The sequence below is a fragment of the Umezawaea sp. genome, assembly GCF_057122925.1.
In genome coordinates, this window is the sequence record NZ_DBNGPQ010000114.1 from 1 (window position 1) to 56,747 (window position 56,747).

The following is a 56,747-nucleotide window of genomic DNA, read 5'->3' on the forward strand; positions in this document are numbered from 1 at the left end:
TCGGTTGAGCACGGTGGTGCGGATGGATCGGTTGGTGGTGCTGGATCGGGGTCGGGTGGTGGAGCAGGGGACCCATGCGGAGTTGTTGGCGGTGGGTGGGGTGTACGCGAAGCTGTGGCGCCACCAGGCAGGCGGGTTCCTCGACGCGAGGGAGGACGACCGCTCCCCCCTCGGAGGGCACAGGCGGTAAAGGAAAAGGAAAACCGCAGGTCGTGCGCGGTTCCCCGCGGTGAACACGATCCCTAGGCTCCTTCGCGCCGGTTGGCGAGGCAGGCCCTAACCCCTGTCCCCGCCGGCCAAGAACACGGAGGAGTACTGGGGTGTTCGAGAAGAACCTTTCGAGGCGCGGCTTCGTCACGGGCGCGGCGGCCGTCGCGGGTCTGGCCGGTCTGTCCGCCCTCGCGCCGGGGTTGGCCGGTGCCGACCCCAAGATCAACGACCAGCACCACGAGTCCGAGTTCGCGCCGGGGGTCGGCGCGCTCGCGATGATGACGTTCCAGAACATCGACGGGACGCCCGTCTACTACTGGCGCTCCAACCGCGGCAACACCACCGCGCGCAACTGGCAGGCCACCGACGCGTTCTACAACGCGCTCGTCGCGTGGATCCGCGACCTGCGGTCGCTGTCGTCGGGCTACGGCTCGATCAGCTACATCGTGTCCGCGGGCTTCTACGTCAACAAGGCGGGCCAGCACGGCGCGGGCACCGCGATGGACCTCGACCACGTGCGCTGGTCCGGCGGCAACACCACCTCGCCGCTCGACCAGCACCACGCGTCGGGCACCGCCGCGACCCGCAAGCGCTACCTCGCGACGGAGGCCGTGTGCCGCCGCCGGTTCCGCTACGTCCTCGACGGCTGGTACAACGCCGACCACGCCGACCACATCCACGCCGACTTCGGTGGGATGCCGGTCCGCGTGCTCAAGGACTCCGAGGCCGACACGAAGTTCGTCCAGGCCACGTGCAACAACTTCCGCGCGGCGGGACTGGCGATCGACGGCATCTGGGGCCCGAACACGCAGAACGCGTTCAACGGCCTCAAGTCGGCGCTGGCCGTGACCGGTGACCCGCACACCAGTTCGTCCGTGTGGCAGGGCATGTTGTCGAAGATCGCGACCAAGGGGTTCGCGAACCAGAACATCTGACCCGGCGATCCCGCTCGGGGCGGTTGGAGCGCAGGTGTGGTTCCCGGTGCGCGACCGGGAACCACACCTGTTTCCGCTGTCCTACACGATGATCCCGTCGTGCGACCGGCACGTGTCCCGGATGCTCCAGAAGTTGCGCAGGTACTCGTCGTGCACCGTGCGGCCCATGATCCGCACGACCTGCTCGTCCGCCTGCCGCAGCGCGGAGTACGAGTAGTTGTGGCTGCCGGTGTAGACGCGCGGAACGATGTCGTCGTCGTACGCGCCGTCGAGCAGCATGTACTTCGAGTGCACGCGGACGTCCAGGCCCGGCCCGTTGTTCCAGTTGCACCGGGTGGTCTGGATCTTCGCGCCCTTCAGGGCGTTCAGCACGGCGTCGTTGGCGTTGGTCAGGACCACGTCGACCCAGCAGCCCTTCCCCCTCAGCTCGGCGAGCTTCTGGGCTATCGCGGGCCGGTTGAAGTCCAGCATCGCGATCCGGACGTCGGTCTGGCGCTTCGTGCCGTTCTCGGTGTACGAGCAGGCGACCGACTGGAGCGTGTTGTGGATGGTGTCGGTCTGCGGGTCGTCGAACGGTTGGCCGGACGGTTCCCTGCGGGGGAAGAAGAACACGCGGTAGTCCGTGCCCGATCCCGTGTCCCTGTAGTAGTCGTTGTTCCCGGCGGCGGTGTACCGGTAGCGCCGCAGGTCCTCGAAGTACGTGCGGTACGCCGCGTACGTCTTGGCGTCGGTCCACGTGAAGGCGTTGTTGTACGCCTCGTTCTCGTCCCAGCGGGTCAGGTTCGACGAGGACTGGTAGACCACGTTCGGGATCGACGTGCCGCCGTTCAGGACGACGCTGGAGAACGTGAAGAACTTGCTGTGGTTGTAGGCGCTGACCGTGCCCGTCGACCACTCCTTGGCGCGGGTCGCGATGCACCCGCGATCCGGGCCGTTCGGGAACTGGTCCTTGCAGTGCACCACGTAGGAACCGGCCGCGTCGTTCGCGCCGAGCGCCGCCCGGAGCCTGGTGGTGGCCTGGGTGTCGGCCGAGTGCGCGACGGTGATGAACTTGACCCTCACCCCGCGCTGGAACGCCGCGATCAACCGGTCCACGAGGTCCGGGTCGTCGGCGGTGTCGGCGGTGTTCGGCGGGTCGAAGTCCATCACCGACCCCAGGATCTCGCCGCCCGCGGGCACCCGGTCGATCAGCCGCCCCAGTTGCGCGTAGATCGCGTTCCGCGCGGCGGGCGTGCCCGCGGGGTCGTTGAACACGCTGTGCCCGACCAGCGGATCGGGCTCGACCGCGGCCGTCGCCGGGGGCGCCGCGACGGGTGACACCGCCAACGCCGTCGCCAGCAGGAAGACCTTCCAAGGACGCATGAACCACTCCTCCGGGTTCCGGGTGATCAACCTGCCTACCAGCGATCCGCACGCGGTCACACACCTTTGCCCCGTGGTTCAACGATCGTCCGGACGGAGCAGCGCGGGGCGGGGTTCCTCGACCACCGTGCGCGCCGCACCCGGTCGCGGTGCAGGGCGCTGTCGCGCGCAGGCCGCTCCGAGGCGGAGCGCGGCAGCCGGGGCACCGCGCACCGCACGTCCACGCGGTGAGTTCGTCGTCCTCGGGGGCGATCACCTGCGAGGTCCCCGACCGCCTCGACGACCTGGACCGGGAGTTCAGCGGGGTCGCCGGGTTCGGGCTCGTGGAGCTGTCGCCTGTGGACGCGGCCAGGGGCGGCTCGGTGCCGACGGTGGGTGGCTGGTGGTCCACGACCACGTCTCGGTGCCGCTCGACCTCACCACCGGGCGGGCGGTGGCGCACCCGTCCCCCGGGCGAACCCCTCGGGCGGTCGCGGGGTCAGCTGGTGGGGACGGGCTTGCCCAGCATCGTGCAGATGGCCGCGTCGACCAGCTCCGCCTCGGCGGCGTTCGCCTCGGGGGACACCACCAGTCCGAAGTGGGTGGTGCTCAGGACGGAGACGGTGCGCCGCCCCGACTCGTCGGTGTAGTTGTCGCTGCGGTAGCCCGGCAGCGCGCCGTCGTGGCCCCAGACCGTGCCGCAGGGCGAGCGGTACTCGTCCACACCGAGGCCGTAGCGGTGGTCCGGGCCTTCGGACGGCACGGTGGTGCGCATCTCGGCCAGCAGCCGCTCGGGGAAGAGCCCGCCGGACATCAGCGCCCGGTCGAACCTGGCCCAGTCGGCCGCGGTGGACACGATCGCGGCCGCCGCGCCGCCCCACGACTGGTCGATCGCGGTCGTGTCGACGTGCTCGTCGTCTGCCGGACCGACGAACCCCCAGCCCTCGGGCAGGCCCAGCGGCTCGGTGAGGGGCCGCAGGTGGGCTGCGTCGGGCTCGTAGCCGTGGGCGAGCGGAGCCGTGCCGCGCCGCGGTGCGGCACCGGTCGCCACGTACGTGTCCCGCATCCCGAGCGGGCCCGTGACGCGCTGCCGCACGAGGTCGGCGAAGGAGCGCCCGGTGGCCCTCTCCAGCACCAGGCCGAGCGCGACGTAACCGGGGTTGCTGTAGGACCATGCCCCGCCCGGTGCGCCCACCGGGGGCAGGTCCGTGCCCAGCGCGAGCACCTCCTCCGAGGTCGGCCTGCTCGTGTCGTGGCCGGTCATGAGGTGCAGCGACCTGGCGGTGTAGGCCGAATCGGCCAGCCCGCCGGTGTGGTTCAGCAGCATCCGCAGGGTGATGTTCCCGCCGTTCGGCACCGTGCCGGGCAGCCACCGCTCGACGGTGTCGTCCAGGCGCAGCCTGCGTTCGGCGACCAGTTGCAGCACCAGCGCCGCGGTGACCGTCTTCGTGTTCGAGCCCATCCGGAACGAGTCGCCCGCCCTGAGCACGTGGTCGGGGGTGCTCCAGGAGCCCTGCCGGACGACGGTCACCACCGGCCCGCGCCCGGTGTCCACCCGGACGACGACACCGGGGACGCCAGCGGCGACCGCCCGTTCGGCGGCGGCCTCCAGCATCCCGGTCCTGGACCGCTCCGCGGCGGACGACGTGTCCGCGGCGGCGGCCACCGGGCAGACCGCGGCGACGGTCAACACCAGTGCGGTGACCGCCGCAGGGCGTCGGCGTGAGCGGCGGGTGGTCTTCGCGGTCATGGCGCTTCTCCTTGTCGTGGTGCCTGCGGCGGGTGCCTCGGCGATGGGGAGAACGCTAGGAGCGAACGGGGTGCGGGCACGTCACCCCGCGGTGAGCCGAACTTTGGCTCCCGCGGGGGATGGCGCTACCGCTCGTCCGGTGTGGCGAGACCGATCCGGTAGGCGAACACGACGGCCTGGACGCGGTCGCGCAGGCCCAGCTTCGCGAAGATGCGCGAGACGTAGGTCTTCACCGTCTCCCGGCCGAGGAACAGGGCGTCGGCGATCTCGGAGTTCGACAGGCCCTCCGCGACCAGCCGGAGCACCTCGACCTCACGGGAGGTCAGGTCCCGCAAGGCCTTCTCGATCCGGCCGTCCGCGCCGTCGTCGCGGATCCGCGCGCCGAACCGGCCGATCAGGCCGCGGGTGACCTCGGGCGCCAGCAGCGCGTTGCCCGCCGCCACGGTGCGCACGCCCGCGATCACCTCCTCGGGCGGGGTGTCCTTGAGCAGGAACCCGCTCGCCCCCGCGCGCAGCGCCTCGAAGACGTACTCGTCGAGGTTGAACGTCGTCACCACCAGCACCCGCGCGCGCTCGGTCACGTCCGGTCCCGCGATCCGCCGGGTGGCCTCGATGCCGTCGAGCAGGGGCATCCTGATGTCCATGATCACCACGTCGGGGCGCAGCCGCCGGGCCTGCTCGACCGCCTCGACGCCGTTCGCCGCCTCGCCGACGATCTCCAGGTCGGGCTGCGAGGACAGGACGGTCGTGTACCCCGTGCGCACCAGCGGCTGGTCGTCGCACACCAGCACCCGCGTGCTCACGCCGCCTCCGAACCGAGCGGCAGCCTCGCGCGCACGACGAAACCGCCGTCCTCGGTGTGCCCCGTCGTGAGGTCACCGCCCGCCAGGCGCACCCGTTCGCGCAGCCCGGTCAGCCCGCGGCCCGGTGTCGACGCGGTGACCGCGCCCGCGGCACCCTCCGTCGTCACCTCGATCGCGAGTTCGTCGGTGGCGGCCGAGGAGACCCGGACCGCCGTCCTCCTGCCCGGCGCGTGCTTGAGCGCGTTGGTCAGCGCCTCCTGCACGACCCGGTAGGCGGCCAGCCCGACCACGCCCTCGACGACCGGCGGCGCGCCGACCTCGACCAGGTCGACGGGCTGCCCGGCGAGCCGGGTCCGCTCCACGAGTTCCCCGAGCAGGGCCGCGGTCGGCGCGCGCGGGGCCGGGTCGGCGTCGTGTCGGGGGCTGAGCACGCCGAGCAGTTCGCGCAGGTCGCCCAGCGCCCGCCGCCCGGTCCCGCCGATCGCCCTCAACCCGGTGTCGACCTTCGGCCGGTCGTCGGCCGGGACGTACAGCATCGCGTCGGCCTGCATCACCATCGCCGTCACGTGGTGGGTCACCACGTCGTGCAGCTCGCGGGCGATGTGCTCGCGCTCCTCGCGCACCGCCGACTCCAGGTCGAACCGGCGTCGCCGCTCCTGCTCGTCGAGCCTGCCGCGGGCCCACGCGCCCAGCAGCCAGCACCCGACGGGCAGGGGTGCGTACTCGACGCACTCCACCGCGGTGGTGGGAGCGCCGAGCGCGATCAGGGAGACCGACAGCGCCGCGTACCCCGCGAGCCACGCCGCCGCCGTGGTCCGCCGGAAGCGGAGCTGGTGGACGCCCGCGCCGAAGAGCGCGACGTACAGGGCGATCGTGGCGGACGTCGGCCGGAAACCCAGGCACTGGTAGGCGGCGAACGCGGCGGAGACGAGCAGCAGGCACAGGGCGGGCGCGCGGTGGCGGACCAGCAGCGGCAGGCAGTGCGCGAGGACGAGGGCGACCGCGAGCGGGCCGAACGGGCGCTGCGGATCGGCCCAGCCCAGCCAGGTGCCCTTGTCGGCGACACCGGGGGTGAACGACACCGCGACCACCGCGGCGGTGATCAGCACGTCGCGCCCGCCCGCGGGGAGTGACCCGACCCGGTCGACCAGACGGCGAACCCCGGTCACGACCGCTCCTCGCATGATCGGGAGTATAGGGACGCTCCCACCGCCGGTTCCGCGTCGACCAGCGGAGGGGCCGGGGCTGCGGCGGGCGTGCCGGTCGTCGAGATCCGCGCCACCGGCGTGGCCGAGTCGGGGGACCGCGTCCGGCAGGACCGGAACGAGCCCGCCGCTCGGGCCTTCGCACCGCGGCACCCCCAGCAGCACCACCTGGTGGTCACCGGCGTGGAGTCGGTGGTGTCCACCGGGGAACCCTGGACGCGGAACCCGTCCAGGCCGCGCGGGTGTGGAACGCGATCCACGGCGCCGTGAGCCTGGAACCGGCGAACCTGGACGTGACCCTGAAGCGGCGCGGTTGCGAACCCGCCGACACCTACGACGCGGTGCTGGAGGTCCTCATCGGCGGACCTCGTCGTCGGTGACCCCGCGCTTCCGCAGCGCCGCCCCCAGGACGATGAAACCGATCAGGAACGGGTACACGACGCCGCGTTCGACGAGACCGATGAGGACACCCGCTCCCGAGTCGAGGACGGCCAGGTAGGCCGGGATCGACACCAGGCCGACGATCCCGGCCGCCACCAGCGCCCTCCCCAGCCCGCGCGGGAACCCGAGCCGCCCGTGCGACCCGCCGAGGAGGATGGCGAGCACGTTGCCGCCGATGAACGCCAGGAAGGCGCCGATCCCGTGGAAGTCGGGCGCGCCGCCCTCCGGCGTCTCACCGGATCCGGGGAAGAACCCCAGGAGGACACCACCGGCGGCGAGCATCGTCGCCGTCGCGACCGCGAGCAGGCGGCGCAGGCCGGGCAGCGGCCCCAGCGCGACCGCGCCCACCAGGGTGATCAGTCCGAAGAGGACGAAGCCGGTGTTCATCACCCACGCGAGCGGGGAGTACATGAACTGGCCGAACGCGGTCGTGGGGCCGTGGACCCCGAGGTTGCTGATGAAGTGGTGCGTGTAGCTGTAGGGCGGGTCGCTCCACGCCGCCGCCGCGACGAACTCGGCGGTGAAGAAGACGCCGCTGCCCGCGATGAGCGCCGCGCCCGCTCGGCGGCGCCTCCGGGTCGACGGTGACGGGAGCGACTGGTGGACTGCTGGACCGGACTCGACGTCGTTCACGGTTTCCCTCTTCCTCGTGGTTGGTGCGGTGGGCGGAAGAGTGGGGCAGACGCCTGACACGGGGCGCACACGGCGCTGACACGGCCACCCTGATTTGGGTCGGGCGCGTGAGCGCGCGAAGATCGGGGGATGGACGGGGGTGCGCGGCTGCGCGTCACGCTGCTCGGCGCGTTCGAGGCGTCGCGCGGTGCGGGCGCCCTGCCCGTTCCCGGCGCCCGGCTGCGGGGCCTGCTCGTCCGGCTCGCGCTCGCCGGTGGCCGCGCGGTCGAACCGGACGCGCTGGTCGACGCGGTCTGGGCCGAGGAACCGCCGTCCGGCGCCGCCTCCGCCCTGCACACCCTCGTCTCCCGGTTGCGCCGCGCGCTCGCCCCGACCGGTGCGGCCCAGGACGTGGTCGTGAAGACCGACGGCGGGTACCGGCTGGTGGTGGCCCCGGCCGACGTGGACGCGCTGCGCTTCGAACACCTGGCCGCCACCGGCCGGGACCGGCTGCGGGCCGGTGCCCCGGAGGCCGCGGTCGCCGCGCTCACCGAGGCCGTGGCGCTGTGGGGCGACCACCCCGGAACCGAACCGGCGGTCGTCGCCGCGGTCGCGCCCGCGGTCGCGACGCGGTGGGCGCGGATGTCGGTCGACGCGGTCGTCGACCTCGCCGACGCCGAGCTGTCGCTGGGGCGGGCCGAGTCGGCCGAGGCCAGGTTGGCCGGGCTGCCCGCCGAGCAGGCGGTCCACGAGCGCGCGGCCGGGCTGCTGATGGACGCGCTCGCCGCCCAGGGGCGGCAGGCCGAGGCGCTGGCCGTCCACGAACGGGTCCGCGAGGCACTGGCCGACGTCCTCGGCGCCGACCCCGGCACCGCGCTGCGGGACCGGCACGCGCGCCTGCTGCGCTCCCGGCCGCCGGACACGCCGGTGGTCCGGCCGAGCACCCTGCCGGCGCCCCTGACCAGCTTCATCGGCCGCGAGGACGACCTCGCCCGGATCGACGCGCTGCTCACCACCGGGCGGCTGGTGACCGTGGTCGGGCCCGGCGGCGCGGGCAAGACGCGCCTCGCCGTGGAGGCCGCTCGCCGCCACGACGCGCGGATGATCGACCTCGCCCCGGTCACCGACGCGGCCGAGGTCGGCGCGGCCGTGCTCGCCGGGATCGGGTCGCGCGGCGGCGCGCCGTTCGAGGCCGGGACGCGGAGCGGTGAGCTGGACGCCCTCGTGGACGCGCTCGGGGGCTGGACGGGCCTGCTGCTGGTCGACAACTGCGAGCACCTGGTCGACGCCGTGGCACGCCTGGTCGCGGCGCTGCTGCCGCGCTGCCCCCGGCTGCGCGTGCTCGCCACGAGCCGTGAGCCGCTCTCCGTCGACGGCGAGTCGCTCCTGCCGCTCGGCCCGCTCGCGCTGCCCGCCCACGACGACGGTCTCGACCGGGCTCGGCGGACTGCCTCGGTGCGGCTGTTCACCGAGCGCGCCACCGCCGTGCGCCCCGGCTTCGCCGTCGACGGCACCACGCTGCCCGACGTGGTGCGCGTGGTGCGCGGCCTGGACGGGATGCCGCTGGCCCTCGAACTGGCCGCCGCGAGGTTGCGGACGTTGGCGCTGCCCGCCCTGGCCGACGGGCTCTCCGACCGGTTCCGGCTGCTGGCCACGGGCAGCCGCGCCGCACCCGCCCGGCACCGCACCCTGCGCGCTGTCATCGCCTGGAGCTGGGAGATGCTGGGGGAGCACGAACGCACCGTCGCGGAACGGATCTCCGTCCTGCCCGGCGGTGTCACGCCCGACTCGGCCACCGCCGTCTGCGCGGGCACGGCCGTGCCCGCGGCCGAGGTCCCCGAACTGCTCGCCGCCCTGGTCGACCGGTCGCTGCTGCACCTGCTGCCCGACACCGGCCGCTACCGGATGCTCGACACCATCCGCGAGTACGGCACCGACCGCCTCACCGGCACCGGTGACCTCCGCGCGGCCCACGACCTGGCCGCCGCCCACGTCACCGGGTTCGTGGCCCGCCAGGACCCCCGGCTGCGCGGGCCCGACCAGGTGGCCGCCATGGCCGCCATCGGCGCCGAGTACGACAACGCGCTCGCCGCCCTGCGCCACCTGTGCGCGGGGCACGACGCCGACGGCGCGCTCACCCTCTGCCTGTCGCTGACCTGGTACTGGCAGATGTCCGCCCGCCAGCACGACGGCGCCCACTGGCTGGGCGAGGTCCTGGCGGTGCCCGGCGGCCGGCCCTCGCCCGAACGCGACTGCGCCCGAGCCGTCCACCTGCTCAACCGGGCGGACGTCCTGTCGGGGACCCCCACCGGGGAGGCCGCGGACGACCGCGCCGAGATGCGCGAGCTGGCCGACCGCCTGCTCGCGCACCCCGACCTGCCGAGCCACCACCGCGTGTTCGGCCCGATCCTGCTCTTCCTCCAGGACGGGACGGCGGCGCTCGCGACCTTCCAGCGCCTGGCCGACGGCGACGACGGGTGGCTGGCCGGACTCGCGCACATGTTCCTGGCCGAGATCGCCGAGAACGACGGCGCGCTCGACCGGATGCGCGTCCACGTCGAGGCGGCCCTGGCCCGCTTCCGGCGGGCGGGCGACCGGTGGGGCCAGACCGCCACGCTGCCCGTGCGCGCCCGGTCGCGGCGGTACGACGACCTCGACGGCGCACTGGCCGACCTCCGCGAGGCCAGGGCGCTGGCCGACGAGTTCGGCTCGCTCAGCCTCGGCGACCGGCTCTACGACGACCTGCGCTGGATCGACCTGCACCTGCGGCGCGGCGACACCGACGTGGCGCTCGCGGTGATCGGGGCCGCTCGGGAACGGGCCCTGCACGCGTCCTCGGCGGAGATGCTGGTCCTGGTGGACGCGCACGAGGCGGACCTCCGCGTGCGGCTCGGCGACCTGGCCGGGGCGAGCGCCCTCCTGGACGACGCCGACCGGGGTCCGCACGGTGCCACCGCGTTCTCCTCCGACCACACCCGGACCGTCGTCAGCGGCGCACGGGCGGCGCTCCGGGCGGCGCGGGGCGACCTGGAGGGCGCGGACGAGGCGCTGCGGGAGGCGTGCGCGGCCGCGCGGGCGACGCGGGAGCTGCCGGTCCTGGCGCAGGTGGCGGTGACGGCGGCGGCACTCGCCGGGACGCGCGGGCGGTGGCACGGGTCGGCCGTGCTGCTCGGGGCCGCCGCCCGGCTGCGGGGCGCGCACGACCACACCGATCCGCGGGTCGTCGACCTCACCGGCCGGGGACGGGCCGAACTGGGCGGTGACGGGTTCGCCGCGGCGTACGCGGAGGGCTGGGAGTTGGACGCGCGGGAGGCCGTGGCCGCGGTCGACCCGGCCTCGGGGGAGGTGCGGTCCGGCTCGGGCGGCGGGGGTTAGGCGACGCGCCGCACCGGGGATCTACGTAGTTCTCGCCGACGCGACGACGGCCCCACCGGCGGGATCGTCGCACCATGAGACGTCGCACGGTACTGAAGGTCCTCGGCCTCGGCCTCGGGGGCGCGACCGTCCTCGGCGGTGGCGGACTCGGCGCCTACTACCTCACCGCCAGGCAGGACACCGTCGGGAAGATCGCGTTCGACGCGGCCCTGCCGATCCCCCCGCTGGCCACGTCCGAGACCGGTGCGTCGGGGGCGCGGGTGTTCGCGCTCGACGTCCGGGCGGGCGAGACCCGGTTCAAGGACGGTCCCGCCACCCGCACCTGGGGCGTGAACGGCACCCACCTCGGCCCGACGATCCGCGCCCGGCGCGGTGACCGGGTCGAGTTCGCCGTGCGCAACGGCCTCGACCAGGAGACCTCGCTGCACTGGCACGGGATGCACCTGCCCGCGGCCATGGACGGCGGCCCGCACCAGACCGTCCCGGCGGGCGGCACCTGGGAACCGCGGTGGACGATCGACCAGCCCGCCGCGACGCTGTGGTACCACCCGCACGTGCACGGCGCGACCGCCGACCACCTGTACCGGGGCCTGACCGGGCTGTTCATCGTCGACGACGAGGTCACCGAGGCGCTGGACCTGCCGTCGGAGTACGGCGTCGACGACGTCCCGATGATCGTCCAGGACCGCGCGTTCGACGGGGACAACCAGTTCGAGCAGCGGGTCCCGCTGGGGGGTTCGCTGGGCGTGATCGGTGACGAGATCCTCGTCAACGGCGCCATCGGACCGTACTTCGACGTCACGACGAGGCTCGTGCGGCTGCGGCTGCTGAACGGGTCCAACGCGCGCCTGTACAACTTCGGGTTCTCCGACGACCGGCGCTTCTCGCTCGTCGCGACGGACGGCGGCCTGCTCGCCGAGCCGTGGGAGACCGACCGCCTCTCCCTGTCGCCGGGGGAGCGGGCCGAGGTCGTGGTGGCCTTCACGCCGGGCGAGCGGGTCGAGCTGCGCTCCTACCCGTCCGAGCACGGCGGCGCGCTGGGACGGCTCGACGGCTTCGACGACCGCCTCGACGTCTGCCAGTTCCGGGCCGCGGGATCGCTGTCCGACGACTCCGCGCTGCCCGCCGTGCTCGGCACCGCCCCGGACCTCGCGGGCGCGGCGGTCGCGCGGGAACGCTCCTTCGTGCTCGCCTCGGACCAGATCAACGGGCGGTCGATGGCGATGGACCGCATCGACTTCGGCGTCCGCGAGGGCACCGTCGAGGTGTGGGAGGTGACCAACGACAACGGCTTCCCGCACAACTTCCACGTCCACGACGTGCGGTTCCAGGTCCTGTCCGTCGACGGCGGGACGCCGGAACCGCCGCTATGCGGCTGGAAGGACACCGTCCTGCTGGTCCAGGGGAAGCGCTACCGGCTGGCGATGCGGTTCAGCGACCACACCGATCCGAACGTGCCGTACATGTACCACTGCCACCTGCTCCAGCACGAGGACGAGGGGATGATGGGCCAGTTCGTCGTCCTGGGCGACGGCGAGGAGGTCGGCGTCGTGCCGAAGGAGCACCAGCACTCCTGAGAACGCTGTCCACCGACGCCTCCGCGTCCACCCGGCGGCTTCGCGTCCGCCCGGCGGGCTCGCGTCGGTTCGGTGGCGTCGCGTCTGTCCGGTGGGTTCGCGTTGGCCCGGTGGCGTCGCGTCTGTCCGGTGGGTTCGCGTTGGCCCGGCGGGCTCGCGTCGGCCTGGGTCTCGTCGCGCCTACCCGGTGGGGTCGCGTTGGCCCGGTGGGTTCGCGCCTACCCGGCGGGCCCGCACAGCGGTCCCTCGACGACGTGGCCGTTCGCCGGCGTCGCCCGCCCCTGCGGTGCGTCGACGGTGGCGGGGCGTCGGGAACGGCACCCGCGCGGTCGGCGCCGGGGCGGACCGGTGTGAACGGCTGCCGACGTGAGTGTTGCCACAGCCTGCGTCTACACCTAGTGTATGCGTATGCATTTGAGCGATGCGGACAAGGTGAGGATCGGTGGCGGCCTCGTGGTCGTCAAGGAACCCGCGGGATCCGGCGGCCCCGTCCGGCGTGATCCGGAGGTCGTCGCGAAGGTTTCCGAGATGCTGGGTCGGATCGAGCGCGAGGGGGTGGACGCGGTCCTGCGCTACGCCGTCGAGCTGGACGGGTACGAGGGGCGTTCGCTGGAGGTGCCCGCCGCCGAGGTGGCCCGCGCGGCCGACCAGCTGCCCGCGTCGCTGCGCGAGGCCCTGGACGCTGGCGCCGACCGGACGCGGCGGTTCGCCGCGATGCAGCGCGCCCGCCTGGTCGACTTCGAGGAGGAGGTGGTGCCCGGCGTCGTGTGCGGGCAGCGCTTCATCCCGGTCGACAACGTGGGCGCCTACCTGCCCGCGGGCCGGTTCCCGCTGCTCGCGAGCGCGTTCATGACGGTCGGCGTGGCCCGCGTCGCCGGTGTCCGCAACGTCGTGTCCGCGACGCCACCCTCGTTGAACGGTCGGCCGCACCCCGCGGTGCTGTACGCGGCGAGCATCACCGGCGCGGACTCCGTGCACGCGGTCGGCGGCGTGCAGGCGTTGGCCGCCATGGCCTTCGGCCTGCTCGACGGCGAACCCGCCGACGTGATCGTGGGCGCGGGCAACGCCTACGTCGCCGAGGCGAAGCGCCAGCTCTACGGCCGGGTCGGCATCGACGTGCTCGCCGGGCCGTCCGAGGTCGCGGTGATCGCCGACGACACGGCCGACGCCGCGCTCGTCGCCTCCGACCTGCTCGCGCAGGCCGAGCACGGCCCGACCTCGCCCGCGAGCCTCGCCACCACCTCCGAGCGGCTCGCGCGGGAGGTGCCGCAGGAGATCGAGAAGCAGTTGGCAGGCCTCGCCACCAGGGACATCGCGGGCGCGGCCTGGCGCGACCACGGCTCGATCTACCTGGTCGAGGACCGCGAGACCGCCGCGCAGGTCATGAACATCCTGGCCCCCGAGCACCTGGAGGTGCTGGCGGAGGACCTGGACTGGTGGCTGGAGGCGCTGCGCAACTACGGCTCGCTGTTCCTGGGCACGTGGTCGACGGTCGTCTACGCCGACAAGGGGATGTCGGGGACCAACCACGTGCTGCCCACCGCGCGCGGCGCGCGGCACACCGGGGGCCTGTCGGTCGCGGGCTTCCTCAAGCAGGTGACCTACCAGCGCGCCACGCGGGAGTCGACCCGGATCCAGGCGGAGCCCACCGTCGCGGTGTCCGACTTCGAGGCGCTCGTCGCGCACCGCGACAGCGCGCTGCTCCGGTTGGGCATGATCGACGCCGCCGACTAGTGCATACGTATGAATCCTCAACGAACCCCTTTGGACGGTAGGAGCCCCGCGATGCCCAAGCCCCGCACCACCGTGGTGATGAGAGCGCTCGCCACCACGATCTCCGCCGCCCTGCTGCTCTCGGCCTGCGGCGCGGGGTCCCGGACGTCCTCCTCGACCGCGGCCCAGGTCGAGTGCGACTTCCCCGCTCCGTCGAAGGCCACCTCGGTCAACGTGCTGGCCTACAACTCCTCCGCCATCGACCCGTTCACCAACACGATGGTGAAGAGCTGTTCGAAGAACCAGGTGACCGTCAAGCACGAGCCGATCGACTTCGGCGGCCAGGTGCAGAAGACCACCGCGACGCTCGCGGGCGACACCGGCACCTACGACGTCATCGAGACCTACGGCTTCATCATCCCCAAGTACGCCGGGGAGCAGAAGCTGAGGCCGCTCGACGAGTTCGTGGCCGAGTTCGACCAGGAGTACGGGCTCAGCGACATCAACAAGGCCATGCGGCAGGCCATGTCCTACGACGGCAAGCTCTACGGCCTGCCCATGCAGGCCCAGATGTACGTGATGGCCTACCGCAAGGACGTCTTCGAGTCGCTCGGCCTCAAGCCGCCGACGACCTTCGCCGAGCTGCGGGAGGTCGCGGGCAAGATCCAGCAGGCCGGGCAGATCAAGTACCCGGTCGCGCTGCCGCTGCTCGCCAGCTCCGACATCGCCACCGCCTACGACTCCGCGCTCGGCTCGCTCGGCGTCGACTACGTCGACGCGGCCACGATGACGCCGAACTTCGACAAGCCCGAGGCGGCCGAGGCGTTCGAGGAGCTGCGGTCGCTGGCCCCGTTCATGGACCCGCAGGTCACCACGTTCGACCAGCCCAGGGTGCAGCAGCAGATGTACAACGGGTCGGCGGCGGTCGCGATCATGTTCTCCGGCCGGATGAACGACCTGACCCAGACGTCCAACAGCAGGTTCGCCCAGCAGTTCGCGTTCGCGCCCCCGCCGTCGGTCGCGGGCGGCGACGTCCTCTACAACACCCTTTCGGTGGATGGCTGGTCGATCCCGACCAACGCCGCCGCCGATCCGAAGATGCTGTTCGAGATGATCGCCTCCTCGGTGAGCGCCGACGCGTCGAAGGCCTCCGTGCCCGCCGCGTACCCGGCGCGCGACGGCATCGTCACGCCCGGCAGCAGCCCGTACGCCGAGGCGGCGCAGGTGTCGATCGGCAAGGCCCCGCCCGCCGAGCCGCACCCGTGGACCTCCCGCATCAGCAACGACACCCGGACCGTGGTCGCGGACGTGGTGCTCGGCAACACGCCGGTGGCGGAGGGCACCGCGCAGATGCAGCAGATCGCCGTCAAGATCCTGGCCGAGTACGAGAAGTAGCGAATCCGGCAGCGAGGTGTCCGTCATGCGCAGACGAGAGTTCCTGGGGCTGATCGCCCCGAGCGTGCTGGTGATGGGGGCTCTGCTGGTCCTCCCGCTCTACCGGACGGTGGAGTGGAGCCTCCAGCGCGTGAACTACGGCGAGGCGGGCACCTTCGTCGGGCTCGACAACTACTCCGCGGCGCTGTCCGACCCGCGACTGGGTCGGGCGGTGCTGTTCACCGTCGGGCTGACGGCCGTGGTGGTCGCCACGCTGATCGTCGGCGGCTACCTGCTGGCGGTCATGGTCAACGGGCTGGGCCGGAGCAAGCCGTTCGTGCTCGGCTTCCTGCTGATCTCCTACGTGGTGCCCAACATCGTCGGGGCGACGATGTTCTCCTGGCTGTTCGACGCGAACTTCGGCGGGGTGGTCAACCACCTCGTGTCGGCGGTCACCGGTCACGAGGTGCTGTGGTTCATCGAGCCGTGGCCCAACCGGCTGGTGATCGCGCTCGACACGATCTGGTTCATGCTGCCGTTCTCGATGCTGGTGATCATCGCCGGTCTCCAGGGCGTGCCCTCGGAGGTCATCGAGGCGTCGCGGATCGACGGGGCGTCCACGTTCCGCACGCACTGGAGCGTGATCATCCCGAGCATCCGGGGCGTGCTCGGGTTCGTCGCGATCATCTCGATCATGGACGTGCTGCGGACGTTCGACCAGCTCGTCCCGCTCTCGCCGCAGGCGACGCAGATCGGCAACGAGTCGATCATGCTCTACATCTACAACGTCGCCTTCCAGGACGGCGGCCAGCAGCTCGGGCTCGGCAGCGCGATCAACGTGCTGCTGATCCTGCTCATCGTGATCCTGCTCTACCCCTTCATCCGCGGCATCGCCAAGGAGGCCAGGCAAGCATGACCACGCTGGAGAAGCAGGGTCCCGCGCTCGCGCCGTCCCGATCGGACGGTGCGCCGCCGTCGGCGAGGCGCCGTCCGCGCAGGTCCGCCAGCACCTACCTGGTCGGCGGGGTGCTGGTCCTCGTCTGCTGGGCGATGGTCAGCCCGGTGCTGTGGACCGCGATGGCGGTCACCAAACCGACCGACGTGGCGTTCCTGAACCCGCCGGTCTTCACCTACGAGCCCACGATGACGGCGTTCGTCGACCTCTGGCAGACCACGCTGTTCGCCGACTACCTGGTCAACACCCTGGTGGTCGCCGTCCTGAGCACGGTCGTCGCCCTGGTGATCGGGTTGCCCGCCGCGTACGCGCTGTCCCGCTTCCCGAGCTGGGTCAGCGCCGTGCTGCTCGTGCTGGCGCTGGTGTTCCGGGCGTTGCCGCGCTTCGCGGTCGTGCTGCCGATGTACGACATCTCCCGCGCCCTCGGCGTCTACGACACGACGTTCGCCGTGGCGGCGGCGCTCGTGGCGATCAACCAGCCTTTCACCATCTGGCTGCTGCGCAACTTCTTCGCCGAGATCCCGAAGGAGCTGGACGAGGCGGCCATGCTGGACGGGTGCGGGCGCCTCGCGACGCTGCGCCGGGTGATGATCCCGATGATGGGGCCCGGCATCCTCACGGCGGGGATCTTCGTGTTCCTGTTCGCGTTCCAGGAGTACCTGACCGCCAACATCCTCACCGACGTGTCCGCCCGCACCGTGCCGGTCTTCATCGCGACGCAGCTCGGCCAGACGCTGCCGATGCTCCAGCAGGCGGGCGCCGCGGCGATGCTGCTGACGCTGCCGGTCGTCGCGTTCGCGTTCATCGCGCAGCGGTACCTGGTCGCGGGCCTCAACAACGGTTCGGTCAAGGGGTGAGCGGGACCGACCCCCTGGTGCTGCTGCCCGGCATGAACTGCTCGCCGCGGCTGTGGCCGGACCTGCCCGCGCTCCACGGACGCCTGGACCACCCGACGGTCGACGGCTGCGTGGACGCGCTGCTGGCCGAGCTGCCGGAGCGGTTCGCGCTGGCCGGGCTGAGCCTCGGCGGGATCGTCGCGATGGCGCTCGTGCGCCGGGCGCCGTCACGGGTGGCGCGGCTGTGCCTGGTGTCGACGAACGCGCGGGCCCCCACCCCGGAGCAGCGGGGGGCGTGGACCGCCCAGCGCGCCGCCCTCGCCGCCGGGGCCACCGCGCGCGACCTGCAACGCGACCTGCTCCCCGTCCTGCTGCACGCCCGCACGCCCGCTCACGACGAGCGGGCGTTGGCGATGGCGGACGACGTGGGGGAGGAGTCGCTCGACCGGCAGCTGGCGATGCAGGCCACCCGTGTGGACGAGCGGCCGGGGCTGGCGGCGGTGCGGGTGCCGACGCTCGTGGTGGCGGCCGAGCACGACCGGCTGTGCCCCGTCGCGCGGCACGAGGAGATCCACGCGCTGGTGCCCGGTTCGCGGTTGGTCGTGCTGCCGGGCGTCGGGCACCTGGCGCCGGTCGAGGACCCCGCCGGGGTCGGCGGGGTCCTCGCCGAGTGGCTCACCGCAGGCTGAGCGCCCGGAACGTCTCCATCAGCACGTGCGCGACGTTGTGGACGACCACCTGCGCGCCGTCCGCGAACGCCTCGGCGGCGCCTGCCGCACCCGACGCGAGGTCGACGCGGACCACCGACGCGGTGCCGGGGTCGGCCCGCACCGCGGCCAGCAGGTCCGCCACGGACGGGTCGTCGGGGCCGCGCGCGGCGGCCAGGTCCGCGGTGCCCACCAGGTAGCCGTCGATCCCCGCGACGGCGACGATCGCCGCCGCGTCCCCGATCGCCGCGGGCGACTCCAGCATCGCGATCACCAGCGTCGACTCCGCCGCGGCGCGGTGGTCGGCCGCCGACACCGTGCCGAACCGGCCCGCGCGCGGGTAGGTGGCGAACCCCCGCGTGCCGCGCGGCGGGAAGCGCACGGCCCGCACCAGCGCCTCGGCGTCGGCCGCCGACTCGACGTGCGGGGCGACGATCCCCTGCGCGCCCTGGTCGAGCGCGCGCGCCGCGAGGTGGTGCTCGCCCTCGCCGATGCGCACCAGCACGGGCACGCCGTGCACCTGCGCCAGCGCGATGTGGTGCCGCAGCGAACCGACGTCGGCGGGCCCGTGCTCGCAGTCCACGAGCACGAAGTCCAGGCCCGCGACGGCGAGCATCTCGACGACGTCCTCCGACGGCATCCGCACCAGCGCGCCCGCGAGCTTCTCGCCCGCGCGCAGCCTGGCCTTGAGGGAGGCGGCCATCAGGCGACCATCCCGGCCGACAGGTCGACGTCGGAGCCGCACAGGCCCGGCATCGCGAGCATCGCGACGACCGCGGCGCCCACCTCGTCCTCGGTGATCATCCGACCGAGCGCGGCCCGCTGGACGAACTCGGCCCGCGCCTCGTCGACCGACGTGCCGGTCCTCTCGGCCTCCAACCGGAAGTTGCGGTCCATCCGCTCGCCGTGGACGGGGCCGGGGGACAGGGAGTTCACCCGGACCCCGAGCGGACCGACCTCGAAGGCGAGCGTGGTGGTCAGGCCGAGCACGGCCATCTTCGACGCGCAGTACGGCGTGCGGCGCGCGAGCGGGCGCTTGCCCGACACGGACGCCACGTTGATGACGTCCCCCTCGCCGCGCGCGATCATGCCGGGCAGGAACGCCCGGCACACCAGGTACGTACCGCGCACGTTCACGGCGAACACGTCGTCCCACTCGTCGGGCTCGACGTCGACCAGAGGGGCGACCGGCCCGGCCACCCCGGCGTTGTTGACCAGCACCGAGACCTCCTCGTCGCGCAGCCGCTCCGCGAGCGCGGCCACGGACGCCGGATCGGCCACGTCGCACACCTCGGCGCGGACGGCCGGGCCGAGCCGCTCCGCGGTGGCGCGCAACACCTCGGCCCGGCGGCCCGCGACGACGACCCGCGCGCCCGCCGCCACCAGGTGGGCCGCGACGGCCGCGCCCAGCCCGGTGCCGCCGCCGGTGACCAGGGCGGTGCGGCCGATCACGACAGCACCGCGTCGATCCAGTCGAACCCGTCGCCGCCGTGCTTCCACGCGCGCAGGTCGCCGGACCGGGCGTGGCCCTCGAACAGCTCCACCCTGGCGGCGCGCCCGCAGACCCGGCCGAGCGCGGCGCTGCTCGCGGGGTCGCGCACCTCCTGGTACGTCACGGTCTTGAGGTACTTGCCGACCCAGAGCCCGCCGGTGTAGCGGGCGGCGCCCATGGTGGGCAGCACGTGGTTGGTGCCGATCACCTTGTCCCCGTAGGACACGCACGTGCCCTCGCCGAGGAACAGCGCGCCGTAGTTCCGCATCCGGTCGAGCGCCCGGCGCGGCTCGGCGGTGAACACCTGGACGTGCTCGGAGGCGAGCGAGTCGGCGACGCGCCACATCTCGTCCTCGTCGTCGCAGACGACGATCCGGCCGTGGTCGCGCCACGCGGGTCCGGCCAGGTCGTTGGTCACCAGCCCCGGAAGCAGCCGTTCGACCAGGCGCAGCACCTCGGCCCCGAGCTCCGCCGACGTGGTCACGAGGACGGCGGGGGAGTCGGGGCCGTGCTCGGCCTGCGACAGCAGGTCCACGGCCACGGTCAGCGCGTCCGCCGTGCCGTCGGCGACCACCAGGATCTCCGTCGGCCCGGCGAACAGGTCGATGCCGACCTCGCCGAACAGCTGCCGCTTGGCCTCGGCCACGTAGGCGTTGCCGGGGCCCGCGATGAGGTCGACCGCCTCGATCGACTCCGTGCCCACGGCCATCGCCGCGACGGCCTGCACCCCGCCCAGCAGGTGGATCTCGTCGGCGCCCGCCATGCTCATCGCCGCGACCGTCGCGGCGGGGACCTCACCGCGGATCGGCGGGGTGCACGCGACCACCCGCGACACGCCCGCGGCCTTGGCCGTCACGATCGTCATGTGCGCGGACGCGGTCAGCGGGTACCGGCCACCGGGCACGTAGGCGCCCGCCGAGCCGACCGGGACGTGCCGGTGCCCGAGGAGGACGCCGGGCAGCGTCTCCACCTCCACGTCGCGCATCGACTCGCGCTGGACCGTCGCGAAGTGCCGCACCTGCTCCTGGACGAACGCGATGTCCTCGATCACCTGCTCGGGCAGCGAGGCCACCAGTCGCGCCACCTCGTCCTCGCCGAGGCGGAAGGACTCGGGCCGCCAGTCGTCGAAGGTGGCGGAGTACTCGCGCACCGCCGAATCGCCCCGGTCCCGGACGTCGGCGATGATCGCCGCGACGCGCTCGGCGACACCGGCGCCGGACCGGTCGCCCGCACTCGTCGGGATCGCCTTCTTCAGCTCGTGCGCCATGCGTCTCCACTTCGGTTAGCATACGTATGCCCGGCATTGAACCTGCGTGGGCGGGTCGCCGTCAAGGCGATGTCGGGACGAGGGCGGCGGCTATGCTGCGCCGATCCAGAGGAGGCGGGGGAATGATCACCAGTCGGGACGTGGCGAGGCTCGCCGGTGTTTCCCAGCCGACCGTCTCGCGGGCGCTGCGCGACGACCCCAAGGTCTCCGAGGCCACGAAGAAGCGCGTCCGCGACGCCGCCGTGGCGCTCGGGTACTCGACCAGCCCGATCGGCCGCGCGCTCGCCGTCGGCCGCTCGACCAGGGTCGGGCTCGTCGTGACCGACCTGGAGAACCAGTTCTACGGGCACGTGATCGCCCCGATGCACCGGGAGCTGGAGCGGCTGGGCTACGAGCTGGTGCTCATCACCGAGTCGTCGGAGAGCGGCCCGGTGACCGAGCACGTCATGGGCCACGGGCTGTGCGGCGTGGTGCTCGCGACCACGACGGTCGACTCGCTGCTCCCGGCCAGGCTGCGCGACCGGGGCGTGCCGTTCGTCTACTTCAACCGCACCGCGCAGAGCGTGCGGGCCGACTCCGTCACCGTCGACCCGGAGGCGGGCATCCGCGAGCTGCTGCGCGAGGTGATCGGCAGCGGGCACCGGCGGATCGGCGCGATCTTCGGGCCGCGCAACACCAGCACCGGCGAGCAGCGCGAGAACACCGTGCGCTCGGTCCTCGACGAGCACGGGCTGACCCTGGCCCACCGCGACGTCCTGCACGGCCCGTTCGACTTCGCGACCGGCTTCGAGGGGGCGCGGACCCTGCTGGACCGCGAGGACCCGCCCACGCTGGTGCTGTGCGGCAACGACGTCGTGGCGCTCGGCGCGCTGAACTCCGCGGCCGAGATGGGCGTCGCCGTGCCCGCCCAGGTGTCGATCGTCGGGTTCGACGACCTGCCGACGTCCGGCTGGGCGCTGATCAGGCTGAGCACCGTGGCCTACGACCTCGACGAGATGTCCCGCGAGGCGGCCCGGTTGATCGTCGCGCGCGTCGAGCAGCCGGACGCCCAGCCCCGGCACACCGTCTACCCGTCGCGCTACGTCGCGCGGGCGACCACGGGATCACCCCGCACCTGAGCCGCTCCCGCTCGGCACGGCGTCCACTTGTGGCATCAAATGCATACGTATACAGTCGAAAGCGTCCGCACGCGGGCGCCACGGTGGCCCGCTCCGCGCAAGGGGAGGACCAGTCCATGCCGCTCGACCCCGTCGCCTACCGCCCGTACGAGGACCCGGACGACTTCATCCGGGAGGTCACCGACCGGATCTGGGTGCAGCGCGACGTCTCGTACATCGTCGACAACTACGAGCCCGACTCGATCGTCCACGGCGGGCTCGGCACCGTCGTGGGCCGCGACGGGGTCATCGAGGGCAGCCTGATGCGGATCGCGGGCTCGCCCCAGCACATCGGCCAGGCCGAGGACGTGGTGTGGGAGGCGCGCGGCGACGACGCGTTCCTCAGCTCGCACCTGGTGTTCTCCAGCGACCCGTACCTGGTGAACGGCAAGCAGGTCCGCGTCCGCACGCGCACGATCGCCAACTGCCTCTACCGCAGGGGCCGGATGGTCGAGGAGTGGGTGGTGCGCGACGAACTGGCCACCTGCCTCCAGCGCGGCGAGGACCCCGACGAGGTCGCCCGCCGTCTCGCGTTCCGCAAGTACCAGGGCTCGATGCTCGAACCCGCCCCCGCCGACGTGCTCGCGGTGGGCGACAGCGGCCCCCGCCCGGACGACTTCCGCCCCGAGTGCGAGATGGTGCTGGAGTTCATCGAGGAGGTCTGGAACCAGCGGCGGCTGCACAGGCTCCCGGAGTTCGCCGTGCGGGACCTGTTCCTGCACACGATCGGCGACCAGACGATCGTCCGCGCCGACGGCTACCAGCGCGACCTGCTCTCGCTCGTGGCCCCGTTCCCGAGCGCGCGCTTCTCCGTGCGCGACGTGCAGACCAACCACTCCGAGCGGTACGCGGGCCTGCGCGTCGCGGTGATGTGGACGATGCACGGCACCTACCACGGCACTCCCGCCTTCGGACCCGCCACCGGCGCGCCGGTCGACCTGCTCGGCGTCTCGCAGTTCCTCGTGCAGGGCGGTCGGATCGTGCGCGAGGTGCGCGTGTTCGACGAGATCGCGCTGCGCGCCCAGATCAACGGCACCCGCGGCGACGGCGCGCTCGCCGAGCCCAACATCTACTGAGCACACGTGAGGACGGATCCCATGCGCAACACCGCTGTCCCGCCCGACGAGGTCGCTCGGCGCACCGTCCTGCGGTCCGACTGGGTGCCCTGCAAGGCGGCGTTCATCGACTGCCGGACCCCCGGCTCGGACCTCAAGGACAACTACTCGTTCATCGGCCCCGGCGTCTCGCAGAGCGCCGACCAGTTCGTGAACCTGCGCGAGCCGCACGGGTTCAACCTCGGCGCGGCCGGTATGCCCAACGGCGTCACGAACAGCCTGCACCTGCACTTCACCGCCGAGGTGTTCATCAACTTCGGCGGCGAGTACCAGCTCCGCTGGGGCGCCGACGGCACGCAGGGCGAGTACCGGTCGGTCGACGGCGACGTCATCTCGGTGCCGACGTGGATCTTCCGAGGGTTCACCAACGTCGGCGACGACGAGGGGATCCTGCTGACGGTGCTCGGTCGCGACGACACCGGCGGCATCATCTGGGGCCCGTCGGTGCTCCGCGAGGCCGCCGGGCACGGGCTGCACCTGACGGCGGACAACCGGTTGATCGACACCGTGCTCGGTGACGAGGTGCCGGAGGGCGTCGCGCTCGTGACGCCGATCAGCCAGGAGGAGATCGACGACCTCGACGCGTTCACGGTCGAGCAGTTCCGCACGCGCGTCACGCACACCGCCGACCGGACGTGGGCGCGCGAACCGTTCCTGTGCTCGCGCCTGCCCGGCGGTGGCGCCGAGCTGAGCCTCGTCATCGGGTACGGGCTGAGCGAGGACCGCCGGGCCGTGCCCCGCCTGCACGAGCCGCACGGGTTCTCGGTGGCGTGGCTGCGCGCGACGCCCGGCGAGGGCGTGCTGCGGCACCGCCACGACGAGACCCAGGTGCTCACGGCGAAGGCGGGCCGCTGGGCGGTCCGGCTCAACTCCGGGGCCGACGAGGTGGTCGTGGAGCTGGGCAGGCTCGACTCGCTGTCGGTGCCCGCGGGCGCCTGGCGGTCCATCACGCTGCTGGAGGGCGACGGGGAACTGCTCGTCGTCACCGGCGGCGACGGCCGGGCGGTGCTGGAGTGGGCGCCGGAGGTCGTGGACGCGGCCCGTGGAGCGGGCCGGGTGGTCGACCCCAACGGCTACGTGGCGCCCGCCGCGGTGCTCGTCACGGCGACCGAGGACGACTGAGACCCGTGGTGGTAGTGGCGACCTGCCAGATCCCCGCGGTGATCGGCTCGAACGACCACGGTCACCTCGTCGCGGCGGTGCGGGAGGCCGCGGCGCGGGGTGCCGGTCTGGTGGTGCTGCCGGAGCTGGCGGTCTGCGGCTACGCCTTCGGCACCGCCGCCGAGGCGCGGGCCGCCGCGCAGGACCTCGACGGGCCGACCGTGGCGCTCCTCCGCGCGCTGTCGCGGGAACTGGGCGTCGTGCTGGTGTGCGGCTTCGCGGAGCTGGGCGCCGACGGAGAGGTCTACAACGCCGCCGTCCTCGTCGAGGACGGCGGCGTGCGGCTGCGCTACCGCAAGGCGCACCTGTGGGGCCGCGAACCCGAGTTCTTCCGGGCGGGCGACCGGCCACCGGCCGTCGTGGACACCGCGGTCGGCCGGGTCGCGGTGGTGATCTGCTACGACCTGGAGTTCCCGGAGTGGACCCGGCTGGCGGCCCTGGCCGGGGCCGACGTCCTCGCCGTTCCGGCCAACTGGCCCCTGGACCCCCGGCCCGACGGCGAACGGGCGATCGAGGTCGTCAAGGCGCAGGCGGCGGCGGGCGTGAACCGGGTGCACGTGGTCGTCGCCGACCGCTGCGGGGAGGAGCGCGGTGTGCGCTGGATCGGCGGCAGCTTGATCTGCGCGGACACCGGCTACCTCCTCGCGGGTCCCGCCACGGCGACGGACGAGACCGCCGCCCCCGTCGTCCTGACCGCCGCACTCGACCCCGTCACGGCGCGGGACAAGTCGTTGGGTCCGCACAACGACGCGCTGCGCGACCGCAGGCCGGAGCTGTACCACCCGGACGGCTGACCACCTCCGGCGCTACGAGCGCGACCGCACGGCCAGGTACACGGCGCGGACGGCCAGCGTGCGTTCCACCTGTTCCACGACGGGCGCGAAGAACTGCTTGCGGTGCTCGGCGTCGCTCATCGAGATGACCGCGAAGTACATGCTCCCGAACCCGGCGAACAGGGTGGCGTTGCGCAGCAGCGCCACGGGAACGGTGGGCAGCCACCGCGCGTACGCCACCGGTCCGCCGATCCACTGCTCCGCGGTCTCGGGCAGCACCACGATCAGGCCGAGCACCACGAAGAACCCGAACAGCGCGAACCCGACCACCGCGGCCTGGACGAGCTGGCGCAGGGCGAGCATCAGCAGCAGGTTGCGCAGCTGGCGACCGGTCAGCTTCCCGGCCTCCACCGGTTCGGTGGGCGACACCCCCGCCAGCGGGGTGCCCTCGCACGCGGCCGACAGCACCGAGGGGCTCAGGTCGTGCTCCACGCGGCCGATCTCCTCGCGCAGGCGGGCCGCCGCGGCGAGCACCGTGAGCGCCACGAACAGCGCGACGATCAGGCTGAGCCGCGGCCAGTCGAGCCGGTTCATCGCCTGCCACAGCTCACCGGTGAAGAAGAGGAACAGCGTCACGAACAGCAGCGGCGGCAGCGCCCGGCCCAGCAGGTTCACGCTGGTGCGCAGGTCCTGCACCGTGTGGCGCACGGCGGCCTTCAGCAGCGGCACGAGCCCGTAGGTCGCGCCGAGCCCCGTCGCGGCGAACATCCCGGCGAAGAAGAGGGCGAGCTGCACCGGATCGCTGTCCGGGGTGTCCTCGATGGCCTCCTGGAGGACCGGCACCACCACGGGCACCAGGGCGTAGCCGACGAGGACCGCGATCGTGCGGTTGCGGGTGAAGACGGGCATCCGCCGCACGAACAGCGACAGCACGGCCGACACGGCGACCGTGCTGGCCAGGATCACCCCGAGCAGCACCCACCGCCCGTAGCCCGCGGCACCGAGGGGCACCAGCCACACGAGGCTGGCCACGGCGACGAACGCGAGCGTCGGCAACATCCTCAGCAGCACGTGCGAGAAGAACCCGTAGCCCTCGATCATCGTCGGCGCGCCCTGCTGGACGAACCACCGCTCGGTCCGCCGCACCAGGGGCTGCGGAGCCGTCATGCGCCGGAACACCCACCGCTCGTGCCGCCGCGTGGACGCGACCCCACCTCATCGTTCACGGCGCCAAGATAGCGATCTTCGAGCCGGTGCCGCCCAACAGGTCCCGCGGTCACGGCGTTGGTCCTCGCCGTCGCGTCCGGGGACCGGACCACCGGCCGGTCGCCACCGCGGACCCGACCCCCTGGGCGCGGGCTCCGCGATTCTGCGCGGATTGGGCGGGTGCTGGATCCACGGCCGCGAGGGTGTTGTCACGGCCGCTCGGACGCGGCGGACCCGGACACCGGCGAGAGCTGGTCGAACGGGTGAACCCCACGCGCGAAAAGAGGATGAGGTGAAGGCAATCAGAACGGCACTGGTCGCGGTGGCGACGCTGTTCGCCCTGGGCTCGACGGTGCTCGTCACCGTGCCCGCGGCGTCCGCCGGAACAGCGACGACGTCAGCCGTGGCACCGGAAGTGGCACCTCCCGCCCCGATGGCCACCCCGGCGGGCTGCGACGGTTTCAACCTGCCGAGCGCCACCCCGGTCTACTTCGCGAGCTACGACCCGTGGCTGGGGTTCAACGCCTGCACCCAGTGCGACTGGGACGCGACGTTGATGGCGTCCTTCGGCTACCGCACCTGGTGCTGGGAGACCGTCCGCGACGGCCAGCGAGCCGAGCTGTGGCTCGGATCGATCGTCCAGCTCGGCGGTGCCGGGGAAGTGGAGCGGTTCACCAGGGCCACCGAGGACCAACTGGCGGACCTCCGTCGCGCCGCCGCCGACGGCCGCGGGGAGCACCTGGGCGCCCGGTGAGGTCGAGCGCCTGCTCAGGACGTCCCCGGCCGTCCCGAGCAGGCGCCTCCTACTCGCAGGTCGCGGGTGCCACGGAGCAGAACTTCAGCTCCGGGTAGCGGGACGAGGGTCCGTTCAGCAGGCGTCGCGGCTCGCCGCGCAGGTGCTCGTCGAAGAAGGCCCCGGTGTAGGCCCTCGTGATCGCCGAGACGCGGGTCGCGGGCAGTGCGGCGCCGGTGTCGAGGCCGAGCTGTTCGGCCAGCAGGCCGACGTCGGTGAACGAGGCGTGCACGGCACCCGTCACGACGAGCCAGCGCTTCCACCCGGTCAGGTGCTGCCAGTCGCGCTCCCAGCTCGCGGCGGCGCCGCCGGTGCCGGGGGTGTACTGCGCCTCCCTGCCCAGGAAGAGGAACGGCCGCGGCAGGCCGCTGTCCGGGATCGCGGTCTGGGTGGTGCCGTCGACGTCGATCCCGGCCCGCAGCCGAGGGTCGGCCAGCAGGGCGGTGATGGTGCTCGCGCCTCCCGCGGAGTGGCCCGCCATCGCGATCCGGGACGGGTCGATCAGCCGGGCACCCCGCCACGCCGGGTCCGGACCGGTCAGCTCGTCGAGCACGAACGAGACGTCGGCCGCCCGGCCCGCCCCCAGCGCGTCCCAGAACGCCGGGTCGTGCGGGACCTCGCAGGACGCGCACGTGGTGACCCGCCCGTCGGGGAAGCTCGTGCCGACGCTCTCGTACGTGTGGTCGACCGCCGCCACCACGTAGCCGTGGCTCGCGAGGTCCTCGGCCAGCGAGGTGAGCGTGGCGCGGGACTTGGTGTAGCCGGGTGAGAGCACGACGAGCGGCAGCCCGTGCCACCGCCCGGCGGGCGGGGCGTCGGCGACGGCGTTGGTCCGCGTCGTGCTCAGCACGTCGAGCGGCACGCCGGTGATCCCGCCGTCCGCCAGCAGGAGTTCCGACTCCTCCGGCGTCATGTACCGGGCTCGCGGCCCGGCCGAGGACGACGCCGGGTACCAGAGGCTGACCATCAGCTCCCGCGCCCCGGCCTCGGGGACCCAGGGGTCGGGGCGGGAGGTGTCCGTCAGGTGCAGCGAGGTCGTGCCGACCGGGTGGCGGCCGGTCGGTTCGGGCAGGTGCGGCGCGGTCGCGGGCGTGGCCGCCGCGGACGTCGTGACGGTGAGGAGTCCGACGACGGCGGCGGCACCGCCGTGCCGGATGAGGCGTTGGAACACGGTTCGGGTCCCCCTGGGATCGGTTCGGTCGGGCGCCGCGAACGCTAGGCGCGCCCGCGGGTCCGCCGCGTCGGTCGGCCGGGGCATTTCCGGTACCGCGTCGGGATGACGTCGGGGTTCCGTCATCCTCGCGGCGTAGTCGACGGCCGTTGACCGAAACGAGAACGTGTTCTAGTTTGAGGGCGTCGCCCGGACGGCCGACCACCGGTGGGCCGACAGCGCGAGAGGCGGGGCACCCCATGCGGCACGGCATCGTCCTGTTCACCAGCGACCGCGGGATCACGCCGAGCGCCGCGGCGAGAGCGGCCGAGGCCGCGGGGTTCGACAGCTTCTCCGTGCCGGAGCACACGCACATCCCGGTCAGGCGGGAGGCCGTCCACCCCGGAACCGGCGACCGGACGCTGCCCGACGACCGCTACTCGCGCACGCTCGACCCGTGGGTCAGCCTGGCGACCGCCGCGACCGCGACGAGCCGCATCCGCCTGGCCACCGCGGTCGCGCTGCCCGTGGAGTCCGACCCGATCACGCTGGCGAAGACGATCGCGACGCTGGACCACCTCTCGGGCGGCCGGGTCACGCTCGGCGCGGGTTTCGGCTGGAACACCGACGAACTCGCCGACCACCACGTGCCCGCGGGGAAGCGGCGCTCGGTGCTGCGGGAGTACGTCGAGGCGATGCGGGCGCTGTGGACGCAGGAGGAGGCCTCCTACGCGGGCGAGTTCGTGAGCTTCGGGGCCTGCTGGGCGTACCCCAAGCCGGTGCAGCGGCACATCCCCCTGGTGATCGGCGCGGGCGGTGGGCCGAGGACGCTGGCGTGGATCGCGGCCAACGCCGACGGCTGGATGACCACGCCGACCGAGCGGGACGTGCCGGAGAAGATCGCGCGGCTGCGCGGGGAGTGGGCCGCCGCGGGTCGTGCGGGCTCACCGGAGGTGCACGTGCTGGCCACCGCGAAGCCGACCGCCGAACTGCTCGCGTCCTGGGAGGACGCCGGTGTCACGGAGGCGGTGTGGGGCCTGCCGGACCGGTCGCCCGAGGAGGTCGAGGCCTTCGTGGCCGGGCTCGCCGGACGGCTCGGGATCGGCTGAACCGACCGGGTCGGTCCACAGGGGACTCAACGGGCGTCGTCAACGCGACCACCACGCTCTCGCGGGTGCCGGGCGCCGGCCTCGCGGGCGTGCCGATCAGCGTCGTCGGCTCCTGCGCCGCCCCGTGCCCGCCGGGGATCGCGCTCGTCCCGCTCGGCGCGGTGCGCGTGGTGTTCGCCAGGGACGTGCGGCAGCTCCTTGTTTCGATACAGGTCTGCACTGTATTGTAATTGGCATGGGAATCGATGACCGCGCTCCCGGCAGACCGCGGAGCAGGGAGGCCGACGCGGCGATCCTGGACGCCGCGCTGGAGCTGCTGGTCGAGCGCGGCGCGGAGGCGGCCAGCATCGAGCAGGTCGCCCGGAGGGCCGGGGTCACCCGAGCCACGGTCTACCGGCGGTTCCCGGACAAGACCCGGCTCCTGGTCGCCGCGGTCGAGGCCGCCTACGGCAACCCCTCGCGGAGCCCGGAGATCCGCGACGTCGAGCAGCTGGTGGCCGGGTGGGGCCTCGTCCTCGCCGACCAGGGGCAGCGCCGTCTCCTGCGCCGCCTCTACGGGGCGATCGAGGACAACCCGGAACTCGCCCGCGCCTACCAGGACCGGTTCGGCCGCCACCGCGACGACGCCCGTCGTGCCGCGCTCGCCCGCGCCCGCGACCGGGGGCAGCTCCCCGCCGACAGCGATCCGGACGTCCTGCTGGACGTGCTCACCGGTGCGGTGTGGCAGCACCTGGCCGTCCGGCCGGACACCAGCACGGCGGACGAGGTCGAGGGGTACCTGCGCGCCGTGCTCCACCAGCTCGGCTACCGGCCCGACGCGGACCGGCGCCCGCCGGTCACGGGCGACCGGTAGCCCCCCGAACACCCGAGGACGAGGAGAAACGCCGTGCCCGCAGCCACCGTCGAAGCGCAGGAGCGAAGCAGGGCCTTCGCCCGCGTCATCGGCCCCTACGTCGCGACCTTCACCACCGTCTACGCGATCCGCCTCCCCGGAGGGCTGGACATCGTCGACGACCTGTTCGCCCAGCCCGCCCTGGTGCTGCTGCTCGGCGCCCTCATGCTCGGCGCGGGCCTGGTCGTCATCGGCGGCCACCGCAGCTGGCGCGGACCGCTCGCGGTCACCGTGTCGCTGTTCGGCTGGTTCGTCGCCCTGCGGGGGTTCCTGCTGATCGTCGCCCCGGCGGCGGTCGAGTCGGGCGCCCAGGCCACCCTGCTCTCGCCGACCGGGGTGGTCCTGGCCCGCGTCCTCTTCGGCGCGCTGGCCGTGATGGGCTTCCTGCTCACCTGCGCCGGGTGGTTCACCAAGCCGACCGCGTGAGCCCGCACCGGCGCGGTGGTCACCCGACGTCGGCGCCTACCCGATCCGCGCGATCATCTTCCCCGTCACGCGGCCGTGGAACATGTCCTGGAACGCGAACGGGATGGTCTCCAGCCCCTCGACGACGTGCTCGGCGTAGCGGGCCTCGCCGGACGCGACCGCCGGGGCCACCTCGGCGAGGAACTCCGGGTAGGCGTCGACGTGGTCGGGCACCGAGAAGCCGCGGACGGTGAGGTCCTTGTACAGCACGGCCCGCATCAGGTCCGGCAGGCGGTCCGGCCCCTCGAACCCGCCCGTCCGGGTGATCTGCGCCATGACGCCGCCCACCGCGAGCCGGGCGCCGGGGTTCAGGTGCGGCAGCAGCGCCGCCACCATGGGCGCGCCCACGTTCTCGTAGACCGTGTCGATCCCGTCGGGCACGGCGCGGGCCAGCTGCTCGGGGAAGTCCGGTGCCCGGTGGTCGACGGCGGCGTCCACACCCAGGTCCTCCAGGAGGTGGCGCGACTTCTCCGGCCCGCCCGCCACGCCCACGACCCGGAGACCCCTGAGCTTCCCGATCTGGGTGGCGGCCGAGCCGACGGCACCCGCCGCGGCGGTGACGACGAGCGTCCCTCCCGGCTTCGGCGTGACGATCCTGGTCAGCCCGACCCAGGCCGTGAGGCCCGTCATGCCCAGGATGCCGAGGTTCGCGGTCAGCGGCGCCGACCGGGGGTCGACCGGCCTGAGGTCGGAGCCGTCGGACACCGCGTACTCCTGCCACCCTGACGTGCTCGCGACGTGGTCGCCCACCGCGAACGCGGGGTGCTCGCTCGCCTCGACGACCGCGATCGTGAAGCCGAACACCAGGTCGCCGATGTCCAGCGCGGGCTGGTCGCTGTTGGCGTTGCCCATGATGATCCGGTTGTAGGGGTCGAGGGACACCAGGACGTTGCGCAGCAGCACCTGCCCCCGCGCCGGTACCGGCACCGGCCGCTCGACGACCTCGAAGTCACCCGGCCTCGGGTCTCCCTGCGGCCGGGCCGCCAGGACGATCCGCCGGTTCACGCGCTTGCTCATGGAGGTTTCCTCTCGTGCGGCTTCCCCCTCCAGTAACCGCGCCGGGAGCGGATCCAGCCAGGGTGCCCGCGTTCCCCGGTTGTGGCAGCACCCCCTCGGGATCGGCTCCACGCGGGCACAATCGGTGGTGTGAGCGACAGGCGGAACCAGCTGGGGGAGTACCTGACCGCGCGCCGCGGGCTGGTCACGCCCGAGCGGGTGGGCATCCCCGGAGGCGGTAGGCGGCGGGTGCCGGGGCTGCGGCGCGAGGAGGTCGCGATGCTCGCGGGCATCAGCGCCGACTACTACCTCGGGCTGGAGCGCGGACGGGACCGCAACCCCTCCGTGCAGGTCCTGGAGTCCCTCGCCCGCGTGCTCCAGCTCGGTGACGAGGAACTGGCCCACCTGCTGGGCCTGGCCTCCGACAAACCCCGGCGCACGCGCCGCGAGCCGGTCGTGGAGACCGTGCCGCCCGGTGTCGCCGCCCTCGTGGCGAGCCTGCCGCACCCGGCGTTCGTCGAGGGCCGCTACTTCGACGTCCTGGCCTCGAACCCCGTGGCCGTCGCGCTCTCACCGCGCCTGCGGGTGGGCGGGAACCAGCTGCTCGACGTGTTCCTCGACCCGGAGGAGCGGGCGCTCTACCCGGACTGGGAGGGCACCACCGACTGCTACGTCTCCAGCCTCCGGCGGGCCATCGGGTCGGACACCGACGACCCGCGCCCCATCGAGCTGGTCGGGGAGCTGACCCTGGCCAGCGCCCGCTTCCGCGAACTGTGGAACAGGCACGACGTCAGCGTGCAGCGCGGTGCGTGGTACGTGATCGACCACCCTGGGGTCGGCCGGATGAAGCTCAACCGCGAACGGCTGGGCGTCAGCGGGAGCGCGGGTCCGCACGTGGTCGTCTTCCACGCGGAGGCCCACTCGCCGGAGGCCGACGCGCTGGAGCTGCTGAGGATGACGGCGCTCACGCCCTGAGCACCGTGCCACCCCCGACCCCTGCCGACCGCCCGGCCCGCTGTCGTCGCGGGGCTCAGCCCGCCTGGGCGACGGCGGCACCGACGTAGGTGCCGGGGTGCGTCGCGCCGTCCTGGAGCACCACGTTGCCGAGCGTCCACACGAAGGCCTGCGTGTCGGTCGTGTTCGGCGGCGTGACCTGCAGCGAGGAGACCTCCCAGCCGGACGCGTCGGTCGTGGGCAGGTACGTGAGGTAGCTGGTCGCCGCCGTGCCGGGCGCCAGCGTCAGCGGCACCACCGGGTCGTCGGTGCGGCTGAGGTCCCACGTCCTGCCGTCGGCACCGCCCAGCCGCACGCCGGGGAAGCCGCGCAGGACGCAGTCGGTCGCCCCGGAGTTCACCATCGTCAGCGCCACCCTCGACTGCGTCCTGTCCGACGGCAGCGGCTCCCCGACCGTCACGGTGACCTGCCGGCAGTCCTGCGCCGAGGTGGACCCGGCGGTGCCGCCGGTGAGCGCCTTGGCGCCGCTGGTGGGGGTGGAGGAGGTGGCGCTCGGCCCGTGGGTCCGGCCGCCACCGCTCGACGCACCCGTGGAGCAGGCCGACACGGCGGCGACGGCCGCCACGGCCACGATCGCGGCGGAACCCCTGACAACCATCGTGCTGCGCATGGCACATCCCCTTTGAGCGTCGTGATCGAACCTGTGCGGGAGAAGATGTTCGAGAACCCGGTTCGGATGCTTTCGAGTGATATGGATCACGCCGGACAACTTCTCCTGGTTCAATTCGTCGGTAGTGCGTCCGTGCAGCTCAGGGGATTCCGAATAGAGGTTTCGGCGATCAGCCCGTCTCGAATGATGCGATGAGATCGGGGCGGACGCGGCGCATTGGTGCTCTCCGGGTAATTCGACGGAAAATAGGGTGTGAAAACTCGTCAGCCGGTTCTCGCGCCGTCGCCACGGGGTCCCGGCGGCACGTGATCCGCGATCCCGAAGTACATTCCGAACACCGGGTCCCCCCCGGCCGCGCCGGCGAAAGGCACAGGCACATGACTGACATCGTCTTCCGTCGCGGCCGGGTCGTGGACCCCGCCTCCGGTCACGACGCCGTCGCGGACGTGCACGTCCGCGACGGCCGCGTCGAGGCGGTCACCGCCGACCTCGGCCCGGTGGAGGGCGCGACCGAGATCGACGCGGAGGGGCTCGTGGTCGGGCCGGGCTTCGTCGACCTGCACAGCCACGTGCACTCCGTGGCCGGGCACCGGCTCCAGGCGATGGACGGCGTCACGACCGCGCTCGACCTGGAGGCCGGTCTCATGCCGCTGCGGCGCGCGTACGCCGACGCGGCGGCCGACGGGCGTCCCCTGAACCACGGCTTCTCGGCGTCCTGGACCGGTGCGCGGGCCAGGGTCCTGGCCGGGGTCGAGCCCGACGCGAGCCGCGGCGGGATGCTGTCCGTCCTCGGTGTGCCCGCCTGGCAGGCGACCTCCACGCCCGAGCAGCTCGACCGGTGGCTGGGCGTGCTGGAGGGGGAACTGGCCGACGGCGCGCTGGGCATCGGCGTGCTGATGGGGTACGCGCCGCACTCGGACCCGGCCGAGTTCGTCGCGGTGGCCCGCCTGGCCGCCCGCGCGGGCGTGCCCACCTTCACGCACGTGCGGGAGATCGTGGAGGCGGACCCGTCGACCCCGGTCGACGGCAGCGAGGAGATCGCGGTCGTGGCGGCCGAGACGGGGGCCGCCATGCACCACTGCCACGTGAACAGCACCTCCCGGCGGCACGTCGACCGGGTGCTGGCCACCCTGGACGGGGCTCGCGCCGCGGGCTCGCGGGTCACGGTGGAGGCCTACCCCTACGGCGCGGGCAGCACCGGCGTCGGCGCGTACTTCCTCGAACCGGAGCGGCTCGCCCGCTGGGGCATGACCCCGCGCGACATCACGATCCTGCGGACCGGTGAGCGCGTCGCCGACGAGGCGAGGCTCCGGGAGCTGCGCGCCACCGACCCCGGCGCGGCCTGCGTCCTGGCGTACCTCGACGAGGACAAGGCCGTCGACCGGGAGCTGCTCCTGCACTCGCTGGCGTTCCCGGACTCGATCGTCGCCAGCGACGCCATGCCGGTGGTGTGGCCCGACGGGACCAGCGAGAGCCTCCGGTGGCCCCTCCCCGCGGGCGGGAGCACCCACCCGAGGACGGCGGGGACGTTCGCCAAGTCGTTGCGGCTCATGGTCCGCGAGACGGCGACGTGGACGTGGTCGGAGGCGTTCCGGAGGTGCTCCTACCTCCCCGCGCGCGTCCTGGACGACGTGGCCCCCGCGATGCGCGCGAAGGGCAGGCTCTCGCCCGGCGCGGACGCCGACGTCGTCGTGCTGGACCCGCGGTCGATCACCGACAACGCCACCTACTTCGACTCGGTGCGCCCCTCGACCGGCGTGCGGCACCTCCTGGTCGGTGGCACCCCGGTGGTGCGCGACGGGGTGCTCGACCCGACCGCGTTCCCCGGCAGGCCCGTGCGGGGCGAACCGCGCTGAGCACGGCCGCGGCGCGCGGACCCTCGTGGTGGGGTCAGCGCAGCCCCTCGGCCACCTTCCGCAGGCCGTCCTTGATCAACCGCCCGTACTCGTCGTCACCGAGGGCGTCGATCGTGGCCCGCGCCTCGTCGAGGTGCTCGCGGGCGCGGTCGAGGTCGCCCAGCTTGCGGTAGCACTCGCTCAGGTTCAGGTGCAGCGACGGGTACAGGCCCGCGACCGTGAGCGGCACCCCGGCTTCCGCCACCCGCTCGTCGGTCAGCAGGGCGACGGCCGCCAACGCCCGCAGGTCCCAGACCAGCTCCTCGCGCACGTCGTCCTGCACGTCGGCCATCGAGTGCGCGAGCGTGCAGACGTGCAGGGGATCACCCCGCTCGCCGCCGATCTCCTCCCAGAGCCGCGCGAACGCCAGCCGAGCGGCGTCCCGGTCACCCCCGTGGCCGAGCTGCGCCGCCTCGCCGATCCGGACGAGCGTCGGCTCCGTGATCATCGGCAGTCCCCCCGGTCCCGTTCGCGGCGAGGATCGTACCGACCCGCCGGTCGCGGGTGCCACCCCCGCCGGCAGGCGCGAGCGAGACGGCCGCACACGATGGAGTGATCATCTTCTCGGCGGCGGCGAGCCGGCTGGCACGCGCGTCGGCCGGTGAGGTCCAGTGCTGCCGCACAGGGACCCGCCGCGGCGGCGTTCGGGAGCGGAGAAGGGACCGGAAGGCGTGGTCGACCACACAGCCGTGCTCATCGTGGGCGCGGGGCCGGCGGGGCTGGTGCTGGGCAACCTGCTGCGGGCGGAGGGGATCGAGACCCTCGTCGTCGAGCGGGCCGAGGCGGAACGGGTGCGCGCCAGGGCGAGAGCGGGGTTCCTCGGCCCGCACAGCGCCAGGGTGCTGGCGGAGCACGGGCTCGGTGCCGGGATGCTCCACGGAGGACGGTCGCACGGAACGTGCGCGTTCCGCGACGGGAACGGCGAGTTCGAGCTGGACTACGCCCGGCTGGGCCGCGGCGAGTCGCACACGGTGTACCCGCAGCAGGACCTCGTCACCGACCTGATCGCGGAGTACCTCGACCGGGGCGGCGAGCTGAGGTTCGGCGTCACCGCCACCGCCGTGGACGCGCGGACGGCCACGATCGCCTACCGCGACGCGACCGGCACCGGCCGGCTGAGCGGCCGGTTCCTCGCCGGGGGCGACGGCGGCAACGGCGTGACGCGGCGGGCCGTGCCCGCGGCGGCGGCCCGGTACCGCCAGGACCACGGGGTGGCCTGGCTCGCGGTGCTCGCCGAGGCCCCGCAGAGCATGGCGGCGGTCACCTACGCCGTCCACGACGACGGGTTCGCCGGCCACATGGCGCGCAGCCCCGAGGTGACGCGCTACTACCTCCAGGTACCGCCCGACGACGATCCCCTGGCCTGGACGGACGACCGGGTCTGGGCCGCACTGGACACCCGGATGCGGACCGCCGAGTTCGGCCCGCTGCGCCGCGGCAGGATCACCGAACGCCGGATCGTGCACCTGCGCTCCGAGGTCGTCGACCCCCTCCAGCACGGCCGGATGTTCCTCGTCGGCGACGCGGCGGGCGCGATCAGCCCGGCGGCTGCCAAGGGCGCCAACCTGGCGATCATGGAAGCCGAACTGCTGGCCCGCGCGCTCGTCGACGCCCTGGTCCGCGACGACCACGCCGCGCTCGCCGCGTACTCGCGCACCTGCCTGCCGCGCATCTGGCGGGCGCAGGAGTTCTCGCGCTGGATGATCGAACTCCTGCACGCCCCCGCGGCCGGCACCGCCGACGCGGCCTTCCAGCACGCACTGCGCCGCGCCCGGCTCGACGGCCTGCGCGACTCCCGCGCCCACCAGAACCTCTTCGCCGAGAACTACACCGGCATCTGATCGAACGGGGAACCACCATGATCACGACAACACCACCGCTGCTCGCGACAGCCGACCTCGTCCGCGTCAGCGCGGCGATCGACCTGCTCGGTGCCAACGACACCGCGTCGGTCCTCGCCGCGGCCCTGCCATCGCTGGACGAGGAGCACCGCGCCACCCTGGCGGGGCACGTCACCGTCGACCACGTCGCACTGCTGGTCTTCCCGGACACCCTGGAGGGACTGGCCGACGAGCTGGCCGCGCGGGGGATCCGGACCGGCGCGATGACGCCGAGCGTGGTCGTCCGCGAACGGCTGAGCAGCCGGTACGGCGTACCGCAGCACGAGCTTGAGGTCGGCATCCTGCGCGCCCCGATCGCCGACCGCACCGGTCTGCCGCGCGAGCTGGAGATCTTCGCGGTGGCGACGCCACCGGGGCTGGAGCACATCGCCGAGGACGAGCGCGAGCACGGCAGGGAGAACCACGTCGCGCTGACAGTCCGGCGACCCGATCCGGTGCTGCTGAGCGGACTGCGCGCGACCATCGCCACCGCGATGCGCCCGGACGGCGGCGGCCACAACGGCTACGAGAACTCCACCGTCCTCTACTTCCGCGACGCGCACGGCACCGACCCGGCGTTCCACAGGCTGGAGCTGGTCTGCGCGGGCCGGTTCCCGAGCCTGCTCGCCACCCACCGGCGCGAGTCGTGCGCGGGCACCGCGCTGCTGCACCTGTTGACCGGGGCGTGGGCGACGCAGGCCATCGCGACCGCCGCCGAACTCCGGCTGCCCGACCACCTCGCCACGATCGACGACCTGCCGGGCCTCGCCACCGCCACCGGGGCCGACGAGCACAGCCTTGGCAGGCTGCTGCGCTACCTCGCGGCGCTCGGCGTCGTGCACACGTCGGGAGACCGCCACGGCCTCACCGAACTCGGCGCGCTGCTGCGCTCCGACCGCACGGGCTCGATGCGCCCGCTCGCGCTGATGTACGGCGGCCCGTTCTACCGCTCGTTCGCCGCGCTGCCCGACGCCGTCCGCAGCGGCGGCGAGTCCTACGCGAAGGTCTTCGGCGCCCACCACTTCGAGCACATGGCGGCCGACCCGGACCTCGCCGAGCTGTTCCACCGGTCGATGGCCGCGGGCGACGCCATGTTCGAGGGCGTCACCGGGGTCTTCGACTTCTCCGGAGCGCGCACGGTCGTCGACGTGGCGGGCGGCAACGGTGAACTGCTGCACCGGGTCCTGTGCGCCAACCCCGCGCTGCACGGCGTCCTGATGGACCGCCCGCACGCGCTGGCCGCGGCGCGGACGCGACTGGCCGACGTCGCCGACCGCGTCACCCTGGTGCCCGGCGACTTCACCGAGTCCGTTCCCGGCACCGGTGACGTCTACCTGCTGTCCCGCGTGCTGCACGACTGGGACGACGAGCGGTGCCGCGCGATCCTGGCCACGGTCGCGCGGGACGTGCCCGCCCACGCCGACCTGCTGGTGCTCGAACGCCTGCTCCCGGAATCGGGGGCCGTCGACTCGCTGGCCGTTCCGTGGGACGTCCACATGCTGTGCAACACCGGGGGGCGCGAGCGCACCGCCTCCCACTACCGGGCGCTGCTGGCCGACGTGGTCGAGACGCACGCGCTGCCGCTGGACGCGCACCTCGTGCACGCCCGCCGCCGCGGCTAGCGCTCCAGCCGCGCCGGTGCCGAGGCCGTCGTGACGCCGTGGTGGTCGAGCGCTTCCCGCAACCGGCCCTGCTCGTGCGCTCCCACCAGGTCGGACGCGATGTCCCGCAGCTTGCGGTTGGACGTCTGCGACGCCGTGCGCAGCAGGGCGAAACCGCCGTCGGTGTCGCAGGAGAAGTGGCGCATCAGCAGGCCCTGCGCCAGACCGATGGTGTGGCGGGTGCTGAGCGCCGTCGTCAGGTGCCGCACCATCCGCCCGCTGCGGTGCAGCACCTCGATGTTGTCGAGGGCGACCCCGGCGTGCAGGGCGATCAGCATGATGACGTCGTAGGAGTGCTCGGTGAACCGGCGCGGTTCGCGGGACAGCAGGGTCACCGCCGCCGCGGGCGCGCGTTCGGTGGGCAGGGGGAGCACCAGGCAGCCGCGGTGGCCGTGCGCCGCCAGCCCCGAGGAGAACCGCGGCCACCGCTGGTCCTCGGCGGTGTCGTCCAGTCGGCGCGGCTCGCCGTAGCGGAGCACCTCGTGGATCGGGTTCTCGTCGGTCGCGACGGTGAGCGGCGCCTGGCCCGTGCTGACGGCGACCTCGAAGCCGTCGTCGCTGCTGACCGCCAGGAACGCCAGGTCGCAGCCCGCCACGCTGGCGACCAGGTGGTCGGTGAACCGGCGCGCGACCGCCTCGTGGTCCTCGTCCTCGACCAGCCTGGTCATCTCCGCCAGCTCGGAGGCCAACTCCGGCACCGAGACATCCGGTTTGGTGGTCATCAACGCACTCCTCGGCGGTGCGGCCCGCCGATCGGCGCTCGGCGGGGCAACGGGTGGAACCGGGATGCTGCGCTGTTGAACACCCACCGGCCGCCCAGCTTAGTGGCGCGGTCGTGTGGGGGCCTGCCGGGTGCCGCACACTCGGACGCAGCGACCACGCGGAGGGAAGACCTGTGAGCACGGACGGCATCGCCGACTCCTACAACGACAACAGCGTGCTCTTCCGGGTGCTGGAGCAGGCCGGGTGGGGTGACCTGGTCAACGTCGGCCACCTGACCTGGCCGACGCTGCCGCTCGCGCTGGGCGGCCTGGGGTGGTTCCAGCGCAGGCTGGTCCGCCGCTCGCTAGCGCTGCTCGACGCGCGGCCGGGTGAGGTCGTGCTGGACGCGTGCTGCGGGCGCGGGTACACCACGGCGCGGCTGGCGCGGCAGGGCTGCCGGGCGCTCGGCGTGGACGTCCAGCCCGAGCAGGTCGCCGAGGCCAGGACGCGGTTCGGGCACGTGCCCGGCGCCCGGTTCGCCGTCGTGGACGTCACCGCGCCCCCGGCCGTCGCGGGTGGGGTCGAGCTGTCCGACGGGGCGGTCGACCGCGTCCACTGCCTGGAAGCCGCGTTCCACTTCGGGGCGGCCGGTCGGCGCGCGTTCCTGGCCGAGACCCACCGGCTGCTGCGTCCGGGGGGCAGGCTCGTGCTGGTCGACTTCACGTGGCGGGACCCCGATCCCACGACGATCACCGCGCTCGACCCGGACGGGCTCGTCCGCGGCACGTGGCACTTCGAGGAGTTCGAACCGCTCGACCGCTACCTCACCACCGCGGCCGACGTCGGGTTCGCCGTGCGCGCGGCGCACGACTGGACGCCGCACGCGCTGGCCCACTACGGCCGTGCGGTGCCGGTGCTGCGGCGGGTGCTGTCCACGCGGGCCGGGCGCCGGGCGGTGGTCCGGTTCCGCCCCGCGTTGGCCGGTCTGTCCACTGCGGACTGGGCGCACCTGGTCAGGGTCCTGGACGCGCACGTGGCCGCGCTGGTCGAGCCGTGCCGCTACACGGCGCTCGTGCTCGACAAACCCGTGTGACGAATCAGCTCCGCCCGAACGACCGGCCGCCGGGCAGCGCGTCACACCAACCGGTGATCACTGGCCGGCACCGCCACGTCCGGCACCGCCGCGACCTACGCTCCCGCCATGGCCACCCCCACGCCACCGCTGCTCGCCCGCGTCGTGACGGAAGTGTTCGCGCCGTGGGTCCTGGTGTTCAGCCTGCCGGGTCTGGTGGCGTGGCACGCGACCCGCAGCGTGGTGCCGTCCGTGGTGTGGGGTCTGGTGATCGGCGTCACCGGCTCCCTGCTGCCGATGGTCGTGGTGGTGCTGGGGGCGCGGCGCGGCCGGTGGCACGGCCACCACGTGACCGACCGGGAAGGCCGCCTGGTCCCCCTGCTGACGTGCGTGCTGTCGCTGTGCGCGTGCGTCGCCGCGCTCGTGCTCGGCGACGCGCCGGACCGGGTCGTGGCGCTGGTGCAGTCGATGCTGCTCAGCGCCGTGGTCGGTGTCGCGGTCACGTTCGCCGCACCGGTGCCGGGCGGGTGGGGGTGGAAGGTGTCGGTGCACGCCGCTGTCTCCTCGGGAGCGGTGGCCGTGGCGGTGGTGGTGTTCGGGGCGTGGGCACTGGTGTTCGCGCCCGCCGTCGTGCTGGTCGGCTGGTCGCGGGTGGCGTTGGGGCACCACACGGTCGCGCAGGTCGTCGGCGGCGTGGTGCTGGGGTCGGTGGTGGGTGGGCTGTCGTTCTGGGGGCTGACGTGACCGCGGCGGGTCAGGGGCGGTTGCCCGTGGGGATGGTGATGAGGGTGGTCGTCGGCGAGGAGACCTTGTTGAGGAACAGCATCGCCAGCGCGCGGATGAACTGGTCGAACACGTAGAACCCGACGGGCACGACGGGGATCAGCCCCTCGCGGAACGCGATGTAGGCGGGCCACCCGGTGCGGACCAGCGCCGCCGCCGCGAGGTCGCGGCGCAGGCCGAGCCAGTCGCCGATCGCGTCGCTGAGCACGTAGCGCACGAACTCGTTGATGAACCCGCGGGTGACGCCGAGGTCGATCTGCGCGGTGAGCCCGAGCAGGTCCTCGGCCAGCTCCCGGCCCTCGAAGGAGGGGGCCAGGATCGGGGTGAGCACCTGCGCGGCCTGCGCGTCGGCGGCGGCCCACGTCTGGGGGATGAACTCGTCCCGCACGCCGAGCAGGTGGATGGCGACCTGCCACATGTGCAGGAAGGCGTCCTCCTCCGCGGCCGTCATCGGGACGCGCCACTCGACCAGCTTGCGGTGCACGAAGGTACCGAGGCTGTGGAAGGTGACCAGGATGTCGCCGTTGCTGATCGGGATGCCGTTCTGCTCGTCGGCGACCGCCGACCAGTGCGGCGACCGGGGGAGCAGGTGCCGCACGGCGGCGTGCACCAGGCGCGTCTTGTTGGCCGTGACCACGAACTGGCCGCTCGGTTCGAACGCGTTCAGGTCGCTCAGGTCGTAGCCGAAGGTGAAGGTCTTGGCCGCGCGGTCCTGCATGTCGGCTCCGCCCGCGGACCAGTACACCGACTTGGCCTCGCGCGGGATCACCGTGCTCATGATGCCGCTGCCGAGGCCGTACAGCATGAACAGGTAGGTGTCCTTGCGCCGGTTGAAGTCGGCGGCGAGGCGCAGCTTGGCGCGGTCGGCCCAGGAGGGCAGGGTGTTCGCCCGCTGGAGGTGGGTGGCGAGGTCGGTCGGCAGGCCGCTGGGCAGCGGGTCGTTGTTGTCGACCCACGGGCGCATCGCGGTGTTGACCGCCGGGACCCGGCCGGTGTCGAGGAGCGTCGCCATGATCCGGTCGATCTCGTCGTCCCACACCCACCACGGGTCGGCACCGGCCGCTGAGGCCCCCGCCGGGGAGGCCAGGGCCGGGGCAACGCCCGCCACCCCGACCAGACCCAGCGCGACGCCGAGTGAAAGTACGTTCCTACGGCTGAGATCGCTCATTTACATACCTAACTTCCCTGGTAGGTATATGCAGTTGAGGCAAGGGTTTTTGCCGTACTGGAGCTGTTGAGACTCTTGATCCGAGACGAGATTTCTCGTTAACATATCGAAGCTGGCTGCCCGTCGGCAAGGGCATCTGCCAGGTAACCCGAACCGGTCCGCTACTCCAGAGGAGCCCGCATGGCCAGGGAACAGGTCCGGATCGCGGCGCCCGAGCGCGCCACGGCGGCGGCTTCTCGACCGGGGTGGGTGACCGACGAGGTGGTCGCCCGCTGGTGCGCGTGGGTGCGCCGGGACGTGACGCGGCACGGGGGGCCCGCACCGGAACCGGTGACCGCCGTCGCGCCCTACGACCTGTCGCCGACCGCGTCCGTCCCCGCCTGCGCACCGGCCGACGTGGAGTTCGCGGTCGCGGCGGCCGGGAAGGCGCAGCGGGAGTGGGCCGCGACGTCGGCCGCGCGCCGCCGCGAGGTCGTGCTCGCCTTCCACGACCTGCTGCTGCGGCGGCAGGAGCAGGTGCTCGACCTGGTCCAGTGGGAGACGGGCAAGGCCCGCTACCACGCCTGGCAGGAGGTGGCCCAGGTCGCGGCCATCGCCCGGCACTACGCGCGCCGCGCCCGGCACTACCTGGCACCCCGCCGCGTGCGCGGGATGGTGCCCGGCCTGACGAAGGTCAGGGAGGTGCGGGTGCCCAAGGGTGTCGTCGGCGTCATCTCGCCGTGGAACTACCCGCTCTACCTCGGGGTCGGTGACGTGCTGCCCGCGCTGCTCGCGGGCAACGCCGTCGTCTCGAAGGCGGATTCCCAGACCGCGCTGACCGTGCTGTGGACCAGGGCGCTGATGGCCGAGGCTGGCCTGCCGGACGACCTGTGGCAGGTCGTGACCGGGTCGGGGTCCGTGGTGGGGACGGCACTGGTCGACGCGGTCGACTTCGTGTGCTTCACCGGCTCGACCGCCACCGGTCGCGCGGTGGCGGAGCGCGCGGCGCGGCGGCTCGTCGGCGCGTCCCTCGAACTGGGCGGCAAGAACCCGCTGATCGTGCGGGAGGACGCCGACGTCGCCGCCGCGGCGGCGGGCACGGCGGTCGCGGCCTTCACCAACAGCGGGCAGATGTGCGTCCACGTCGAACGCGTCTACGTCCACGAGGCGGTCCACGACGCGTTCCGCGACGAACTGGTGCGGATCACCGGGGCGCTGCGGCTCGGGCGGTCCTACGACTACTCCTCGGACATCGGGTCGCTGGTCTCGCCCGCGCGGCTGGCCGCCGTCGAGGCGCACGTCCAGGACGCCGTGGCCAAGGGGGCGAGGGTGCTCGTGGGCGGCCGTGCGCGGCCGGACGTCGGCCCGCTGTTCTACGAGCCGACGGTGCTCGACGGCGTCACGCCCGACATGGCCGTCTTCGCGGAGGAGACGTTCGGCCCGGTGGTCTCGCTGTACCCCTACGCCGCGGGCGGCGACCCCGTCGCGCTGGCGAACCTCGGGACCTACGGCCTGTCGGCGTCGATCTGGTCGCGCGACAGCCGCGAGGCGCACCGGCTGGCCGAGCGGATCCGCTCCGGGGCGGTCAACATCAACGACGGCGCCGCCGCCGCGGCGGGCAGCGTCGAGGCGGGCATGGGCGGCATGGGCGACAGCGGGCTCGGCAGGCGCCACGGGGCCGAGGGGATCCGCAAGTACACCGACAGCCGGACGATCGCCGCGCAGCGGCTCAGGCCGCTGGGTCCACCGCCGACGTCGTCCGCCGCCGGTTTCGTGCACCGCACCAACCGGCAGCTCGTCCTGCTGCGCCGCCTGGGGCTGCGGTGAACGGCGCCGGGGAGTCGGTGCGGCAGCGGTGGTCGGACCTGCGCACCGCGCCGGGCCCGGTCGACCCGCGCCTGCTCGACGCCCTGTGGGCGGACCTCGACGTCGTCGACGCGTCGTCGGTCCTCGGTTCCTGGCGGGGTTTCGCCTTCCCGACCGGCCACCACGTCGAGCGGATGCTGACCAGCAGCCGGTGGTACGGCAAGCGCTTCACCGCGCTGGACGACGCCCAACCGCTGATCTGCCAGGCCCTGGACGGCAGCCTCTACTCCGACACCGCCGCGGGCGGTGGCGAGGCCAGCCTGTGGAACGTCGAGTTCCGCGGTGAGGTCACCGCCACGATGGTCTACGACGGCATGGCCGTCCTCGACCACTTCAAGCGGGTGGACGACAACACCCTGATGGGCGTGATGAACGGCAAGCCGAGCCTCGTGCTCGGCGGCGGTGGCGAGCACTTCTACTTCGGCCTGGAACGCGAGTGAGGACCTCGGTCCTGCTCTCGCGCGGCTCCGCGCCCAGCGAGGTCGTCGAGGCCGAACTGGACGGTCCGCGCCCGAACGAGGTGGTCGTCCGGATCGAGGCGGTTGGGGTGTGCCACACCGACCTCAGCACCCGGCGGGCGCTCGGGAACCGGCCCGCGGTGCTGGGCCACGAGGGGTGCGGGGTCGTCGAGCGGCGGGGCGCGGACGTCGCCTCCCCGGCGGTGGGGAGCCGGGTGGTGATCTCCTTCGCGTCCTGCGGCGGGTGCGGGTCGTGCCGAGCGGGCCTGCCCGCGCACTGCGCGTCGGCGACGGCGCTCAACGGCTCGGGGCGGCGGCCCGACGGGTCGCCGACGATCCTGGTCGACGGTGAGCCGGTGTTCGGGGCGTTCTTCGGGCAGTCGTCGTTCGCCGCGGCGGCGGTGGCCGACGCCCGGTCCTGCGTCCCGGTCGGCGACGTGCCGCCGGAGGTCGCCGCGCCGCTGGGGTGCGGGTTCCTGACCGGTGCAGGCGCGGTCCTCAACGTCCTGCGCCCCGTGCCCGGCGACCGGCTGCTGGTGGTCGGCTGCGGGGGAGTGGGCGCCGCCGCGGTGCTGACCGCCCTGTCCGACGGCGTCGAGGTCGTCGTGGTGGAGCCCGTCGCGGCCCGCCGCGACCTCGCCGCGCGGTTCGGGGCCACGGCCGTCGCGTCCCTGGACGACCCGGTGCCGGAGGTGACCCACGCGCTCGACACCACGGGCCGCCCCGAGGCCGTCCCCCGAGCGCTGGGTCTGCTGCGACCGCGCGGTGTGCTGGCCCTGGTCGGGCTCGGGCCCTCGCGGGCGACCCTCGACGTGCGGTCGCTGGTGCTGCGCGGGCTCCAGGTGCGCGGGTGCGTCGAGGGCGACGCCGAGCCGTCGATCCTCGTGCCCGAACTCCTCCGGCGGTACCGGCGGGGCCGCCTCCCCCTCGACCACCTGGTGACGACGTACCCGTTGGCCGACTTCGACCGGGCGGTCGCCGACCAGCGGGCGGGCGCGGCGCTGAAGCCGGTGCTCCTGCCGCCCCGGTGAACCCCGAGCACGAGAGTTCTGGATTGGAGTCCGGATGACCAGTGTCTTCCCCACCGAGCGGTCGCTCTACGACGACGACCACGAACTGCTGCGCGACACGGTCCGCGCCTTCGTCGACAAGCACGCCGCTCCCCACGCCGAGCGGTGGCGGGCGGAGGGCAAGGTCGACCGCGAGCTGTTCGAGGAGGCCGCCAGGGCGGGCATCCTCGGCTTCACCATCCCCGAGGAGCACGGCGGCGGTGGCATCACCGACTACCGCTTCAACGCGGTGATCGGTGAGGAGTTCTCGCGCAACCCGGTGTCGGACGGGCTCGCGGGAGTGGCGCTGTCCAACGACATCGTGGTGCCCTACTTCACCGATCTGACCGACGACGAGCAGAAGGCCCGCTGGCTGCCGGGCATCGCCGCGGGCAAGCTCATCGTCGCGGTGGCGATGACGGAACCGGGCACCGGGAGCGACCTGGCCGGGATCGCCACCACCGCCGTCCGCGACGGGGACGACTACGTCGTCAACGGCAGCAAGGTCTTCATCTCCAACGGGCAGAACGCCGACCTCGTGGTCACCGCCGTCCGAACCGGACCCGACCGGCACCGCGGGATCAGCCTGCTGGTCGTCGAGGCCGACCGCGAGGGCTTCTCGCGCGGGCGCAACCTGGAGAAGATCGGCCTGCACGCCCAGGACACCAGCGAGCTGTTCTTCCAGGACGTGCGGGTGCCCGCCGCCAACCTGCTCGGCGAGGAGGGGTCGGGTTTCCTCGGCCTGATGCGCAACCTGCCGCAGGAGCGGATCTCGATCGCCGCCAACGCCGTGGCGTCCGCCGAGGGCGTGCTGGAGCGCACCCTGGCCTACGTCAAGCAGCGCACGGCGTTCGGCAAGCCGATCGGGTCCTTCCAGAACACCCGCTTCGAACTGGCCGAGATGGTCACGGCCGTGCGGGTGAGCCGGTCCTACGTGGACGACCTGCTCGCCAGGCACGTCCGCGGCGAACTCGGCGCGGCCGACGCCGCGGCGGCGAAGTTCTGGACCACCGAGCAGTACGTCGACGTCGTCGGGCGGTGCCTGCAACTGCACGGCGGGTACGGGTACATGACCGAGTACCGCATCGCGCACGACTACCTCGACTCGCGCATCAGCACCATCTACGGCGGCACCACGGAGATCATGAAGGAGATCGTCGGCCGGGACCTGGGCCTGTAGGTCCCGGCCGGCGGCCTCAGACGCGTTCCCGCACCCGCTCCTCGTCCAGGGTGCGGAGCGCGCCCTTCACGACCTTCCCGCCCGCGTTGCGGGGGAGCGCGGCGACCACCGCCAGGTCCTTGGGCATCTTGAAGGAGGCGAGCCTGCCGTCGAGGAACCCGATCAGGTCGTCCAGGCCGAGGTCGGCCCCCGGCACGACGGAGACGAACGCGACCGGGACCTGGCCCCAGCGCTCGTCCGCCCTGCCGACCACGGCGACCTCCGCCACCGACGGGTGCTCGACGATGGCGTGCTCCAGTTCGGCGCAGTAGATGTTCTCCCCGCCGCTGATGATCATGTCCTTCTTGCGGTCGACCACCCAGACGAAGCCCTCGTCGTCCTGCCGCACCAGGTCGCCGGAGTGGAACCAGCCGCCGGCGAACGCCTCCGCGGTCTCCTTCGGCTTCCGCCAGTACCCCTTCGTCACGGTGGGCCCCCGGTAGACGATCTCGCCCACCTCGCCGGGGGCGACGTCCCGCATGGAGTCGTCCACGACGCGGTACTGGACGGTCGGGATCGCCCTGCCCACGGAGCCGAGCTTGCGCACCGAGTCCTCCCCGCTGAGCACGCAGGTGATCGGCGAGGTCTCGGTCTGGCCGAACACGGCCACGTTCACGGCGCCGGGGAACTTCTCGGCCATGGCGAGCAGCGTCGCCCGGCTCGCGGGCGCGGCGCCCCAGCTGATGATCCGCAGCTTCAGGTCGCGCTCGGCGACGTCCGGCTGCGCGCAGAGCAGGTCCCACTGCTGGGGGACGTTGAACACGACGGTGGCGCCCTCGCGCTCGTAGGCGTCGAGCACCGCCCTCGGGTCGAAGGCGCCCAGCGGGTGGATCACGACGGTGCTGCCGAGGAGGAAGTTAGCCACGATCGAGCCCAGGCCCGCGATGTGGAAGAACGGCGCGGTCAGGAAGGCCACGTCGGAGTCGTCGACCATCGTCATCGCCCGGATGCAGGTGAGCGCCTGCAACTGGAGGTTGCGGTGGGACAGCATCACCCCCTTGGGCTCCCCGGTGGTGCCCGAGGTGTACATGATCAGCGCCGTCGACTCCTCGCTGACGTCGGGCAGCTCCATCGGCTCGGCGCCCGCCAGGAACTCCTCGTAGGCGAGGCGGCCGTCGGTCGCGCCCGACCCGCCGACGACGACCACCGTGCCGATCGACGCGGCGAACGGGGCGGCGTCGAGCAGCGGCAGCAGGCGCTCGTCGACGACGACGGCCGACGGCTCGCAGTCGACCAGGACGTGGTCCAGCTCCAGCGGCGCGAGCCGGAAGCTGAGCGGGACGGCCATGGCGCCCAGGCTGTTCGCCGCGAACACGCTCTCCACGAACCACGGGTGGTTCAGGGTCAGCAGCGCCACCCGGTCGCCCTCGCCGACACCCCGGTCCGCCAGGGCGGCGGCCAGCCTCAGCGACCGCCGCGACAGCTGGGACCAGGTCGTGGTCCGCCCGAGGTGGCGCAGCGCGGGTTTGTCCGGTCGCATCACCGCGTGGGTGGCCGCGTGCGCCATCCAGTGGTGGCGGAAGGACCAGGCGGGAACCTCGGGGATCGACATGGCCACTCCTTGAGCGCCGGATCGGTGGGGTCGCGGCGTCAGTATGCCGTTCGAGTGGCTGGTTGAGAAGGATTATGTTAATCGAGAGTCACGCGGCGGCCGGGTGGTCGCGAGCAGGTGCCGGGATGGCTCCGGAGCGGTGGTCCGGTTCGTGGTTGACTGGCCCGCATGGCTCCGTGCCCTCCTCCGTCCGCCGAGGTGCCGTCGTGACCGCCGGGTCGACCGCGGACGTCCGCCCGCGCAACCGCAGGCAGCTCATCGTCGACGCGGCCGGACGGGTGTTCAGCGAACACGGCTACCACGCCGCGTCCATGGAGGAGATCGCCGCCGTCGTGGGCATCACCGCGGCGGCCCTGTACCGGCACTTCCCGAACAAGTACGCGCTGTTCGCCGAGTGCGCGAACGTCATGGCGGACCGGCTCGTCGCCGCGCTCGACGAGGTGCCGCCCGCGGCGGCGCTGACCGACGTGCTCGCCGTCATCACCGGCGTCACCGTCGCCCACCGCGCCTCGGGCGGCGTGTACCGCTGGGAGGCCCGGTACCTCAACCGCGAGGACCGCCACGTCCTCAGGGGCAAGTTCGCGATCGTCGTGGAGCGGGTGGCCGACGCGGTGCGGCGCGAGCACCCGCTGCCCGACGAGCACCTGCGCGCGGTGGCGGCCCTCGGCGTGATCGGGTCCATCACGATGCACCACACCTCGATCGCGCTGCGCCGGGTCGAGGACCTGCTGCTGACCTCGGCCCTGCGCGTGGTCGCGACCGACCCGACGGCGACCTCCGGCGGCGCGCGCCTCGTCGACCTGCCGGCCCCGCCCGTGCCGCGCACCCGGCGTTCGGAGATCCTCGCCGCCGCCATCCCGCTGTTCGAGCGCGACGGGTTCGCCACCGTCACCAACGGCCGGATCGCCGAGGCCGTGGGCATGGTCCCGTCCGCCCTCTACCGCTACTTCCCCGGCAAGGCGGACATCCTCGCGGCGGCCTGCCTGCACGCGGCGGCCCTCCTGGCCCAGGCGGTGGAGGAGAACCTGCGCGGCGTGGTGGACCCGCACGACGCCCTGGCCGCGCTGACGGCGACCTTCGTGGCCTACAGCTTCGAGCACACCGCGCTGAACAGCGTCGCCAACTCCGAGCTGGGCGGCCTGCCCGCCGCGCTGCGACGGCCGGTGGTCATCGCGCAGCGCGAGCACATCGCCGTGTGGGAGCGGCACCTGCGGCTGGCCCGTCCGGAACTCGACTCGCGCCAGGCCCGCGTGCTGGTGCACGCCGGGTTCGGCGTGGTGGTCGAGGCCGGACGCCGCCTGCGGTGGCGGGACAGCCCCGCCCACCGCGACGCCGTCGCCGCCCTGCTGCTCGGCGCGCTCGGCCTCTGACCCTCCGGCACCGCGGCTCTCTCGGTTTCTCGCCGCGCGGGTACCGCGGTGGCGTCGGTCCTGCTTCGCGGCGCGCCTGGGCTCGGTCTGTGACCCTCCGGCACCGCGGCGCTCTCGGCTTCTCGCCGCGCGGGCACCGCGGTGGCGCCGGCTTCTCCGCAGCGCGCCAGGACTCGGCCTCTGACTCCCCGGCACCGCGGAGCCGCCGCGTTCGTGGTGGCCGGTGCGGTCACTCGTGGAAGTCCACCAACCGTTCCCCGAGCCCCCGTTCCAGCGCCATCCGGTAGACGTGCCACGTCAGGGCCAGGTCGAGCCAGGGCAACCCGACGGGCGAGAACACGGTGAGGTCGGACTCGCCGCCGCGCCCCTCCCGGTCGCCCCTCAGCACTTCCCCCAGCGTCGCCGCGGTCACGTCCTCCTCGGCCCGCGCGTCGGACAGGGCCCCGTGCCTGAACGACAGGCCGCGGTCTTCGACGACCAGCACGCAGTCCGCGAGCACGTCGTCGCCGAGTTCCCGCTTGCCAGCCTCGTCGGCGCCCAGGCTGGTGACGTGCTGCCCCGCTCGCAGGTCCGACCGGCGCAGCACCGGCTCCCGCGACCACGTCGCGACGACCAGGATGTCGGCGAGCGCCGCCGCCGTCGCGGCGTCGTCCACGACGATGACCTCCTCGACGCCCGCACCGTGCTCCTCGGCGAACGCCTCCGCGGCGGCGCGGTTCACGTCCATGACGACGAGGCGTCGGATCGGTCTGCACGCGGCGAGCCCGGTGAGGGTGCTCCTCGCCTGCGCGCCCGCGCCGATGACGGCCACGCCGTCGGCACCGGGCCGGGCCAGCACGTCGGTCGCGAGCGCCGCCGCCAGCCCCGTGCGCGCCGAGGTGATGGAGACCGAGTCGGCCAGGGCCAGCAGCGCGCCGTCGTCGAGCGAGTGCAGGCAGACCACGCCGCGGATCGCGGGCGAGGCACCGGGGAACTTGGCGTTGACCTTGACGGTGTAGGCGGGGACGCCGGGCAGGAGGCCCGGCAGCAGCGCCATCGCCGTCCCCTCCGCGGGCAGGTCGGCCCGGCACCGCAGCGCCGTCGAGGCGGGGTGCTCGGCGCGGAAACAACCGCGCAGCAGGTCCAGCACCGGAACAGGCGATACCAGTTGGCCGATATCGCTGCGTCGAAGAGCGAGAACCAACTGCTGCTCCGATCGAGTGGTTCGGGCAAACAGGGCTGTGGCAATCGAGTGATTCCGACTTAAAGCGCCTGCCGAGTACCACCCGACCCTACCTCGCCCTGTCCGATCCAACCCCCCCGATTTTCGGTCGAGTGACTGCTTGACAACCCACTGTAGTGCTACTAGAAAGGTCTATGTCCGATGGAAATCGGCACGACTTGGGGGAGCCGGGGGATTTCTTCAGCCACGTATCGTGGCAGTTCTTCGCGTGACCTCCTCAGACTTTGCGACCGATATAGCCGCGGTATTCGACAGCGGCCTCTCAGTCGTGCCCTGTGAACCTTTCAGGGCATTGTTTTCCGCTACTTCGGGGGAGGTGAACAATTATGACCATCACCATCAAGCGAGTCGAGAAGCCCGAGGTCAGCAAGGTGCGTGGCGCCGTTCTCTGCGGCTGACGCACCATCCGCTCGACCGTGGTGTCCTGGCGTGGACCCCGTCCACGCCAGGACACCTGGCCACCCCACTTCAGCTTCGGCGCGGAGAACAGCAGAATGAACCTGAACAAACAGGATTTGGATTACAAACCGCAACTGCGGCACTGTACGTTCTTCGTGCCGAGCGGCGGCGGGACCACCCTCATGATCGTCGGCGACCAGCACTTCGAGATCGAGCAGCAGGGCTCGGACTTCAAGTCGTTCCTCAACCTCAAGCGCTACCTCGACGGCAGGCACACCATCGCGGAGATCTCGACCATCACCGGCGTGAGCACCGAGGACACGGTGCAGATCGTGAACGGCTTCGCGGAGCAGGGCCTGCTGCGCGACGAGTCCGCCGGGCTGGACCGGATCCCGACGCAGGCGTTCCTCGCCCAGGTGGACCGGTCGACGGCGATGTGGGCCGAGCAGATCGGCTACCACCGGCTGTGGTCGGGCCTGGAGAACCAGGACTACCGCAAGGAGGTCTTCCTGGGGCTCGTGCTGGAGACCTACCACTACATCAACTCCGCCAGCAGGCACATCTCCACCGCCATCGCGCACTGCGACGACCCGGCGTGGAAGCACCTGCTCTCCGAGTACCTCAGCGAGGAGTACAACCACGCCTGGATGGCCAGGGACTCGCTGGTCAGGATGGGTTTGACCAAGGAGGAGGTCGAGAACGCCCACCCGCTGATCGGCACGTGGTCGCTGACCAACAACCTCTGCGAGATCGCCCGCCGGGACACCCTGGGCTACCTGGCCTGCACCAAGCTGTTCGAGGCGCGCGGAACGGAGTCCCTGGACGGCGCCGCCGCGCTCCAGCGGCTCGCGATCGAGTACGGGTACCCCGACGACTGCCTCCAGCCGCTGGTCTCGCACGTCGAGGAGGACGTCAAGGCCAACCACACCGGTCTGCTGGAGGAGGCGCTGGAGGGCCGCGCCGCGATCCCCGCGGAGAGCGCGCACCGCGCGGTGAACAACCTGCACGACCTGAAGCACTCGTTCGACCAGTACAGCGACAACATCATCCTGTACTACTCGGACATCTCGAACTACATCCCGCGGTTGAAGGTCGACTACTTCAGCCTGTGACACCACGCATCGAGGCGGTCGGCCCCGGAGACCACGGGGCCGGCCGCCGTTCCACAGTCGGGACGGGGATGGGCACTCGCTTCTGGCGCGCGTTCGGCGCCTACTCCACGAACGCGGTCGGCGACGAGTTCTACGCCCTCGCGCTGCCGCTCGTGCTGCTGCAACTCGGCTACTCCGCCGCCACCACCACGTTCCTGCGCTCCGTGCTGATCGCCACGACGGTGGTCGCGGGTTTCCTGGTGGGCCACGTCGTCGACCGCCACGCGCCCGAGCTGCTGCTGACCCGCTCGTACCTCGGGTCCGCGCTGGCGCTGTGCGCCGCCCTCGTCGCGATCACCGCGGGCGTCGACGGCTACGCCGCGAGCCTGGTCGCCGCCACCGCGCTCGGGCTGCTGGCCGCCGTCTCGGCGGCGGCGATGGACGCGGGCATCCCCCGGCTGGTGCCCGCTCCCGACCGCATCCCGCGCGGGTACTCGCTGGTCGAGTCCGCCCGCACCTCCGCGACCATCGTCGGGCCGATGCTCGCCGGTCTCGTCGCGACCCTGCGCAGCGTCGTGGTCGTCATCGCCGCCAACGCGGTGTCGTTCGCCCTGGCCGCCGCCCTCTCCCGCACCCGCCGCACGACGGCGCCGCCCGCCGAGCGGCGCCAGTCCGCCCGGCAGCAGATCGCCGAGGGGCTCCGCGCGGTCGTGCGCCACCGCAGGCTGCGCCTGGGCATCGGGCTGAGCCTGCTGGTCAACATCACCCTGGGCGCCGAGCAACCGCTGTTCCTGGCCCGGCTGGTGCAGGACTTCGGGCTGTCGGTCGCCCTGACCTCGGGGATCGTCGTGATCGCCGGGGTGGTCGCCATCGTCGTCTCGCTCGGCCTCTCGCACTGGACGACCGACCTGCCCGCCCGCGGCACGATGATCACCTCGGTCTTCGTGATCGCGCTGAGCGCCGTCGGGATCGGCCTGGTGGACGTCCTCTGGGTGTCCGCGCTGCTGTACTGCCTGCTGTCGGCGGCCACGATCTGCTACAGCGTCTACTGGCGCACCTACCGGCAGGACATCGTCGACCCCGGCCTGCTGGGCAGGGTCTCGGCCACGTCGCGGAGCATCGCGTACTCGGGTGTCGTCGTCGGGACCGTCGTGGTCGGCACCCTCCAGCAACTGGGCGTGACCACCAAGACCCTCCTCACCGCGGGAGGGCTGCTGTGCACGGTCGGCGCGGTCGTCGGCGCGCTCGCGCTGGGCCGGGTCAGGGCCACCGCGGACCTCCCGAGCTGACCGGGAGGTCCGGCACGCGGGTCAGGCCGACCGCGCCGGGCTGACGACCTCCAGCGAACCCACGGAGATGACCGTCGGCACCTCGGGCAGCAGGCCGCAGGCGTGCGGCCGAGCGGGAGGGGCGGGGCGCTGGTGCACCGACACCCGCCACTCGACGACCCCTCGGTGGCGCAGCAGGACGTCCCACCCGCCCTCGCCCCGGCGGACCTGGTCGACGACCGCCACGGCGTCCTCGGCGCGATCACCCAGGTGGTCCCGCAAGGCCAGTTCGGCGGCCTGCCCCGGCTTCGTCCACGCCGACCGCCCCCGGCAGTTGTCGGTGACCACCCTCCCGAGCCGCGCTTCCGCCAGGACGTGGGCGCAGGCGGCCACGTCCATCCGCCCGTAGGAGTAGCCGGTCGGCAGGACGAGCGCGGTCGGGGCGAACCGGTGCCCGCCCAGGTGGCTCGACTCCCAGACGCCGCCGGGGTGCAGCGCGGACAGGGCCGCCGCCAGCGGTCGGCCCGTCACCGCGCAGCACACGTCGCGCCGACCGTTGGTGCACACCAGCAGCAGCGGATCGGTCGTCAGCTCGCCCACGGCGGGTTCCGCCGCCGACAGGTCCCAGTCCAGCAGCTCACGCGGGTCGGACACGGTGGCGTGGCGCAGCCAGCTCGCACCGGGCAGCGTCGAGGCGAGGTAGACGTTCCGGCCGCCGGAGGACGGCCGGTGCCTGCCCGGCCGCCTCAGCAGCACCACCCGGACCGCCGCCCCCTCGGCGCGCCGCCGGAGTTCCTCGGCGACACCGGTGTCGAGCGCGCTGTTCCGCAGGGCGTCCACGCCCCACGGCCCCGGTTGTTCCACGCACAGCCACCTGGTCGCGTGCGCACTCGTTCCCGCCATCGGTTCGGTCATTCGTCGTGCGGCTTCCGCACATCTCACAGCAGCCCCCCGGACAGTTTCCGCTGCTATGGGCTATTCATTCGCTCGTCCACCGCGACAGCCATTCGCCTCGACGTGCGCGCTGAGCGATCCGCGCGAATCCGTGAATTCGGTCATCGAGGACGACGCGGAGCGAATTCGAAGCCCCCCAGTTACCTGATCCATGGTGCTGGAAATGGCCAGGGGCGTCACGTGACTGTGATGTGCATCACTTAGGTAACCCTGGGCTATCTCTTTCGTCTGATCGAGTGCGATCGCGGTGATCTCCGGACACGCCGTGACGCTGTGGAGAACGATGCCGGGGAATTCGCGGCGGGTTGGATTGAGTACGGGTGAATCACGCTCGAAAGTTCCCCTGATCGGATCAGTCGGTTGTGCTCGGTGTTTTCCTCGTCCGTGAATCGGGCCGCTGTGAGGGGGAGTGGGCTTCGACGACGTCCGGGGAACAGGCGGGACCCTGCTCACCCGCACCACCACCGGTCCCCGGCTCGACGGTCCGGACGCGGACTGCCGCACGGCGGTCGGCGGGCGCGTCGTGCCGGTCGTCGAGACCGAGGACGTCGGGGGAACGTACGGGGAGTTCGTCGCCGACGACGAACTCGCGGCGATCCTCTACCGGCCCGACCCCCGCGTGTTCGGCGCGGCCGCCGAGGAGTCCGCGGTCCCGGCGCTCCAGGGCGGGCTGCGCGACCGCCTCGCCGCGGTCGCCGACGTCCGCGCCGAGCGGGCGCTGGTCGCGCCGTGACGGCGGGCGGGTCCAGGTGCTCGGGTGCTCGGGTGCTCGGGTGCTCCACCACGTGCGGCGCCGGTGGGCCCCGCGCGCGGTTCCTCGGGAACGTGGGTCCGCCCGCCCGCCCGGCTAGGCCCGGCGGAGGTGCGTGGGGGCGTGCTGGACGACCCGCGCGGCGAGGGCCGGGCGGTTGGACACGCGGATCTTGGTGCAGATCCGGCTGAGGTGCTGGCAGGACACCGTCCCCCGCGACAGCCCGGCCCTCGGCATGGTGCGCTACCGGCCGAACTGCGTGTTCGCCGACGGCGCCGAGCACGCCCGGTTGCGCGGCGCGATCACCACCTGCCTGGAGCGGGTCGACCACGCGGCGCTCCGGGCGAACACGGTGCGCACCGCCGACGAGCTGATCGACGGGTTCGCCGGGGCGGGCCGCGTGGACCTGCTCCTACCAGCCCGTGGTGATCAGCATGGCGGCGGCCAACACCGATCCGTCGCTGAACCCCGAACCGGTCGCACCTCGCGTTCAGCGCGGGCCCGCACGCCTGTCCCGCCCCGGAGATGGCGCGGCTGCCGGGTGCCGCGGCGGTGGAGCGGGTGCTGGACCGGCTGCCCGGACTGGGCCTGGACGGCGGCTCGGGGCCCGTCCGGTGGCGGGAGGGCCCGTTCAACCGGGGGCTGCGGGCGCTGCCCGCCCGCTTCACCCCGACGGCCGCACCGCCGACGGCGGCACCGCCGCCTGCGGCTCCGCCCCCGGTCGTGGGGACGGCGCCCGCACGGGAACCGGTCCGGTCGCGCAACCGGGTCGTCCGGTGGTGGAACGGGAGCGGTGGCCGTCCGTGCTCCGGTCGGTCGTCCTGCCCGACCGGAGCCCACGGCGGTGCCGTGATCAGCTCGACGAACCGCCGTCCGAGCCGCTGGACCCTTCCCCGTCGGTGCCGTGCATCGCCTTCACCTCCCGCCGTCGTGGTGATCGAAGTCCTCCACGACCCTGTTCCCCCGGTGGTCGCGGTCAAACCGGGGCGGTGCGCACCGTCAGGCGGTCGACCACCGGACCACGTCGGCGACGGTGGCGTTGCCGCCGCACACCACGAGCCCGAGCCGGGCGTCCGGACCGACCCGGTCGAGCACCGCGCGCGCCGCGGGCACGAGGCAGCCCGCGGCGGGTTCGGCCCACACCTTCTGCGTCTCGGCCAGCGTGATCGTGCCGCGCACGGCGTCGGCGTCGGACACCACCAGCACGTCCTCGACCAGCGCGACGGCGTGGTCGTAGGTCAGCTGCGACACGTGGGGCGCCGAGAGCGTCGAGACGATCGAGGTCGGCGTGATCTCCACGGGTCCGCCCGCGTCGAGGGCGCGGCGCATCGCGTCGGCGCCCTCGACCTCGACGCCCCACACCCGCACGCCGGG

At 73.1% G+C, this 56,747-nt stretch carries 51 protein-coding genes and 1 pseudogene (1 of these 52 running past the window's edge); 32 read left to right on the top strand and 20 right to left on the bottom strand.

Annotation, left to right across the window (positions count from 1 at the left end; genetic code table 11):
- Together AC156L_RS26260 and AC156L_RS26265 are read left to right on the top strand one after the other, a co-directional pair.
- Positions 1 to 190: hypothetical protein (locus AC156L_RS26260; protein WP_484407339.1), on the top strand; the 190-nt coding region annotated here is incomplete at its 5' end.
- A 130-nt stretch (positions 191 to 320) separates the two neighbouring features.
- Entirely contained in the window at positions 321 to 1,145 is an 825-nt protein-coding gene (locus AC156L_RS26265; RefSeq protein ID WP_330875138.1) for an extensin family protein, read from the top strand.
- 81 nt (positions 1,146 to 1,226) lie between these two features.
- On the opposite strand, the gene AC156L_RS26270 is transcribed toward AC156L_RS26265, so the two are convergent.
- The 4 genes from AC156L_RS26270 to AC156L_RS26285 all read right to left on the bottom strand — a co-directional run bounded on the left by AC156L_RS26270 (position 1,227) and on the right by AC156L_RS26285 (position 6,223).
- Positions 1,227 to 2,507, bottom strand: coding sequence for a phospholipase D-like domain-containing protein (locus tag AC156L_RS26270; RefSeq protein WP_330875139.1), 1,281 nt, complete (start codon positions 2,505 to 2,507; stop codon positions 1,227 to 1,229).
- Between the two features lie 478 nt (positions 2,508 to 2,985).
- Positions 2,986 to 4,236, bottom strand: a complete 1,251-nt coding sequence (locus AC156L_RS26275) for a serine hydrolase domain-containing protein (RefSeq protein ID WP_330875140.1) — start codon at positions 4,234 to 4,236, stop codon at positions 2,986 to 2,988.
- Between the two features lie 125 nt (positions 4,237 to 4,361).
- Positions 4,362 to 5,039 (bottom strand): response regulator transcription factor, encoded by a 678-nt coding sequence (locus AC156L_RS26280; protein WP_330875141.1) that lies wholly within the window; start codon positions 5,037 to 5,039, stop codon positions 4,362 to 4,364.
- On the bottom strand, positions 5,036 to 6,223 hold the full coding sequence (locus tag AC156L_RS26285) for a sensor histidine kinase (RefSeq protein WP_330875142.1): 1,188 nt from the start codon (positions 6,221 to 6,223) through the stop codon (positions 5,036 to 5,038). The genes AC156L_RS26280 and AC156L_RS26285 overlap by 4 nt, the downstream gene beginning before the upstream one ends.
- A 263-nt stretch (positions 6,224 to 6,486) precedes the next feature.
- Here AC156L_RS26285 and AC156L_RS26290 point away from each other — a divergent pair, with 263 nt between their 5' ends.
- Entirely contained in the window at positions 6,487 to 6,624 is a 138-nt protein-coding gene (locus AC156L_RS26290) for a hypothetical protein (protein ID WP_484407340.1), read from the top strand.
- On the opposite strand, the gene AC156L_RS26295 is transcribed toward AC156L_RS26290, so the two are convergent.
- Positions 6,599 to 7,318, bottom strand: a complete 720-nt coding sequence (locus AC156L_RS26295) for a DUF998 domain-containing protein (RefSeq protein WP_330875143.1) — start codon at positions 7,316 to 7,318, stop codon at positions 6,599 to 6,601. The genes AC156L_RS26290 and AC156L_RS26295 overlap by 26 nt on opposite strands.
- A gap of 129 nt (positions 7,319 to 7,447) precedes the next feature.
- On the opposite strand from AC156L_RS26295, the gene AC156L_RS26300 reads away from it, so the two are divergent.
- The 7 genes and pseudogenes from AC156L_RS26300 to AC156L_RS26330 all read left to right on the top strand — a co-directional run.
- Positions 7,448 to 10,672, top strand: coding sequence for an ATP-binding protein (locus AC156L_RS26300; protein WP_330875144.1), 3,225 nt, complete (start codon positions 7,448 to 7,450; stop codon positions 10,670 to 10,672).
- A gap of 74 nt (positions 10,673 to 10,746) precedes the next feature.
- Positions 10,747 to 12,249 (top strand): multicopper oxidase family protein, encoded by a 1,503-nt coding sequence (locus tag AC156L_RS26305; RefSeq protein ID WP_330875145.1) that lies wholly within the window; start codon positions 10,747 to 10,749, stop codon positions 12,247 to 12,249.
- A 408-nt stretch (positions 12,250 to 12,657) separates the two neighbouring features.
- Positions 12,658 to 13,983 (top strand): histidinol dehydrogenase, encoded by a 1,326-nt coding sequence (hisD, locus tag AC156L_RS26310; RefSeq protein WP_330875146.1) that lies wholly within the window; start codon positions 12,658 to 12,660, stop codon positions 13,981 to 13,983.
- 51 nt (positions 13,984 to 14,034) lie between these two features.
- Positions 14,035 to 15,357 (top strand): ABC transporter substrate-binding protein, encoded by a 1,323-nt coding sequence (locus tag AC156L_RS26315; protein WP_330875147.1) that lies wholly within the window; start codon positions 14,035 to 14,037, stop codon positions 15,355 to 15,357.
- Between the two features lie 25 nt (positions 15,358 to 15,382).
- Positions 15,383 to 16,252 (top strand): carbohydrate ABC transporter permease, encoded by an 870-nt coding sequence (locus AC156L_RS26320; RefSeq protein WP_330875148.1) that lies wholly within the window; start codon positions 15,383 to 15,385, stop codon positions 16,250 to 16,252.
- A 227-nt stretch (positions 16,253 to 16,479) separates the two neighbouring features.
- Entirely contained in the window at positions 16,480 to 17,148 is a 669-nt protein-coding gene (locus AC156L_RS26325) for a carbohydrate ABC transporter permease (protein ID WP_330875179.1), read from the top strand.
- Positions 17,130 to 17,816, top strand: a pseudogene (locus AC156L_RS26330) (alpha/beta fold hydrolase); the annotation flags it as partial. The gene AC156L_RS26325 and the pseudogene AC156L_RS26330, both read left to right, overlap by 19 nt.
- On the opposite strand, the gene AC156L_RS26335 reads toward AC156L_RS26330, so the two are convergent.
- The 3 genes from AC156L_RS26335 to hisD (AC156L_RS26345) are packed head-to-tail and all read right to left on the bottom strand — an operon-like array spanning position 17,803 to position 20,593.
- Entirely contained in the window at positions 17,803 to 18,537 is a 735-nt protein-coding gene (locus tag AC156L_RS26335) for an HpcH/HpaI aldolase family protein (protein WP_330875149.1), read from the bottom strand. The pseudogene AC156L_RS26330 and the gene AC156L_RS26335 overlap by 14 nt on opposite strands.
- Positions 18,537 to 19,286: an SDR family NAD(P)-dependent oxidoreductase gene (locus tag AC156L_RS26340; protein WP_330875150.1), complete on the bottom strand. Its 750-nt coding sequence runs from the start codon at positions 19,284 to 19,286 to the stop codon at positions 18,537 to 18,539. The genes AC156L_RS26335 and AC156L_RS26340 overlap by 1 nt, the downstream gene beginning before the upstream one ends.
- A complete protein-coding gene (gene hisD / locus AC156L_RS26345) occupies positions 19,283 to 20,593 on the bottom strand; it encodes a histidinol dehydrogenase (protein WP_330875151.1) in 1,311 nt (436 codons plus the stop codon). Before hisD (AC156L_RS26345) ends, AC156L_RS26340 begins: the two co-directional genes overlap by 4 nt.
- 122 nt (positions 20,594 to 20,715) lie before the next feature.
- Between hisD (AC156L_RS26345) and AC156L_RS26350 the strand changes: the two genes are divergently transcribed.
- The 4 genes from AC156L_RS26350 (at position 20,716) to AC156L_RS26365 (ending at position 24,820) form a co-directional block, all read left to right on the top strand.
- Positions 20,716 to 21,711, top strand: coding sequence for a LacI family DNA-binding transcriptional regulator (locus tag AC156L_RS26350; protein WP_330875152.1), 996 nt, complete (start codon positions 20,716 to 20,718; stop codon positions 21,709 to 21,711).
- Between the two features lie 116 nt (positions 21,712 to 21,827).
- Positions 21,828 to 22,826, top strand: a complete 999-nt coding sequence (locus AC156L_RS26355; protein ID WP_330875153.1) for a nuclear transport factor 2 family protein — start codon at positions 21,828 to 21,830, stop codon at positions 22,824 to 22,826.
- Between the two features lie 21 nt (positions 22,827 to 22,847).
- On the top strand, positions 22,848 to 23,987 hold the full coding sequence (locus tag AC156L_RS26360; protein ID WP_330875154.1) for a cupin domain-containing protein: 1,140 nt from the start codon (positions 22,848 to 22,850) through the stop codon (positions 23,985 to 23,987).
- A gap of 5 nt (positions 23,988 to 23,992) precedes the next feature.
- Entirely contained in the window at positions 23,993 to 24,820 is an 828-nt protein-coding gene (locus AC156L_RS26365; protein ID WP_330875155.1) for a nitrilase-related carbon-nitrogen hydrolase, read from the top strand.
- Between the two features lie 12 nt (positions 24,821 to 24,832).
- Here AC156L_RS26365 and AC156L_RS26370 read toward each other — a convergent pair whose 3' ends face one another.
- Positions 24,833 to 25,966, bottom strand: coding sequence for a hypothetical protein (locus AC156L_RS26370; RefSeq protein ID WP_330875156.1), 1,134 nt, complete (start codon positions 25,964 to 25,966; stop codon positions 24,833 to 24,835).
- 331 nt (positions 25,967 to 26,297) lie between these two features.
- Here AC156L_RS26370 and AC156L_RS26375 point away from each other — a divergent pair, with 331 nt between their 5' ends.
- Positions 26,298 to 26,759 (top strand): hypothetical protein, encoded by a 462-nt coding sequence (locus AC156L_RS26375; RefSeq protein WP_330875157.1) that lies wholly within the window; start codon positions 26,298 to 26,300, stop codon positions 26,757 to 26,759.
- 49 nt (positions 26,760 to 26,808) lie between these two features.
- On the opposite strand, the gene AC156L_RS26380 is transcribed toward AC156L_RS26375, so the two are convergent.
- Positions 26,809 to 27,969 carry an alpha/beta hydrolase family protein gene (locus AC156L_RS26380; RefSeq protein WP_330875158.1) on the bottom strand — a complete coding sequence of 387 codons (1,161 nt, stop codon included), beginning with the start codon at positions 27,967 to 27,969 and terminating at the stop codon, positions 26,809 to 26,811.
- Between the two features lie 239 nt (positions 27,970 to 28,208).
- Between AC156L_RS26380 and AC156L_RS26385 the strand changes: the two genes are divergently transcribed.
- The 3 genes from AC156L_RS26385 (at position 28,209) to AC156L_RS26395 (ending at position 30,375) form a co-directional block, all read left to right on the top strand.
- Positions 28,209 to 29,057 carry an LLM class F420-dependent oxidoreductase gene (locus tag AC156L_RS26385; RefSeq protein WP_330875159.1) on the top strand — a complete coding sequence of 283 codons (849 nt, stop codon included), beginning with the start codon at positions 28,209 to 28,211 and terminating at the stop codon, positions 29,055 to 29,057.
- Positions 29,058 to 29,292: 235 nt separating this feature from the next.
- The gene (locus AC156L_RS26390) at positions 29,293 to 29,910 is read left to right on the top strand and encodes a TetR/AcrR family transcriptional regulator (RefSeq protein WP_330875160.1); all 618 of its coding nucleotides are present in this window, start codon (positions 29,293 to 29,295) and stop codon (positions 29,908 to 29,910) included.
- A 33-nt stretch (positions 29,911 to 29,943) separates the two neighbouring features.
- Positions 29,944 to 30,375, top strand: coding sequence for a hypothetical protein (locus AC156L_RS26395; RefSeq protein ID WP_330875161.1), 432 nt, complete (start codon positions 29,944 to 29,946; stop codon positions 30,373 to 30,375).
- Positions 30,376 to 30,411: 36 nt separating this feature from the next.
- Here AC156L_RS26395 and AC156L_RS26400 read toward each other — a convergent pair whose 3' ends face one another.
- Complete coding sequence (locus AC156L_RS26400) at positions 30,412 to 31,431, bottom strand: NADP-dependent oxidoreductase (protein ID WP_330875162.1); 1,020 nt, start codon at positions 31,429 to 31,431, stop codon at positions 30,412 to 30,414.
- 129 nt (positions 31,432 to 31,560) lie between these two features.
- Between AC156L_RS26400 and AC156L_RS26405 the strand changes: the two genes are divergently transcribed.
- Positions 31,561 to 32,385: a helix-turn-helix domain-containing protein gene (locus AC156L_RS26405; protein WP_330875163.1), complete on the top strand. Its 825-nt coding sequence runs from the start codon at positions 31,561 to 31,563 to the stop codon at positions 32,383 to 32,385.
- 55 nt (positions 32,386 to 32,440) lie between these two features.
- Here the strand turns inward: AC156L_RS26405 and AC156L_RS26410 are convergent, their stop codons facing one another.
- A complete protein-coding gene (locus AC156L_RS26410; protein WP_330875164.1) occupies positions 32,441 to 33,034 on the bottom strand; it encodes a DUF4232 domain-containing protein in 594 nt (197 codons plus the stop codon).
- A 377-nt stretch (positions 33,035 to 33,411) separates the two neighbouring features.
- Between AC156L_RS26410 and AC156L_RS26415 the strand changes: the two genes are divergently transcribed.
- Positions 33,412 to 34,890 carry an amidohydrolase family protein gene (locus tag AC156L_RS26415; RefSeq protein ID WP_330875165.1) on the top strand — a complete coding sequence of 493 codons (1,479 nt, stop codon included), beginning with the start codon at positions 33,412 to 33,414 and terminating at the stop codon, positions 34,888 to 34,890.
- 34 nt (positions 34,891 to 34,924) lie between these two features.
- On the opposite strand, the gene AC156L_RS26420 is transcribed toward AC156L_RS26415, so the two are convergent.
- On the bottom strand, positions 34,925 to 35,377 hold the full coding sequence (locus tag AC156L_RS26420) for a hypothetical protein (RefSeq protein ID WP_330875166.1): 453 nt from the start codon (positions 35,375 to 35,377) through the stop codon (positions 34,925 to 34,927).
- A 223-nt stretch (positions 35,378 to 35,600) separates the two neighbouring features.
- On the opposite strand from AC156L_RS26420, the gene AC156L_RS26425 reads away from it, so the two are divergent.
- Complete coding sequence (locus AC156L_RS26425) at positions 35,601 to 36,770, top strand: 4-hydroxybenzoate 3-monooxygenase (RefSeq protein ID WP_330875167.1); 1,170 nt, start codon at positions 35,601 to 35,603, stop codon at positions 36,768 to 36,770.
- Positions 36,771 to 36,787: 17 nt separating this feature from the next.
- The gene (locus AC156L_RS26430; protein WP_330875168.1) at positions 36,788 to 38,431 is read left to right on the top strand and encodes a methyltransferase; all 1,644 of its coding nucleotides are present in this window, start codon (positions 36,788 to 36,790) and stop codon (positions 38,429 to 38,431) included.
- On the opposite strand, the gene AC156L_RS26435 is transcribed toward AC156L_RS26430, so the two are convergent.
- Positions 38,428 to 39,192: a GAF and ANTAR domain-containing protein gene (locus AC156L_RS26435; protein ID WP_330875169.1), complete on the bottom strand. Its 765-nt coding sequence runs from the start codon at positions 39,190 to 39,192 to the stop codon at positions 38,428 to 38,430. The genes AC156L_RS26430 and AC156L_RS26435 overlap by 4 nt on opposite strands.
- Before the next feature lie 173 nt (positions 39,193 to 39,365).
- On the opposite strand from AC156L_RS26435, the gene AC156L_RS26440 reads away from it, so the two are divergent.
- Both AC156L_RS26440 and AC156L_RS26445 read left to right on the top strand, forming a co-directional pair.
- A complete protein-coding gene (locus AC156L_RS26440; protein ID WP_330875170.1) occupies positions 39,366 to 40,265 on the top strand; it encodes an SAM-dependent methyltransferase in 900 nt (299 codons plus the stop codon).
- Positions 40,266 to 40,373: 108 nt separating this feature from the next.
- Complete coding sequence (locus AC156L_RS26445; protein ID WP_330875171.1) at positions 40,374 to 40,988, top strand: hypothetical protein; 615 nt, start codon at positions 40,374 to 40,376, stop codon at positions 40,986 to 40,988.
- 10 nt (positions 40,989 to 40,998) lie between these two features.
- Here AC156L_RS26445 and AC156L_RS26450 read toward each other — a convergent pair whose 3' ends face one another.
- The gene (locus AC156L_RS26450; RefSeq protein ID WP_330875172.1) at positions 40,999 to 42,195 is read right to left on the bottom strand and encodes an oxygenase MpaB family protein; all 1,197 of its coding nucleotides are present in this window, start codon (positions 42,193 to 42,195) and stop codon (positions 40,999 to 41,001) included.
- A gap of 180 nt (positions 42,196 to 42,375) precedes the next feature.
- On the opposite strand from AC156L_RS26450, the gene AC156L_RS26455 reads away from it, so the two are divergent.
- From AC156L_RS26455 to AC156L_RS26470, 4 genes are read left to right on the top strand one after another with little or no spacing between them, the layout of a single operon-like run.
- Entirely contained in the window at positions 42,376 to 44,001 is a 1,626-nt protein-coding gene (locus tag AC156L_RS26455) for a succinic semialdehyde dehydrogenase (RefSeq protein WP_330875173.1), read from the top strand.
- Positions 43,998 to 44,480 carry a DUF4334 domain-containing protein gene (locus tag AC156L_RS26460; RefSeq protein WP_330875174.1) on the top strand — a complete coding sequence of 161 codons (483 nt, stop codon included), beginning with the start codon at positions 43,998 to 44,000 and terminating at the stop codon, positions 44,478 to 44,480. The genes AC156L_RS26455 and AC156L_RS26460 overlap by 4 nt, the downstream gene beginning before the upstream one ends.
- Entirely contained in the window at positions 44,477 to 45,529 is a 1,053-nt protein-coding gene (locus AC156L_RS26465) for an alcohol dehydrogenase catalytic domain-containing protein (protein ID WP_330875175.1), read from the top strand. Before AC156L_RS26460 ends, AC156L_RS26465 begins: the two co-directional genes overlap by 4 nt.
- A gap of 34 nt (positions 45,530 to 45,563) precedes the next feature.
- Positions 45,564 to 46,727, top strand: coding sequence for an acyl-CoA dehydrogenase family protein (locus AC156L_RS26470; RefSeq protein ID WP_330875176.1), 1,164 nt, complete (start codon positions 45,564 to 45,566; stop codon positions 46,725 to 46,727).
- 16 nt (positions 46,728 to 46,743) lie between these two features.
- Here AC156L_RS26470 and AC156L_RS26475 read toward each other — a convergent pair whose 3' ends face one another.
- Complete coding sequence (locus tag AC156L_RS26475) at positions 46,744 to 48,318, bottom strand: long-chain-fatty-acid--CoA ligase (protein ID WP_330875177.1); 1,575 nt, start codon at positions 48,316 to 48,318, stop codon at positions 46,744 to 46,746.
- 206 nt (positions 48,319 to 48,524) lie between these two features.
- On the opposite strand from AC156L_RS26475, the gene AC156L_RS26480 reads away from it, so the two are divergent.
- Positions 48,525 to 49,688: a TetR/AcrR family transcriptional regulator gene (locus AC156L_RS26480; protein WP_484407344.1), complete on the top strand. Its 1,164-nt coding sequence runs from the start codon at positions 48,525 to 48,527 to the stop codon at positions 49,686 to 49,688.
- A gap of 229 nt (positions 49,689 to 49,917) precedes the next feature.
- On the opposite strand, the gene AC156L_RS26485 is transcribed toward AC156L_RS26480, so the two are convergent.
- The gene (locus AC156L_RS26485) at positions 49,918 to 50,817 is read right to left on the bottom strand and encodes an ornithine cyclodeaminase family protein (RefSeq protein WP_330879092.1); all 900 of its coding nucleotides are present in this window, start codon (positions 50,815 to 50,817) and stop codon (positions 49,918 to 49,920) included.
- A gap of 647 nt (positions 50,818 to 51,464) precedes the next feature.
- On the opposite strand from AC156L_RS26485, the gene AC156L_RS26490 reads away from it, so the two are divergent.
- Both AC156L_RS26490 and AC156L_RS26495 read left to right on the top strand, forming a co-directional pair.
- Positions 51,465 to 52,421 (top strand): iron-containing redox enzyme family protein, encoded by a 957-nt coding sequence (locus AC156L_RS26490; RefSeq protein WP_484407345.1) that lies wholly within the window; start codon positions 51,465 to 51,467, stop codon positions 52,419 to 52,421.
- A 68-nt stretch (positions 52,422 to 52,489) separates the two neighbouring features.
- Positions 52,490 to 53,689: an MFS transporter gene (locus tag AC156L_RS26495; RefSeq protein WP_330879090.1), complete on the top strand. Its 1,200-nt coding sequence runs from the start codon at positions 52,490 to 52,492 to the stop codon at positions 53,687 to 53,689.
- Between the two features lie 21 nt (positions 53,690 to 53,710).
- Here AC156L_RS26495 and AC156L_RS26500 read toward each other — a convergent pair whose 3' ends face one another.
- Positions 53,711 to 54,640, bottom strand: coding sequence for a ferredoxin family protein (locus tag AC156L_RS26500; RefSeq protein WP_414720037.1), 930 nt, complete (start codon positions 54,638 to 54,640; stop codon positions 53,711 to 53,713).
- A gap of 391 nt (positions 54,641 to 55,031) precedes the next feature.
- Here AC156L_RS26500 and AC156L_RS26505 point away from each other — a divergent pair, with 391 nt between their 5' ends.
- A complete protein-coding gene (locus AC156L_RS26505) occupies positions 55,032 to 55,355 on the top strand; it encodes a hypothetical protein (protein WP_330879088.1) in 324 nt (107 codons plus the stop codon).
- Between the two features lie 114 nt (positions 55,356 to 55,469).
- Here AC156L_RS26505 and AC156L_RS26510 read toward each other — a convergent pair whose 3' ends face one another.
- A complete protein-coding gene (locus tag AC156L_RS26510; protein ID WP_484407346.1) occupies positions 55,470 to 55,610 on the bottom strand; it encodes a hypothetical protein in 141 nt (46 codons plus the stop codon).
- 762 nt (positions 55,611 to 56,372) lie between these two features.
- Positions 56,373 to 56,747 carry the final stretch of a threonine ammonia-lyase gene (locus AC156L_RS26515; RefSeq protein WP_330879086.1) on the bottom strand. The gene runs 582 nt beyond the window's last position, so 375 of the gene's 957 nt are visible here — the last part of the coding sequence; its start codon lies beyond the right edge, outside the window; the stop codon is at positions 56,373 to 56,375.

Bases quoted from the DNA above. Each gene is read 5' to 3' on its own strand.
- AC156L_RS26270 (WP_330875139.1), bottom strand. From the start codon at position 2,507: ATGCGTCCTTGGAAGGTCTTCCTGCTGGCGACGGCGTTGGCGGTGTCA.
- AC156L_RS26275 (WP_330875140.1), bottom strand. From the start codon at position 4,236: ATGACCGCGAAGACCACCCGCCGCTCACGCCGACGCCCTGCGGCGGTC.
- AC156L_RS26285 (WP_330875142.1), bottom strand. From the start codon at position 6,223: ATGCGAGGAGCGGTCGTGACCGGGGTTCGCCGTCTGGTCGACCGGGTC.
- AC156L_RS26300 (WP_330875144.1), top strand. From the start codon at position 7,448: ATGGACGGGGGTGCGCGGCTGCGCGTCACGCTGCTCGGCGCGTTCGAG.
- AC156L_RS26305 (WP_330875145.1), top strand. From the start codon at position 10,747: ATGAGACGTCGCACGGTACTGAAGGTCCTCGGCCTCGGCCTCGGGGGC.
- hisD (WP_330875146.1), top strand. From the start codon at position 12,658: ATGCATTTGAGCGATGCGGACAAGGTGAGGATCGGTGGCGGCCTCGTG.
- AC156L_RS26315 (WP_330875147.1), top strand. From the start codon at position 14,035: ATGCCCAAGCCCCGCACCACCGTGGTGATGAGAGCGCTCGCCACCACG.
- AC156L_RS26320 (WP_330875148.1), top strand. From the start codon at position 15,383: ATGCGCAGACGAGAGTTCCTGGGGCTGATCGCCCCGAGCGTGCTGGTG.
- AC156L_RS26325 (WP_330875179.1), top strand. From the start codon at position 16,480: ATGACGGCGTTCGTCGACCTCTGGCAGACCACGCTGTTCGCCGACTAC.
- AC156L_RS26335 (WP_330875149.1), bottom strand. From the start codon at position 18,537: ATGGCCGCCTCCCTCAAGGCCAGGCTGCGCGCGGGCGAGAAGCTCGCG.
- hisD (WP_330875151.1), bottom strand. From the start codon at position 20,593: ATGGCGCACGAGCTGAAGAAGGCGATCCCGACGAGTGCGGGCGACCGG.
- AC156L_RS26350 (WP_330875152.1), top strand. From the start codon at position 20,716: ATGATCACCAGTCGGGACGTGGCGAGGCTCGCCGGTGTTTCCCAGCCG.
- AC156L_RS26355 (WP_330875153.1), top strand. From the start codon at position 21,828: ATGCCGCTCGACCCCGTCGCCTACCGCCCGTACGAGGACCCGGACGAC.
- AC156L_RS26360 (WP_330875154.1), top strand. From the start codon at position 22,848: ATGCGCAACACCGCTGTCCCGCCCGACGAGGTCGCTCGGCGCACCGTC.
- AC156L_RS26370 (WP_330875156.1), bottom strand. From the start codon at position 25,966: ATGACGGCTCCGCAGCCCCTGGTGCGGCGGACCGAGCGGTGGTTCGTC.
- AC156L_RS26385 (WP_330875159.1), top strand. From the start codon at position 28,209: ATGCGGCACGGCATCGTCCTGTTCACCAGCGACCGCGGGATCACGCCG.
- AC156L_RS26390 (WP_330875160.1), top strand. From the start codon at position 29,293: ATGGGAATCGATGACCGCGCTCCCGGCAGACCGCGGAGCAGGGAGGCC.
- AC156L_RS26400 (WP_330875162.1), bottom strand. From the start codon at position 31,431: ATGAGCAAGCGCGTGAACCGGCGGATCGTCCTGGCGGCCCGGCCGCAG.
- AC156L_RS26410 (WP_330875164.1), bottom strand. From the start codon at position 33,034: ATGCGCAGCACGATGGTTGTCAGGGGTTCCGCCGCGATCGTGGCCGTG.
- AC156L_RS26415 (WP_330875165.1), top strand. From the start codon at position 33,412: ATGACTGACATCGTCTTCCGTCGCGGCCGGGTCGTGGACCCCGCCTCC.
- AC156L_RS26420 (WP_330875166.1), bottom strand. From the start codon at position 35,377: ATGATCACGGAGCCGACGCTCGTCCGGATCGGCGAGGCGGCGCAGCTC.
- AC156L_RS26430 (WP_330875168.1), top strand. From the start codon at position 36,788: ATGATCACGACAACACCACCGCTGCTCGCGACAGCCGACCTCGTCCGC.
- AC156L_RS26435 (WP_330875169.1), bottom strand. From the start codon at position 39,192: ATGACCACCAAACCGGATGTCTCGGTGCCGGAGTTGGCCTCCGAGCTG.
- AC156L_RS26445 (WP_330875171.1), top strand. From the start codon at position 40,374: ATGGCCACCCCCACGCCACCGCTGCTCGCCCGCGTCGTGACGGAAGTG.
- AC156L_RS26450 (WP_330875172.1), bottom strand. From the start codon at position 42,195: ATGAGCGATCTCAGCCGTAGGAACGTACTTTCACTCGGCGTCGCGCTG.
- AC156L_RS26455 (WP_330875173.1), top strand. From the start codon at position 42,376: ATGGCCAGGGAACAGGTCCGGATCGCGGCGCCCGAGCGCGCCACGGCG.
- AC156L_RS26470 (WP_330875176.1), top strand. From the start codon at position 45,564: ATGACCAGTGTCTTCCCCACCGAGCGGTCGCTCTACGACGACGACCAC.
- AC156L_RS26475 (WP_330875177.1), bottom strand. From the start codon at position 48,318: ATGTCGATCCCCGAGGTTCCCGCCTGGTCCTTCCGCCACCACTGGATG.
- AC156L_RS26495 (WP_330879090.1), top strand. From the start codon at position 52,490: ATGGGCACTCGCTTCTGGCGCGCGTTCGGCGCCTACTCCACGAACGCG.
- AC156L_RS26510 (WP_484407346.1), bottom strand. From the start codon at position 55,610: ATGCCGAGGGCCGGGCTGTCGCGGGGGACGGTGTCCTGCCAGCACCTC.